The organism is Chryseobacterium gilvum, from assembly GCF_025628965.1.
Classification (GTDB): domain Bacteria; phylum Bacteroidota; class Bacteroidia; order Flavobacteriales; family Weeksellaceae; genus Chryseobacterium; species Chryseobacterium gilvum.
In genome coordinates, this window is record NZ_JAOTEN010000002.1 from 230686 (window position 1) to 288356 (window position 57671).

53 protein-coding genes are annotated in these 57671 nt (G+C 36.6%); 29 read left to right on the plus strand and 24 right to left on the minus strand.

The features are described 5' to 3' along the window. The first annotated feature begins 26 nt into the window (after positions 1-26). Positions 27-497, plus strand: a complete 471-nt coding sequence (locus N0B16_RS07675; RefSeq protein WP_262990215.1) for a DUF6702 family protein — start codon at positions 27-29, stop codon at positions 495-497. Positions 498-553: 56 nt separating this feature from the next. On the opposite strand, the gene N0B16_RS07680 is transcribed toward N0B16_RS07675, so the two are convergent. The 3 genes from N0B16_RS07680 to N0B16_RS07690 form a co-directional block, all read right to left on the minus strand. After that, complete coding sequence (locus tag N0B16_RS07680; protein ID WP_262990216.1) at positions 554-1006, minus strand: hypothetical protein; 453 nt, start codon at positions 1004-1006, stop codon at positions 554-556. 215 nt (positions 1007-1221) lie between these two features. Then, positions 1222-2619 (minus strand): M949_1556 family lipoprotein, encoded by a 1398-nt coding sequence (locus tag N0B16_RS07685; RefSeq protein WP_262990217.1) that lies wholly within the window; start codon positions 2617-2619, stop codon positions 1222-1224. A gap of 19 nt (positions 2620-2638) precedes the next feature. Then, on the minus strand, positions 2639-5524 hold the full coding sequence (locus N0B16_RS07690; RefSeq protein ID WP_262990218.1) for a carboxypeptidase-like regulatory domain-containing protein: 2886 nt from the start codon (positions 5522-5524) through the stop codon (positions 2639-2641). Positions 5525-5770: 246 nt separating this feature from the next. Here N0B16_RS07690 and N0B16_RS07695 point away from each other — a divergent pair, with 246 nt between their 5' ends. Then, complete coding sequence (locus N0B16_RS07695; protein ID WP_262990219.1) at positions 5771-6958, plus strand: endonuclease/exonuclease/phosphatase family protein; 1188 nt, start codon at positions 5771-5773, stop codon at positions 6956-6958. Positions 6959-7063: 105 nt separating this feature from the next. Here the strand turns inward: N0B16_RS07695 and N0B16_RS07700 are convergent, their stop codons facing one another. Further along, complete coding sequence (locus N0B16_RS07700) at positions 7064-7660, minus strand: superoxide dismutase (protein WP_262990220.1); 597 nt, start codon at positions 7658-7660, stop codon at positions 7064-7066. Positions 7661-7835: 175 nt separating this feature from the next. After that, complete coding sequence (gene rho, locus N0B16_RS07705; protein WP_262990221.1) at positions 7836-9719, minus strand: transcription termination factor Rho; 1884 nt, start codon at positions 9717-9719, stop codon at positions 7836-7838. A gap of 145 nt (positions 9720-9864) precedes the next feature. Here rho and N0B16_RS07710 point away from each other — a divergent pair, with 145 nt between their 5' ends. From N0B16_RS07710 to N0B16_RS07720, 3 genes are all read left to right on the plus strand, one after another. After that, positions 9865-10254, plus strand: a complete 390-nt coding sequence (locus N0B16_RS07710; protein WP_262990222.1) for a DUF4293 domain-containing protein — start codon at positions 9865-9867, stop codon at positions 10252-10254. 177 nt (positions 10255-10431) lie between these two features. After that, positions 10432-11355 (plus strand): M28 family peptidase, encoded by a 924-nt coding sequence (locus N0B16_RS07715; RefSeq protein ID WP_262990223.1) that lies wholly within the window; start codon positions 10432-10434, stop codon positions 11353-11355. Between the two features lie 51 nt (positions 11356-11406). Next, the gene (locus N0B16_RS07720; protein WP_262990225.1) at positions 11407-13245 is read left to right on the plus strand and encodes an ABC transporter ATP-binding protein; all 1839 of its coding nucleotides are present in this window, start codon (positions 11407-11409) and stop codon (positions 13243-13245) included. 89 nt (positions 13246-13334) lie between these two features. Here the strand turns inward: N0B16_RS07720 and N0B16_RS07725 are convergent, their stop codons facing one another. From N0B16_RS07725 to rsfS, 5 genes are all read right to left on the minus strand, one after another. Then, a complete protein-coding gene (locus N0B16_RS07725) occupies positions 13335-13988 on the minus strand; it encodes a phosphatidylserine decarboxylase family protein (protein WP_262990226.1) in 654 nt (217 codons plus the stop codon). Positions 13989-14056: 68 nt separating this feature from the next. After that, a complete protein-coding gene (locus N0B16_RS07730; protein ID WP_262990227.1) occupies positions 14057-14929 on the minus strand; it encodes a phosphatidate cytidylyltransferase in 873 nt (290 codons plus the stop codon). Between the two features lie 22 nt (positions 14930-14951). Beyond that, positions 14952-15533: an LUD domain-containing protein gene (locus N0B16_RS07735; RefSeq protein WP_262990228.1), complete on the minus strand. Its 582-nt coding sequence runs from the start codon at positions 15531-15533 to the stop codon at positions 14952-14954. Positions 15534-15666: 133 nt separating this feature from the next. Then, positions 15667-17652, minus strand: coding sequence for an ATP-dependent zinc metalloprotease FtsH (gene ftsH, locus N0B16_RS07740; protein ID WP_262990229.1), 1986 nt, complete (start codon positions 17650-17652; stop codon positions 15667-15669). A gap of 23 nt (positions 17653-17675) precedes the next feature. Beyond that, on the minus strand, positions 17676-18038 hold the full coding sequence (rsfS, locus tag N0B16_RS07745) for a ribosome silencing factor (protein WP_262990230.1): 363 nt from the start codon (positions 18036-18038) through the stop codon (positions 17676-17678). Between the two features lie 86 nt (positions 18039-18124). Between rsfS and N0B16_RS07750 the strand changes: the two genes are divergently transcribed. Next, entirely contained in the window at positions 18125-18838 is a 714-nt protein-coding gene (locus N0B16_RS07750; RefSeq protein WP_262990231.1) for a biotin--[acetyl-CoA-carboxylase] ligase, read from the plus strand. Here N0B16_RS07750 and N0B16_RS07755 read toward each other — a convergent pair. Genes N0B16_RS07755 through N0B16_RS07770 form a run of 4 tightly spaced genes read right to left on the minus strand, consistent with a single transcriptional unit; the run spans position 18832 to position 22166 of the window. After that, complete coding sequence (locus N0B16_RS07755) at positions 18832-19941, minus strand: LptF/LptG family permease (protein ID WP_262990774.1); 1110 nt, start codon at positions 19939-19941, stop codon at positions 18832-18834. The genes N0B16_RS07750 and N0B16_RS07755 overlap by 7 nt on opposite strands. A gap of 4 nt (positions 19942-19945) precedes the next feature. Continuing rightward, a complete protein-coding gene (tgt, locus tag N0B16_RS07760) occupies positions 19946-21082 on the minus strand; it encodes a tRNA guanosine(34) transglycosylase Tgt (protein ID WP_262990232.1) in 1137 nt (378 codons plus the stop codon). 2 nt (positions 21083-21084) lie between these two features. After that, positions 21085-21453: a DUF4296 domain-containing protein gene (locus N0B16_RS07765; protein WP_262990234.1), complete on the minus strand. Its 369-nt coding sequence runs from the start codon at positions 21451-21453 to the stop codon at positions 21085-21087. After that, positions 21450-22166 carry a polyprenol monophosphomannose synthase gene (locus N0B16_RS07770; RefSeq protein WP_262990235.1) on the minus strand — a complete coding sequence of 239 codons (717 nt, stop codon included), beginning with the start codon at positions 22164-22166 and terminating at the stop codon, positions 21450-21452. The genes N0B16_RS07765 and N0B16_RS07770 overlap by 4 nt, the downstream gene beginning before the upstream one ends. 75 nt (positions 22167-22241) lie before the next feature. Here N0B16_RS07770 and N0B16_RS07775 point away from each other — a divergent pair, with 75 nt between their 5' ends. From N0B16_RS07775 to N0B16_RS07795, 5 genes are all read left to right on the plus strand, one after another. Next, entirely contained in the window at positions 22242-22910 is a 669-nt protein-coding gene (locus tag N0B16_RS07775) for a DUF4271 domain-containing protein (protein ID WP_262990236.1), read from the plus strand. A 12-nt stretch (positions 22911-22922) separates the two neighbouring features. Continuing rightward, entirely contained in the window at positions 22923-23663 is a 741-nt protein-coding gene (locus tag N0B16_RS07780; protein WP_262990237.1) for a uroporphyrinogen-III synthase, read from the plus strand. An 86-nt stretch (positions 23664-23749) separates the two neighbouring features. Beyond that, complete coding sequence (locus N0B16_RS07785; RefSeq protein WP_262990239.1) at positions 23750-25795, plus strand: S9 family peptidase; 2046 nt, start codon at positions 23750-23752, stop codon at positions 25793-25795. Between the two features lie 35 nt (positions 25796-25830). Beyond that, positions 25831-26055, plus strand: coding sequence for a hypothetical protein (locus tag N0B16_RS07790; protein ID WP_262990240.1), 225 nt, complete (start codon positions 25831-25833; stop codon positions 26053-26055). Further along, complete coding sequence (locus tag N0B16_RS07795) at positions 26052-26393, plus strand: hypothetical protein (RefSeq protein WP_262990241.1); 342 nt, start codon at positions 26052-26054, stop codon at positions 26391-26393. Before N0B16_RS07790 ends, N0B16_RS07795 begins: the two co-directional genes overlap by 4 nt. A gap of 57 nt (positions 26394-26450) precedes the next feature. Here the strand turns inward: N0B16_RS07795 and N0B16_RS07800 are convergent, their stop codons facing one another. After that, complete coding sequence (locus N0B16_RS07800) at positions 26451-26942, minus strand: SRPBCC family protein (RefSeq protein ID WP_262990242.1); 492 nt, start codon at positions 26940-26942, stop codon at positions 26451-26453. 194 nt (positions 26943-27136) lie between these two features. Here N0B16_RS07800 and N0B16_RS07805 point away from each other — a divergent pair, with 194 nt between their 5' ends. The 10 genes from N0B16_RS07805 (at position 27137) to fabF (ending at position 37449) form a co-directional block, all read left to right on the plus strand. Then, complete coding sequence (locus N0B16_RS07805; RefSeq protein WP_262990243.1) at positions 27137-28684, plus strand: sensor histidine kinase; 1548 nt, start codon at positions 27137-27139, stop codon at positions 28682-28684. Between the two features lie 68 nt (positions 28685-28752). Then, on the plus strand, positions 28753-29439 hold the full coding sequence (locus tag N0B16_RS07810; RefSeq protein ID WP_262990244.1) for a response regulator transcription factor: 687 nt from the start codon (positions 28753-28755) through the stop codon (positions 29437-29439). A gap of 77 nt (positions 29440-29516) precedes the next feature. Beyond that, positions 29517-30140: a hypothetical protein gene (locus N0B16_RS07815; RefSeq protein ID WP_262990245.1), complete on the plus strand. Its 624-nt coding sequence runs from the start codon at positions 29517-29519 to the stop codon at positions 30138-30140. A gap of 21 nt (positions 30141-30161) precedes the next feature. After that, on the plus strand, positions 30162-30518 hold the full coding sequence (locus tag N0B16_RS07820; protein WP_262990246.1) for a hypothetical protein: 357 nt from the start codon (positions 30162-30164) through the stop codon (positions 30516-30518). A gap of 65 nt (positions 30519-30583) precedes the next feature. Then, positions 30584-33265, plus strand: coding sequence for a TonB-dependent receptor domain-containing protein (locus tag N0B16_RS07825; protein WP_262990247.1), 2682 nt, complete (start codon positions 30584-30586; stop codon positions 33263-33265). Positions 33266-33370: 105 nt separating this feature from the next. Beyond that, positions 33371-33787 carry an OsmC family protein gene (locus N0B16_RS07830; RefSeq protein WP_262990248.1) on the plus strand — a complete coding sequence of 139 codons (417 nt, stop codon included), beginning with the start codon at positions 33371-33373 and terminating at the stop codon, positions 33785-33787. Positions 33788-33885: 98 nt separating this feature from the next. Next, positions 33886-34491, plus strand: a complete 606-nt coding sequence (locus N0B16_RS07835; protein ID WP_262990249.1) for a TetR/AcrR family transcriptional regulator — start codon at positions 33886-33888, stop codon at positions 34489-34491. Positions 34492-34500: 9 nt separating this feature from the next. Further along, positions 34501-35769: an acetyl-CoA C-acetyltransferase gene (locus tag N0B16_RS07840; RefSeq protein WP_262990250.1), complete on the plus strand. Its 1269-nt coding sequence runs from the start codon at positions 34501-34503 to the stop codon at positions 35767-35769. Between the two features lie 7 nt (positions 35770-35776). Then, entirely contained in the window at positions 35777-36202 is a 426-nt protein-coding gene (locus N0B16_RS07845; protein ID WP_262990251.1) for a PaaI family thioesterase, read from the plus strand. Between the two features lie 2 nt (positions 36203-36204). Continuing rightward, positions 36205-37449: a beta-ketoacyl-ACP synthase II gene (fabF, locus tag N0B16_RS07850; RefSeq protein ID WP_262990252.1), complete on the plus strand. Its 1245-nt coding sequence runs from the start codon at positions 36205-36207 to the stop codon at positions 37447-37449. 43 nt (positions 37450-37492) lie between these two features. Here fabF and N0B16_RS07855 read toward each other — a convergent pair whose 3' ends face one another. The 3 genes from N0B16_RS07855 to msrB form a co-directional block, all read right to left on the minus strand. Beyond that, on the minus strand, positions 37493-37876 hold the full coding sequence (locus tag N0B16_RS07855) for a cupin domain-containing protein (protein ID WP_262990253.1): 384 nt from the start codon (positions 37874-37876) through the stop codon (positions 37493-37495). Positions 37877-37892: 16 nt separating this feature from the next. Then, positions 37893-38648, minus strand: a complete 756-nt coding sequence (locus N0B16_RS07860) for a murein L,D-transpeptidase catalytic domain family protein (protein ID WP_262990254.1) — start codon at positions 38646-38648, stop codon at positions 37893-37895. A 126-nt stretch (positions 38649-38774) separates the two neighbouring features. Continuing rightward, positions 38775-39221, minus strand: a complete 447-nt coding sequence (gene msrB, locus N0B16_RS07865) for a peptide-methionine (R)-S-oxide reductase MsrB (protein ID WP_262990256.1) — start codon at positions 39219-39221, stop codon at positions 38775-38777. 99 nt (positions 39222-39320) lie between these two features. Here msrB and N0B16_RS07870 point away from each other — a divergent pair, with 99 nt between their 5' ends. Both N0B16_RS07870 and N0B16_RS07875 read left to right on the plus strand, forming a co-directional pair. Next, a complete protein-coding gene (locus N0B16_RS07870; protein ID WP_262990257.1) occupies positions 39321-40565 on the plus strand; it encodes a DUF445 domain-containing protein in 1245 nt (414 codons plus the stop codon). A gap of 27 nt (positions 40566-40592) precedes the next feature. Continuing rightward, a complete protein-coding gene (locus N0B16_RS07875) occupies positions 40593-41480 on the plus strand; it encodes a hypothetical protein (protein ID WP_262990258.1) in 888 nt (295 codons plus the stop codon). A gap of 6 nt (positions 41481-41486) precedes the next feature. Here the strand turns inward: N0B16_RS07875 and N0B16_RS07880 are convergent, their stop codons facing one another. The 3 genes from N0B16_RS07880 to N0B16_RS07890 all read right to left on the minus strand — a co-directional run bounded on the left by N0B16_RS07880 (position 41487) and on the right by N0B16_RS07890 (position 44341). Continuing rightward, positions 41487-42503 (minus strand): quinone-dependent dihydroorotate dehydrogenase, encoded by a 1017-nt coding sequence (locus tag N0B16_RS07880; protein ID WP_262990259.1) that lies wholly within the window; start codon positions 42501-42503, stop codon positions 41487-41489. Between the two features lie 63 nt (positions 42504-42566). Continuing rightward, complete coding sequence (locus N0B16_RS07885; protein WP_262990260.1) at positions 42567-43262, minus strand: pseudouridine synthase; 696 nt, start codon at positions 43260-43262, stop codon at positions 42567-42569. Between the two features lie 23 nt (positions 43263-43285). Beyond that, positions 43286-44341: an alpha/beta hydrolase gene (locus N0B16_RS07890; RefSeq protein ID WP_262990261.1), complete on the minus strand. Its 1056-nt coding sequence runs from the start codon at positions 44339-44341 to the stop codon at positions 43286-43288. A gap of 259 nt (positions 44342-44600) precedes the next feature. Here N0B16_RS07890 and N0B16_RS07895 point away from each other — a divergent pair, with 259 nt between their 5' ends. Next, complete coding sequence (locus tag N0B16_RS07895; RefSeq protein ID WP_262990262.1) at positions 44601-46142, plus strand: glycine--tRNA ligase; 1542 nt, start codon at positions 44601-44603, stop codon at positions 46140-46142. A gap of 86 nt (positions 46143-46228) precedes the next feature. Beyond that, entirely contained in the window at positions 46229-47758 is a 1530-nt protein-coding gene (locus tag N0B16_RS07900) for a hypothetical protein (protein ID WP_262990263.1), read from the plus strand. Positions 47759-47782: 24 nt separating this feature from the next. Here N0B16_RS07900 and N0B16_RS07905 read toward each other — a convergent pair whose 3' ends face one another. Next, positions 47783-49084 (minus strand): M48 family metalloprotease, encoded by a 1302-nt coding sequence (locus N0B16_RS07905; RefSeq protein WP_262990264.1) that lies wholly within the window; start codon positions 49082-49084, stop codon positions 47783-47785. A 92-nt stretch (positions 49085-49176) separates the two neighbouring features. Between N0B16_RS07905 and N0B16_RS07910 the strand changes: the two genes are divergently transcribed. Continuing rightward, positions 49177-50310 (plus strand): serine hydrolase domain-containing protein, encoded by a 1134-nt coding sequence (locus N0B16_RS07910; protein WP_262990265.1) that lies wholly within the window; start codon positions 49177-49179, stop codon positions 50308-50310. A gap of 50 nt (positions 50311-50360) precedes the next feature. On the opposite strand, the gene N0B16_RS07915 is transcribed toward N0B16_RS07910, so the two are convergent. Beyond that, positions 50361-53414 (minus strand): DNA polymerase III subunit alpha, encoded by a 3054-nt coding sequence (locus tag N0B16_RS07915; protein WP_262990266.1) that lies wholly within the window; start codon positions 53412-53414, stop codon positions 50361-50363. A 15-nt stretch (positions 53415-53429) separates the two neighbouring features. Further along, entirely contained in the window at positions 53430-54578 is a 1149-nt protein-coding gene (dinB, locus tag N0B16_RS07920) for a DNA polymerase IV (RefSeq protein ID WP_262990267.1), read from the minus strand. Between the two features lie 61 nt (positions 54579-54639). Between dinB and N0B16_RS07925 the strand changes: the two genes are divergently transcribed. The 3 genes from N0B16_RS07925 (at position 54640) to N0B16_RS07935 (ending at position 57278) form a co-directional block, all read left to right on the plus strand. Continuing rightward, the gene (locus N0B16_RS07925; protein ID WP_262990268.1) at positions 54640-55416 is read left to right on the plus strand and encodes an XRE family transcriptional regulator; all 777 of its coding nucleotides are present in this window, start codon (positions 54640-54642) and stop codon (positions 55414-55416) included. A gap of 240 nt (positions 55417-55656) precedes the next feature. Further along, a complete protein-coding gene (locus N0B16_RS07930; protein ID WP_262990269.1) occupies positions 55657-56157 on the plus strand; it encodes a M15 family metallopeptidase in 501 nt (166 codons plus the stop codon). Between the two features lie 83 nt (positions 56158-56240). Beyond that, the gene (locus N0B16_RS07935; protein WP_262990270.1) at positions 56241-57278 is read left to right on the plus strand and encodes a patatin-like phospholipase family protein; all 1038 of its coding nucleotides are present in this window, start codon (positions 56241-56243) and stop codon (positions 57276-57278) included. The last annotated feature ends 393 nt before the right edge of the window (positions 57279-57671 follow it).

Genomic DNA, 57671 nt, shown 5'->3' on the forward strand with positions numbered 1-57671 from the left:
ACATTGATTGTAAAATTATTACTAAAATGAAAAAATTTTTATATATATCGGGTGTTTTAACACTATTTGCATTAATGAGCTTCATGAATGCCGACTTTTATTCGTCAATGACGAAAGTAGACTATATTGACGGAAGTAAAACCCTGAAATTTACTACAAAAATGAACACAAGCCATATTTCGGACGCGCTTAAAATAAATCGTAACACGGCAGGATTTGAAGCGGAAGTCAAGAAGTATGTGAACAACAATTTTGATGTGTATGTAGATAATTCTCCCAAAACCCTCACTTTTACAGGGAGCCAGGTAAGCGGAGAAACAGTTTGGGTGTATTTTGAGACCGATGGTGTTTCTGACATCAGCAGTTTAAAAATTAAAAATACCATATTGCTAAGTGCTTTTCCAAAACAGATCAATCTGGTGAATATCGCTTATAAAGGAAGTCAGAAAACGATGAATTTTCAAAGGGGAAAAGAAGTGAATGAGGTTTCTTTTTAAACGAAAGCAATTTAAATTAAATAAAAAAAGCCCACTGTGTAAACAGTGGGTTTTATTTATCTATCTATCCAAAGCATAATTTCATCCTCTATCCGACTTTTATCATATTGAAATGGTATTTTTTGCAAAGGCCATGTTTCATGATACATCGTATAAGTAGGATAAATGCGGTACTTAGAAAGCGAATCTGTAATATCATACTTATCAAGAATTACATACCCATTTCTTATATCCGTGGAATCATATGCAACTAAATATTTTCTACCTGAAATAAAATTTCCGTTTTGATGAGCACCTCTCACTATTCCTTTTTCATATTCAAATTTATAATCATATCCATACGCGCCTCCTTTACTATAATAATACCGTGAAGTTATTTCACCTACAGTATATTTAACGTTTTTAAGCATTTCTATACTGGGTGGTGATGCCTTTTCAAATTTCATTAAGTAAACTCCATATAATGTTAAAATTAGCATTATTAAAATAAATTTTTTAGAGTTATTCATACCTTATTTTACTTCATTAATGTTTAAAACCAATTAATCAATAATGGCATTCGTTTGTTAATTTAAGCATATTAATATACTCATATTTAACTTCAAATTTATGCATTCGGATTTACATATTCTATGCTCTTAATTATACTATTTGCAAATTGAACAATAAAGAAAGGACTGCAATTAGCAGCCCTTTCGTAAGTATAATTCGTTATATCAAATTATTATTGAACCTGGATATTATCCAACTGTATTGTAGTGGTAGTACTTGTAGAGGCTCCTGAATATTCAAACAAGATATATCCGTTTCCGGTAAGTGCAGCCGGAATCGTATATGTTCCTGCTGGTGTTAAAATACCATATCCTGAAAGCGGCGTGGTAGGAATCACGAATGATGAAGTAATATCTGTTTTGGTAGCTGTTGTAATATCTCCTAATGCAGTATAATTGGTTGTTGTATATACTTTAAGAGCATTTCCATTCCAGAAACCTACATTCACATCAAATTTTAGTGTATTTGCAGCTGTAAAATCAACAGGAACGGCAAAATATGTCAAATAACTTCCTGATCCTGAATTAGCACCAAGCTGAATATATTTGTTATTATTGAAAGTCTTCAATTGCCAGTATCTGTTTCCTAAAACAGGGTCATTTACATATTTAGGATAAACTTCTAAGTTAGCAGGCGTTAATGAATAGCTTTCAAAATTTTCAAGGAAAGATCCTGAAAATGCGATTGCCGTACCTCCTTTTGGTGGAGTAGCATCTACTCTAGCCCCAGTAAACTTGATATCAGAAATACTTCTGATTAACATTTGCCAAGTTGTGTTGTATCTGCTTACAACGAATGTAATGTTTCCGTTTCCTTTTGGTAAAAGCTCACCTCCTGTTTTAAAGAATCCTGAGTTTCTGATTACCGTTGTATTACCAAATTTATCTTCAATATTTCTATCGGTATCTATACCTTGTCCACCTGCATCATAATCAATAAATTTCTTTTGGGTAGGGAACACTTCAGAGATATTAAACTGTACATCCGGCACCGTAACAAGAGTGTTAATAAGCGCAGGATTTTTCGCGTCTGCCAATGTAGCAATAGGAGTCGGAACCAAAGTCTGAATATCCAGTCCGTTTCCACCGCAAACTCCTGAAAGATATCTTCCTACAAGCGCTTGAGGAATTCTTCCAATCGCAAAAGTAGGATCTTCAGAACCTAATTTTACGGTACCTCTGTCTAATCCTAAACGAAGGCCTTTTGCATTAATCCTAATATGAGCCCCCACCGGGAAATCTGCAAAATTACTTGCTTTGTCTACTTCAATCTGTAGACCTACAGTAGGATTAGCTGTTTTATCCTGAAAAGAGATTGTTTTGTAAAAATTACCCTGCTCGTCAGAAGAAACGATGTACCCGTCAAAAATCTGATCTGTAGTGATCAGTTTATACCCTGTGGAAGGAACCTGTGCAGCAAATGCAGCCATGGTCATCGTCGGTGCTTCGAATTTATTTGAACATGCGATTGGCGGAGTTTCCCACTCATCGTTTTTCACACAAGATGACACGATAGACAGTACACCTACTGCTAAAAATGCCGTTTTAAAAAAGTTTGTGATATTATTCATTTTTTGTTTTTTTTATTGATTAAAATCTGAATTGTAAGTTAATAAAGTAAGAACGTCCTTGTGTATACCAGTATTTCGGACCGAAAGACGGAGCCGGGCTGTTATAATCCAAAGCATAATCCGGTGCTTTTGTTTCTCTTGTCTGTTCAAAACCACCTGTAATATATCGTTTGTTATCTAAGATATTATTCACTGAAGCCGTTAATAATACATAATACTTTCCGAATACAAATGACTTCCCAACATTTGCATTAAAGAAAAATGCAGACGGAAGTTTCGTAGGCTTCAGAAGATCACGCACCTGCTCGTTTGTAAGATCTATATATGGAGTGCTTGAGTAAGGATTCTGAACAAAATTCTCTGTTCTTAGAGCCGGAGCTGGATCCAGATAATTATTATCTAAGTAGTTCCAGTTGGCGCCAATCCACCAGTATTTAGGACTATTATAACGAAGACCTAAAGAGAATGCTTCCTGAGGTGTACCTCCTTGTTTATAATTTTTAATATATGCTTTTCCGAAAGAAGCAACATTACTTCCTGAAGCATCAGAAACCAAGAATACATCAGGATTATTACGGTATGTATATTGACCGTAGCTTGCCAAACCTTGTACAGATAAAGTAGGAAGGATTTTTACATCAACCCCTAATTCTGCACCCATGTTTCTTTTCTCAACATTAGACATTACCTGCGTCACAAAAGCACTTTGTACTTGCGAAACCGTTCCGTCAGGATTGGTATTATTCAGCTGAATACCATCTGCAAAGAATCTCTGTACGTTGGTTTCATTCTCAGTATCCACCAAAAATGCAGTAGCTCTGATCTTGATAAATGGCGTATTCATTACATAGCTTAAGTCATTTGCGGTATAAACCGTACTTCTGATATTAGGATTTACCAGACCATTTACTCTTGGGTTGATAAATAAATCTTCCAGGAAAGGTGCCTGATTAAATACGGCTCCATTATACACCAAGAAATTTCTTCCGTTAATACGATACACGATCTGGCCTTTTAAACCATAATTCCAGAAATTGTAATCTTTCGTTTTACCGTAAGAATTTTCATATAAATAATGTTTGAAAAGCCCTTCTCTGTTTGAAGAAGAATATCCTGCCAAAGCAGAAACAAAAATATCAAAATTACCTGTAGATAATTTCAATCCCGGGTTTACTTTTGCTTCCTGTCTTCTCAGAATATAATTATAGGTCATACGATCGCCCTCTCTTAACTGAATATTGGGATCGAGCGTATTATAGAATCCTGTAGATCCCGGTTTTGCAGATTCTTTGAAAGGATCTACATTAATAGCATATTCTCCGCCTAAAAGATCTTTTACCTCACGGTAAAGTTCAGATCTGTAATTCTGATATGATACGTTTAATATAAATTTGGTGCGGTCGTTAAAATTATAAGTATAATGCGTCGCAGCATTGAAAATTTTGTCATCACTTACATCATCAACCAGATAGATTTTTGATCTCTTTCCACTAATCCCATAAAGACGGCCCATTTCGGCCTGATCTACCGCATCTGCTTTTTGGTTATTGGCATAAATCTGTCCCCAATTGAGTTGGGTAACATTAGGATCTCCATTCTGCCAGCTTTGTAAACTTGTATTGTAAGCGTCTGTTAAAGTAGTGTATAAAGCCGGATCAAGTGTATTATTGGTAGAATTATAAATAATACTGTTCACGTAATAACTGGGTAAATTTCTGTAATAAGCAGGAGACGGGTTTGAAACTCCGTTCCAGTCTAAGCGTGAACCTTTATCTTTTCCAAACTGATAGGAAGCGGAAGTCCACAAATTAGAGTTTTTATTAATCTTCCAGAAATCCTGAAGCTGGAAAAGCGGCTGAAAACCTCTTCTTACCCTTTCGCTTCTTTTTTCTCCGTCTTGCCATCCCCAATACGAGTTGTAATGTACGCCTCTGTAATCGTATACTTCCTGAGTACTCGGACTTGCAGTAGATCTTCTGTAAGGAGCTCCGATAAGGTTTAATGTCATGGTATGTTTGTCATTAAACTTTTTCTCAATTCCAAGATAAGCACCGTAAGCGTCATAGAAGGTTCCTTCCTGAATACCTTCTTCCGCCCATCTTCTGGCTCCCATTGCAGTAAATGCCCATCCGCTTTTGCTCATTCCTGAGCTATATCGCAAAGAAGTTCTGTTTCTGTAATTTCTGTTTGTTAAAGATTGGGTAAACTGAAATCCTTTTCTGTACTCACTCGCTCTTGTATTTTTATATACTACAGAGCTGTTTCCTCCGAAAGCGTATTCTGAGGGTGAATGATTTGAAGAGATTTCTGGATATCTTGTAATTTCGTTAAGCCCACCCCAGTTGCTGAAATCTACATTTCCATTGTCTGATTTTACCATCGAAACTCCGTTAAGCATAGATTCTCCTGTTCTCCCATCAATTCCTCTTGGTCTGAACCAGTAGAAACCTAAGTCAAACGCGGCAATTCTGCTGAAAACATCCATAGAAGACTGTAACAAACCTACAGTAGAAGACTGGCTTCCGCTGCTACTGCTGTTATCATCATCTTCGTCGCTGTCAATAATCGCTAAACCCTGATCTGCGTTGGTAAGAGTGGAATATAGGGTTACAACCCCCAAATCCTTTCTTTTTTCTTCACTGGCAACGTCAAACTCCATTACTTTGGTTTCGTAATTCGGTTTGGAGATGACCAATTGATAATGTCCCGGCTGCAGATCAACAAGCTGAAAATATCCAATCTTGTCTGCCGTAACGTCATTGTCGTTCCCTTTCAGATCTACTTCTGCCCTTTCAACAGGTTTTCCTTCCGCATCTTTAAGATACGCAAACACGGTAGTCTGCGCAAAATAAAATGATGCAGGAAGCAAAGTAAATAAAGAGACTAATGATAGTTTTTTAATCATGAGTATAAATGCTTTTTTTAATACTTTTTACCTTCGTTCTCAATAGGTTAAAAACTTAGGGGGCACAAATTTAATCAAATTTTACATTTTAAAAATTTTTTAACATTATTTTTTCTTAACATTGTTAAATTTTATTAATCTTCCGTAAAAAAATATAAATTATCAGATGAGAAATTTACAAATAATTAAAATGGCATCAATTAAAAAAAAGTAAATTTGCGGATTAAATAATTTTAATATTCTAAGATGAAGAAATTTTTAAGTTTGTTGGCCATCGTTTTTTCGGTAATGGCTTTTGCGCAACAGGGAAAACTAAAAAAGGTTGCCGCTGTAGGGTTTCTGAATGTTGAAAACCTTTGGGATACGATACGTTCAGTAGATTATATAGATGGTACGAAAGACAAGACCAATCCGGCTTTTCACAGAAGCATTCCTTTTGATTCGATCAAATTACTGGAGGCAGAAAAATATGAAGGACAGTGGAGTGATAACCTTTTGGCAGGTAAGAAAGCAATAAGATACCAAAGCGGTTCTGAAGAATTTACGCCGTCAAGTGCCAAAAACTACAATACCAAAGTGTATAAGGCTAAGCTGGCTAATGAAGCTAAAGTAATTTCTGAACTGGGTGCTCAATATACCAAAACTGCTCCGGCGGTGGTGGGGCTTATTGAGGTTGAAAACAGACAGGTTATCCAGGATCTTATCAAACAGCCTGTTTTGGCAAAATACGATTATGGGATTATTCATTATAATTCTTATGATTACAGAGGGATTGATGTAGCGCTCATTTATCAGAAAAGAAGATTCACCGTGACGAACTCTTTAAAAAAAGAACTAAAGGTTTTTGACGAAAACGGAAAAAGAGAGTATACAAGAGATATTCTGGTGGTGACCGGATTTTTAGATAACGAGAAAGTCGCTTTCTTTATGAATCACTGGCCTTCCAGAAGAGGAGGTGAAGCCGTATCTCTTCCTAAAAGAAATGCAGCAGCAGCTTTATTGAAACAGCAGATGGACAGTATACGAACTGCAGATCCATCAACAAAGCTTTTCGCAATGGGAGATTTTAATGACGATCCTGTAAGTGCAAGTTTGAAAACGCACCTCAAAGCTGCCGGAAATATAAAAGATCTTAATGAAGAAACGCCTTATCTTAACCTGATGTATCCTTTATATAAAAATGGGATCGCTTCTTTGGCGTATCAGGATTCCGGTAATCTTTTTGATCAGATCATTGTATCGAAAAATTTAGTTTTAGACAAAAATCCTAAAGAATATTCTGTTTTTAAAGCGGAAGTTTTTGCACCTGCCTATTTGGTTAATAAAGAAGGCAATTATAAAGGCTATCCTTTCAGATCCTGGAACGGTGATCAGTTTACCGGAGGTTACAGTGACCACTTTCCGGCATTTGTGATTTTGCAGAAAGAACCATAAATATAAATAAAAGCACTCATTGATTGGGTGTTTTTTTATTGACTCATTATTAAAACAAAAAAGGTTCAGAAATTCTGAACCTTTTTTTATTTATATCCTCAAAGATTATTTGTTGAATAACTCTTCTACTTTATCCCAGTTTACGACATCAAAAAATGCAGAAACGTAATCTGGTCTTCTGTTTTGATAGTTTAAGTAATAAGCATGCTCCCAAACATCCAATCCTAAAACCGGGGTTCCTTTAGCATCTGCAACAGGCATTAGCGGGTTATCCTGATTAGGCGTAGACGTTACGGATACCGATCCATCTTCATTTTTGATCAGCCAAGCCCATCCTGAACCAAATCTTGTCTTTGCAGCTTCAGAAAAATCAGTTTTGAATTTTTCTAAGCCGCCATAGTTTTCAATAGCTGCTTTTACGCTTCCTACAGGCTCTTTACTTCCGCCCGGCGTTAAAATTTCCCAGAATAATGAGTGGTTGAAATGCCCTCCTCCATTATTTCTTACCGCTGGTTTTTCAACACCGTTTTTGCAGATTTCTTCGATGGTCAAACCTTCAAGATCTGTACCTTCAATTGCTTTGTTTAAATTATCGATATACGCCTGATGATGTTTTGTGTGGTGAATTTCCATCGTTTTTGCATCGATCGTAGGCTCAAGAGCATCATAAGAATATCCTAATTGTGGTAATGTAAATGACATAATTTTAATTTTTTAAATGTTATATTTCAAAGTTAGCCAATAATTAATCCAATAACCAATATTGAACATTACTTTAATAAATCTTTAACATTGATAAAGTAAACTGATAAATAGTTCATCTATATCTAAAAGCAAAAAACCGCAATAATGCGGTTTTTTGTATAGTTTAATAATTTTATTTGTTCATTGACATCAGAAACTCTTCATTATTCAAAGTTCCCCGGATGTTTTTATTGACAAATTCCATGGCTTCAATAGGATTCATTTCAGAAAGATACTTTCTTAAAATCCACATTCTTTGAGAAGTTACCTCGTCCAAAAGCAAATCATCTCTACGTGTGCTGGAAGAAACCAGATCAATGGCAGGATAAATTCTTCTGTTGGCAATTTTTCTGTCCAGTTGAAGCTCCATATTTCCGGTCCCCTTGAATTCTTCAAAAATCACTTCATCCATTTTAGAACCTGTATCAATCAAAGCGGTTGCGATAATTGTTAAAGAGCCTCCGTTTTCAATTTTTCTTGCGGCTCCGAAGAATCTTTTCGGTTTATGAAGTGCGTTTGCGTCCACACCTCCGGATAAAACTTTACCCGAAGCAGGAGTTACTGTATTGTATGCTCTTGCCAGTCTTGTAATAGAATCCAGCAAAATAACAACGTCATGTCCGCATTCTACCATTCTCTGAGCTTTTGCCAATACAAGATTAGCCACTTTTACATGTTTGTCTGCAGCCTCATCAAAGGTGGATGCGATTACTTCTGCATTCACGCTTCTCTCCATATCGGTCACCTCTTCAGGACGTTCGTCAATTAAAAGGACCATCATATAGACTTCCGGATGATTGGCCGCGATAGAATTGGCAATATCTTTCAGCAACATGGTTTTACCGGTTTTCGGCTGCGCTACGATCATTGCGCGCTGTCCTTTTCCGATCGGGGCAAAAAGATCCACGATTCTGGTAGACATCGTAGAATTGTCTCCTGCAAGATTGAATTTTTCTTCCGGGAAAAGCGGAGTCAGATATTCAAAAGAAACACGATCTTTGATAAAGGCAAGATCACGCCCGTTTACTTCTATTGGTTTTAATAAAGAAAAATATTTTTCTCCTTCTTTTGGCAATCGTACGATTCCCTTTACGTTATCTCCTGTTTTTAACCCAAAGTTTCTGATTTGCGCGGTTGATACATACACATCATCCGGCGAAGAAATATAGCTGAAATCTGAAGACCGTAAGAATCCATAATTATCAGGTAATATTTCTAACACCCCTTCGATGCTCACTAATCCGTCAAAATTAAATTCTTTTCTGGATTCAGGCTCTTCCTGTCTTTCAGAATGTCTGTTTTGATTCTGATTAGGGTTCTGGTTAGGATTCTGATTAGGGTTTTGGTTCTGATTAGAATGCTGGTTTTGATTTGCATTCTGATTCTGCGGAGGTTGATTGCTGCTGTTCTGGTTTCTGTTTTGGGAATTTCCAGAATGCTGAGGATGATTTTGATTTTTTTGAACCGGTGGTTGATTTTGAGGCCTGTTTTGCCGTTCCTCCTTTACCGGAGCTTCTTGTGAAGCTTCAATTTGCCGGGTTTCTGTTTTTTCCTGTGCCGGATTTTCAGCAGCATCAGCTGTAGGAGGCACTCTTTTTCTTTTTTGTCTGGACGCATTAGAAGAAGCTCTTTCTGTATTCTGTTCTTTTACTTCGTCCTGTTTTATTTCAGGTTCAGGTAGTGTGGCTTTCGGTTCTTCAGCAACATCTTTTTTATCTGACGGTTTCTCTTCCTGAGACGGAAGAACCTGTTTCGGTTTCGGTGTTTTTTTGGGTGCCGGTTTTTTTGGAGCGGCAGCTTTTACAACAGTATCGGCAGGAGTTTCTTCAGGAGTCGTGTCTGTTTCTGTTGAATTAAAGTAATCTCTCGTGACTTTAGGGTTAGAAGCCTGAAAATCAAGAATAGCAAAGATTTTATCGTTCTCATTGCTGGTTCTTGCTACTTTAACGCCCAAATCCTTTAAGATTTTAGTAAGTTCCGTTACGGATCTTGACCTTAACGTTTCTATGTTAAACATATGTTATGTAAAAATTGTAATTAATTGTGAGTAAGAAAAGTAAGTCCGGTGACTTTTGTTTTCAAGTACATTGTATATTGCAAATCTACACTTATTTTTGAATTGTGCAAAATTTATGTTATTTTTGCAGGGAATTTAGAATTCTATGTTACAGAGAATACAAACCATATGGATTTTGCTGTCTGTTTTAGCAGCAGCTTCCCTTTTTATTACAGGAAAAGATGTAAGCGTTTTTGGAGATTTTCCGGTCATAGAAGTTTCATCAATTATTTTGGTTTTAACTGGAGCTTTTAGTGTTTTCAGCTTCAAAAACAGAAAAAGACAGATCATGCTGAATACGATCAGCATTATTATAAACGTTTTGTTGATTGGCATATTGGCGTTTTGGCTGCAAAACTTATCCGGAGGAATAGATTTTCCTGAGAAGGGTATTGAGCCGATTTTCCCGTCTGTTGCGGTAATCTGTTTGCTTTTAGCAAATATTTTTATCAAAAAAGACGAGAGGCTCGTAAAATCTGTAGACAGACTTCGATAGCCTTACAATGATTTTTTGAGTAAGAACAGCTTCTTTTAGGAGCTGTTTTTTATTTTAAATAAGATATTACTCTGACCAGGAGAATATGGTACCTGTAAAATATTTAATATTGCCGTAAATTTGCAGCGCGATGTAATATTTATCCCTTCATTGCGACAGATTAAAAAAATTAAACCTATGAAAAAATCAGCATTCCTCATCTTATCCCTATTTTCAGCATTCTCTTTTGCTCAGGAAGTTTCTGCTGAGAGAATAAAAACCGTTATCTCAACACTTGCATCAGACGAAATGAAAGGCCGCGAAATAGGAACCGCAGAGAATGACAACGCCGCTCAATATATCGCAACGCTTTTTAAAGAAAACAATCTGGAATACTGTACGGGAAATTCTTATCTCGTTCCATTTAACTATAAAGGGAAAACAGTATACAATGTTTGTGGTGTCAAAAAAGGCAAATCTGATAAGCTTCTGGGCTTTTCAGGGCATTTTGATCACATAGGGACCAGCAGTAAAAGCGGGGACAATATCTATAACGGAGCCGATGATGATGCAAGCGGAATCACCACATTGGTAGGAATTTCAGATTATTTTAAAAATAAAACCCCGGAATTTTCAATGGTTTTTATGGCATTTAATGGAGAAGAAAAAGGAATGTTGGGCTCAAAAGCGATTTCTGAAGATAAAAATTTGGATAAAATGTACACCCGTCTTTCTGCGCTTTTTAATTTCGAAATGGTGGCTACAGAATCTGAGTTTGGGAAAAATGCCGTTTTCATCACCGGTGACGAATTTTCTGACCTTGATGAGCTTTTTAATGAAAATGCCGTGAACGGTCTTAAAATTCACCCGGATCCTTATGCTTCCGAAAAGCTTTTTTATAGGTCAGATAACGTAAATTTTGTAAAGAAAAAAATCATTGCCCATTCTATTTCCACAGCAGATATGAGTAAGATCAAACATTATCATCAGGTAAATGATGATGTGAATGTCGTTAATTTTGAAAATCTCACCCAGATCATTAATAATTTTGGAGAGACGCTGGAAAAATTAAGTCCCAAAAACTTTAATCCTCAATACAATGATAAAGTAAAATTCAATTAAAATCGTTATATCATTATATTTTATATTAATTTTGCTATCCAATTGCATTGAATGAACGAATATAAAAAAATACTGAAATTCGCAAGACCGCATCAAAAATACATCTACGGAAGTTTATTCTTCAATATTATGTATTCCGTATTTCAGATTGCTTCTTTAGGAACGATCCTTCCCGTATTGGGAATGCTTTTCGGCACTATCAAACCTGAAAAGTATGAATCTGCTCCTGTCTATTCCGGAAATATTGTTGATGTTTTCTCTTACTTAAAAGAATATTCCAATTATTACGTACAAAGCCTGGTTACCGATTACGGGTCACTAAAAATACTTGCATGGCTTTGTATTATTACTGCATTTATGTTTCTTTTGAGAAATGCATTCAGATATTTTGGCTCTTTTTTGCTGATCAATTACCGTGTAGGAGTTACAAAAGACCTTCGTGGCGCAATGTACCGTAAAATACTTTCTCTCCCGGTTTCTTTTTTTACAGAAAGCAGGAAAGGAGATCTGATGTCACGTATGTCAAATGATGTGGGCGAGGTAGAAGGTAATATTTTAGGAAGTCTGATTGAGCTGATTAACGCTCCGTTTATGCTGATCAGCACATTGGTTACCTTATTTTTCCTGAGCCCTGAAATGACCTTGTTTTCACTGTTGGTCTTACCGGTAATGGGAACCATGATTGCTCTTATCGGAAAAAGCCTTAAAAAAGATTCTCACGAAGCGCAGCACGAGATGGGAAATATCTTTTCTATTGTGGACGAAACATTGAAATCATCAAAAGTGATCAAGATTTTCAGTGCTGAAAAAATTATGGACAACCGTTTTATGCAGTCTATGCAAAAATGGATCAACAGCTCGATAAGATTAGGAAGAAAAAAAGAACTCGCTTCGCCGATGAGCGAATTTCTGGGGTCTATTACTTTTTTAATTATCGCATGGTACGGCGGAAAGCAGATCATCGTAGAACACAGTATATCACCTGCTGATTTTCTGGTATTTCTCGGAATGTTCTTCCAGATTTTACCTCCCGCAAAAAGTTTATCGGCTTCCATTTCCAATGTTCAGAAAGGGGAAGCCTCTCTAAAAAGAGTGTTGGAAATTTTGGATGCGGATGTAAAAATTGAAGAAATTACAGAACCGGTAGCAATTTCTACCCTTCAGGAAAAAATTGAATTCAGAAACATTGGTTTTTATTACGACAAATCTAATCTGATTCTTAAAAATTTCAACCTTAGCATTCCGAAAGGAAAAACAGTGGCTTTAGTAGGACAGAGCGGAAGCGGAAAAACGACGATTGCCAATCTTTTAGCAAGATTTTATGATGTATCGGAAGGTCAGATTATGATTGATAACACCGATATCAAACATTTAAAACTGAAAGAATACCGAAAACTTCTGGGAATGGTCACCCAGGAATCTGTATTGTTTAATGACACGGTGTACAACAATATTCTGATGGGTAAACCTGAAGCAACGAGAGATGAAGTGATTGCTGCGGCTAAAGTTGCCAATGCAGATCTATTTATTACCCAGCTTCCGAATGGTTACGAAACCAACATTGGAGATGATGGCGGAAAACTTTCCGGCGGACAAAAACAGAGGGTTTCTATCGCACGAGCAGTTCTTAAAAATCCACCGATTATGATTTTGGATGAAGCAACCTCTGCTTTGGATACCGAATCTGAAAAATTTGTGCAGGATGCACTTGAAAAAATGATGGAAAACAGAACTTCGCTGGTCATTGCACACCGCCTTTCAACCATTCAGAAAGCAGACTGGATCGTGGTGATGGAAAAAGGGGATATCGTAGAACAGGGAACGCATCAGGAGCTTATTTCCAAGGGTGGAACCTATCATAAACTGGTAGAGCTTCAGAATTTTGATTAGTAAACAAAAATTATTTTTATTATCATACAAAATAAAAGACTGTTCTTCCGGACAGTCTTTTTATATTAAATGGGTGATTGAATATTATTTTATTCCTGCATTCTTGCGATAACGTCGATCCCTCCTTTTGTTTTATCTCCTATTTTACATATAATTTCTGTATCGAGCGGTAAAAATATATCCATTCGTGAACCGAACTTGATAAACCCGAACTCATGCCCTGCTTTTGCAGCATCGCCTTCATTACAATAGAAAACAATTCTTCTCGCCACATATCCCGCGATCTGTCTGAAAACGACTTTATGGTGCGTCATACTTTCTACCGCAACCGTTGTTCTTTCATTATCGGTAGAAGATTTTTCGTGCCACGCAACCAGATATTTTCCCGGGTGGTATTTTTTATAAATCACATTACCTGACACAGGAAATCTGCAGATGTGAACATTGAGCGGAGACATAAAAATAGAAACCTGAATGGCTTTTTCTTTTAAAAATTCAGTTTCATCTACTTCTTTGATCATCACTACTTTTCCGTCGACAGGAGCGATCACATTTTCTTTATGATCTAAGATATCCCTATTTGGAACTCGGAAAAACCAAAATACCAATCCGTAGATCACCAATAAGGGCACAATGATCAACAATGACCACATTTCAAGAAAATAGATGGCCAACGCTGCAATAACGGCAAAAAGCAGTGTTGCTACTGTGATGGTCCCTTTCGATTCTTTATGTAATTTCATGGAGATAAATAATTATTGTTTGTGAGGCTCCGTTGTTTCTGCTAATGTAGCATAACGGTTTCACAGGTTTATATGAATTTAATTAAAATAAAGTACAAATATACGACAGGAACACAGATTAAAAAACTGTCTAACCTATCTAATACGCCCCCGTGTCCGGGAATGATGTTTCCACTGTCTTTTGCGCCGAAAGTTCTTTTCAGCTGGCTTTCTACAAGATCTCCCAGTGGTGCAAATACAGCCACCAAAAACCCTACAGCCATCCAATTTCCGCGAAGGTCATGTTGATACTTTTCGATAAAATAGGCTAAAACTAATGTTAAGACCACTCCGCCAAAATAACCTTCCCAGGTTTTTTTAGGAGAAATTTTAGGCGCCATTTTATGTTTTCCGAAGAATTTACCCGTTAAATAGGCAAAAGTATCACTGCTCCAGATTAAGATAAAGAGAAAAAACACTTCATAAGAAAACGTATTGTCGTAAGTAGAATATTTCGGAAGCCCTAAAGCAAATGAGAAAGGTAATGCGACATAGATTACGGTAAAAATGAGCTTTCCGCTATCCATATAAAGTTCGCTGGTAAATTTAAAAAGGGTTATTACAGCAATCAGAACGAGAGAAAGCGCTAATATCTCTGTCAGCCTGAAGTTGAAATAAAAGTCGTGATAAAAATATCTTTTTGAAAAAGTATAGAAAATAAACAGAACAATAGGCAGAACAATCCATTTTTCATAACCGTTCCCAAATTTCATGATTTTGATACATTCCCAGGTTCCTATCAATAAAAAAAATGTGATTAACCCGTAATACAGGTACTGTTGCGGAACAAGCCCCGGAGAAATTTTATCAATCAGCTGTGTACCGAAAGGCGTTGTACAAAGGAAAATGACTGCAATATAAACAATTCCCGAAATGGTTCTCTGAATAAGGTTTTTGTCCAAAATTTAAAATTTAGAATGAGTGCTAATCTTCCAGCAGCAGCAAGAAAAGTTTTGTATTATTATTGGCTGCGGTATCCAGCTTAGAATGATTTCCACTGATGGAGGTAAGATTTTTGATATTTCCGGTACGTTTTATTTTTCCCATCGCATCGTTCAGATTATTGACAATCTGAGACACATTGGCCATGATAATGATTTTTGAAGGCAGCCTTGAAGAATGATAATGCAGAATATTATTATGAGAAAGCATAATTCTCCCATCATAGGCAATAAGATATTCACAGGTAATGAATGCTGCATCATTGGCAGCCACAAGTTCTTGCGAATGTGGGATTTTGATTACATTCAGAAAACTCTGAAGATCTTTATCACAGCAGAAAACCGAGGTGATGCCTTCTATTTTTAAAATTTGATTTAAAGTCTGTAGTGCTTCAGCTTCATCGGCACAGTAATTGAAAAAGCCTCCGGAATGAGTAAACAACTGGGCAAACTTATAATCGAGATCTGCATTTTTCAGCGAATCTCCTAATTTTTCCAGGCTCTGTTTTTCTTCTTCTTCAGGCTGATTGGTAAGTTTGCTTACAATTTTTTTAAATAAACTCAACTTATTTGGTTTTAGTCAACTTTATACAAAAATAGAAAATTAATTACAATAGAATCTAAAAATGTAGCCTTAAATTATGAAAAAACCCGGTATTTTTAAAAAACCGGGCTTATTTTTATGTTAAATAAAGAATCTAAATCTGGGACGGACTTTCCGGAGCCTGAATTGTTCCTTCTTCCACCTTTTCCTGTAAAGGTATGGTATTGGTTACCGGTCTTTCTGTTAATTCCGGATCCCAAGCTCTTTGCCCGAAGATCTCTTCAAGATCTTCACGGAAAATTACTTCTTTTTCTAAAAGCTTATTAGCCAAAGCATTCAGTTTATCCTTATTTTCACTTAGAATTCTCACTGCTCTTTCGTATTGATTTTCAATAATCGCTTTTATTTCTGCATCAATTTTTGAAGCGGTAGATTCAGAATACGGTTTCCCGAAGTTATATTCAGATTGCCCGGAACTGTCATAATAAGAAATATTACCGATTGTAGGGCTTAATCCGTAGATGGTAACCATTGCCTGCGCTCTTTTGGTCACGGTTTCCAGATCTGAAAGAGCACCTGTTGAAATATTATTAAAAATCACCTGCTCTGCTGCTCTTCCTCCTAATGTGGCACACATTTCGTCGAGCATTTGCTCAGTAGTTGTTAACTGTCTTTCTTCCGGAAGATACCAAGCTGCTCCTAAAGAGCGTCCTCTCGGTACAATTGTTACTTTTAACAGCGGTGAAGCATGTTCTACCAACCAGCTGATTGTCGCGTGACCTGCTTCATGGAATGCTACTCTTTTTTTCTCAGACGGCTTAATCGCCATATTTTTCTTTTCAAGACCTCCGATGATTCTGTCAACAGCATCCAGGAAATCCTGTTTGTTTACCGATTCATGGCTGTTTCTTGCCGCAATAAGGGCGGCTTCGTTACAGACATTGGCAATATCTGCACCACTGAATCCGGGCGTTTGTTTTGCAAGAAAATCTCTGTCTACTGTATCATCAAGCTTTATTTTCTTTAAATGCACATCAAAGATCTCTCTTCTTTCGTGTAATTCCGGAAGATCTACGTAAACTGAACGGTCGAAACGGCCGGCTCTCATTAATGCTTTATCGAGAATATCTGCTCTGTTGGTCGCTGCCATTACAATTACGTTGACATCGGTCCCAAAACCATCCATCTCGGTAAGCAATTGGTTTAGGGTATTTTCTCTTTCATCGTTTCCGCCGGAGAAATTGTTTTTTCCTCTTGCACGTCCGATGGCATCAATCTCATCAATAAAGATAATCGCAGGAGATTTTGCTTTTGCCTGCGCAAATAAATCTCTTACCCTTGAAGCACCTACTCCCACGAACATTTCTACGAAATCTGAACCTGAAAGTGAGAAAAACGGCACTTTAGCTTCGCCTGCGACCGCTTTTGCCAATAAGGTTTTACCGGTTCCCGGAGGACCTACTAAAAGGACTCCTTTAGGAATTTTACCTCCCAGTTTTGTGTATTTTTCTGAGTTTTTAAGGAAATCAACAACTTCCTGTACTTCCTCTTTGGCTCCTTCTAATCCTGCAACGTCCTTGAACGTTACCTGGATTTTTTCTTTTTCGTCAAAAAGTTTTGCTTTGGACTTCCCGATGGAGAAAATCTGTCCTCCCGGACCTCCGCCGCTTCCCATTTTTCTGAAAAGCACAAAATAAAACAATCCCAGAATTGTAATCCAGATTAATGCCTGAACGAGAATACTCATCAACGGGCTTTCGCCTTCTGCATAATCTTTTGACGTTTTTACCCCCGGATAATCTTTTTTAACCATTTCAAATTTTTCAAGAAAAAGCTGAAGGTCTCCATATTTAAGCGTGTAATCTGCTTTAGGAGTCATGCCTAAACCTGAAAAAGGATTATTTATTTTATCTTCTTTTTTTACGGTTGCTGTTTTGGCAGCTTTAGTTAAAAATACATCGGCTTTCTGAGCCTGTTTATCAATCAGCACACTCTGAACTTTTCCTGTCTGCATTTCTCTAAAGAAACCATCTTCATCAATAGATTTTGTATTGTTGTCTCCAAAAAAATTGGAAGCAAAAAATAACAAAAGAGCTATTATTGCAATAGGAAAAAACCAGTTAAATCCTTTATTATTCATTTATTACTTTTAAATTTTTAAAATTAATTTTCAATTTTTGTAATGGCCGCATCTCCCCAAAGTTCTTCGATGTCATAATATTCACGGGTTTCTTTCTGGAAAATATGCACTACTACGGTAACATAATCTACCAAAACCCACATTGAGTTTTCTGTACCTTCTACGTGCCATGGTCTGTCCTGAAGATCATTTCTTACTTTTTTCTCTACACTTCCTGCCAATGCAGAAACCTGTGTATTTGAGTTACCACTGCATATTATAAACGTTTCTGCTACAGAATTTTCTATTTTAGAAAGATCAAAAATCATGATATCTTCACCTTTCACATCCTGGATTGCCTCTACAATTTTATCTATTAGCGCTTGCTTTTCTACTGTTTTATTCATTAAAATATACTATAATCTGCAAATTTATTGTTTTTCTTTTACTTTAGCCTTACTTTTAGGGTCTTAATGTCTTAAAGTTTTCTTAAATGAGTCAACTCTTTTACCTGAGTGAGTGTTCTTCTACTAATGACGAAATAACGCAGGTTTTACTTTATCCACAAATGAACGGCATCGGCCTGTACACTTTCAATCAGACAAAAGGAAGAGGTCAGTACGGCAATCAGTGGAGCGGTTTTTCAGGGCAAAATCTTGCGTATTCTCTGGCTGTAAAAACTGCAGGCATTACGGTCTCTGATTTTCTGTTCAATTATTATACCGCAACCGCAGTACGTGAATATATTGCCAAATTGACGGAAAACACTGTGAAAATCAAATGGCCGAATGATATTATTGTTTCCCAGAAAAAAATCGCCGGAATTTTGATTGAAAAAAAGAAGATCCACCATGAAAATTATTTCATTATTGGGGTCGGTATTAATATACTGCAGGAAAAATTTGATAATATTTCCAATGCAGGATCGCTTCTCAGCCAGACCGGAAAAAAATATGATCTGAAATCTTTTGCAGAAGCTTTTCATCTTTTTTTGAACGAAAAAATGGAGATCCTGATTTCTGAAGATAAAATTATGGAAGAATTTAATTCAAATTTATTCCGCAAAGACGAAATTTCTGTTTTTGAAATAAACGGAAAAAGACAAAATGGCATTATAAGACATGCTGATAAAAATGGAGAGATCCTGATTGAACTGGAAGATGAAACCAGATCTTTTTATCACAAAGAGGTAAAGCTGCTCTACTGATTGGCTCTTTTTAAATACAAAACCAGCGTAACGGGGAAAAAGACTATATTGGGAAGCCACATTGCCAATGCAGGCGCCATGCTTTTATTTTCTGAAACCACTTTTAAGGCTTCAAAAGAAAAGACAAATATGAACGCTAAAGAAATTCCTAAGGCCAGATTGATTCCCAAACCACCTCTCTTTTTCTGAGAGGAAAGAGAAAGTGCTAAAAATGAAAGAATAATAATAGAAACAGGCATGGAAGTACGCTGATGAAACTCATTCAGGTGCGTATTGAGGTTGCTGTTTCCTTTTTCTCTTTCACGATCGATGAATTTGATAAGTTCCGGGGTTGTTTTATTTTGTCCCAAAAGCTCATTCGGGAAAAGTTCTTCCGGGGCTTGTCCGTAGCTTTTTCTTAATTCAAAACCCTGCGCGAGTTTTTCAGTGTCATTTTTATTGATCGTTTTTTCAAGGTAACTGTTGAGTACAAACTGTTTTTTCGCCGGGTCCCAGTAAGAATCGTTGGCTTTGAGCTCGTAGATCATTTTTCTGTCTTTATCAAACTTCTGATAGACAAATCCGTAGCCTCTTTTTTCTCTTTTGTTCCAGGAATTGATGAAGATATATTCGGTCTTGCTCAGCTGTGCCGAAACGGGAGCTGTCCCTAATATTTTTTCCTTATTTGCGGCGTTATAGGTGTACGCTTCAAGCTCATTTTTTTTAATATTTGCCCAAGGCAAAACAAAATGATTGACCACAAGTGAAATAATGGCTATAAAAAATGATGTTAACAAATACGGCCTTGCAAACCTGTGAAAGCTTGCCCCACTGCTTATGATTGCTACGATTTCCGTATTATTGGCCATTCTTGAGGTAAAATAAATTACCGAAATAAAGACGAGAATCGCTAAGAATGTAACAACAAGATTGATAATCCAGAAAGGATAAAAATGTAGCAAAAAGTATGTAACATTCAGCTTAGGATCGATTGCGGTAGCATTTTCTATCCTCGGGATTTTTTGCTGAATATCAATGACCAAAACCACAATAGACAGCAAAACAAGCATGAAACTAAAGGTTCCAAGATATTTTTTAGTGATGTATCGGTCTACAATTGTCAGCATTTTACAGTCTTTGTCTTAATACAGGAACTACCGAATTTTTCCATTCGTAGAAATCTCCCGCCAATATATGTTCTCTCGCTACTTTTACCAGATCCAGATAAAAAGCAAGATTATGAATAGAAGCAATCTGCTTTGCCAGATATTCTTTGGACACGAATAAATGGCGAAGATACGCTTTAGAATATTCGTGATCTACAAAACTTGTCCCAAACTCATCCAAAGGCGAAAAATCTTTCTTCCATTTTTCATTTTTCAGATTCATCACGCCATTCCAGCTGAAAAGTGTGGCATTTCTGGCATTTCTGGTGGGCATAACGCAATCCATCATGTCGATTCCCAATCCGATACACTCGAGAATATTCCATGGAGTTCCTACTCCCATTAAATAGCGCGGCTTATCTTTTGGCAGAATATTGGTTACCTCATCGGTAATTCTGTACATTTCTTCTTCAGGTTCTCCGACAGAAAGACCTCCGATTGCATTTCCTTCCGCTCCTGCTTCTGCAATCACTTCCGCAGATATTTTTCTTAAATCTGAATAGGTAGAACCTTGAACAATCGGGAAAAACCTTTGTTTATGACCATATAATTCCGGATTTTTTTCATTCCAGTCCATACATCTTTTCAGCCACCGATGGGTCATTTCCATGGAAGCCTTTACCTGATTGTATTCACAAGGATAAGCAACACATTCATCAAACGCCATAAAAATATCTGCGCCGATCTGTCTTTGGATTTCCATTGATTTTTCGGGAGTGAATAAATGATAGCTTCCGTCAATATGAGATTTGAATTTCACCCCTTCTTCAGACATTTTTCTGCTTTTGGAAAGCGAAAACACCTGAAAACCACCGGAATCGGTAAGAATAGGAAGATCCCAGTTCATAAATTGGTGTAAACCTCCTGCTTCCTGCATCACTTCCATTCCCGGGCGAAGATAAAGATGATAGGTATTCCCCAAAATGATCTGGGCTTTCACATCATCTCTGAGCTCTCTCTGATGAACGGTTTTCACGCTTGCAACAGTTCCTACCGGCATAAAGATGGGAGTCTGAACTTTACCATGATCGGTAACCAATTCTCCGGCTCTTGCTTTTCCTTCTGAGGTTTTTTCTATATTAAAAAATCTGTGTGTCATAATTATCTAGCAAACGCCGGAATATTTTGATTTTTTTCCAGCTTATCCTTTACATATTTATCGGCCTTCGGATCTTTTTCTAAAATAATCTTCTGGGCATCATCTACAATATCATTCATCTTTTTGGTCACCACGTAATATTTGTAACTTTCTACAAAATCCTCAGGTTTCACTTGATGAGCCTTTAAAACATAACGCGTTCCGCTTTCCAGATTTTTTCCGCGATACATAAAAACCACCTGATCATTGAGCGACAATTCTGCGATAAGCTCAGACATGGTGCTTTTATCAATCAGATTTTTTGGCTTATCAATATATTGAGCACAGGAAACCAGAATGATCAACAGAAAACCGGCCATCATTTTTTTCATAATGTATTGATTAATGATTTCCATTTTAAATTTAACACTCCGAAAACGGCTTCATGAATGATCCCGCCATTCATTTTGCTTTCCCCTAAAATCCTATTGGTGAATATAATAGGAACTTCTACGATTTTAAAATCTTTTTTAAAGGCTCTGAATTTCATTTCGATCTGGAAACCGTAGCCTTTCAGCTTTACATTGTCTAATCCTATTTCTTCTAAAACCTTTCTTGAAAAGCATACAAAGCCAGCGGTCGTATCATGAATAGGAAGCCCTAAAATAAACCTTACATACCTTGATGCAAAATAAGAAAGCAATACTCTTCCCATCGGCCAGTTTACAACATTGACCCCTTTCGAATACCGGGAACCGATTGCCATATCTGCCTGCAAACAGGCTTCATATAATTTAGGGAGGTCATTCGGATTGTGGGAGAAATCGGCATCCATCTCAAAAATGTAATCATAATTATTCTGAAGTGCCCATTTGAAACCATGAATATAGGCTTTGCCTAAGCCATCTTTGGTATGTCTTACTGACAAATGTAAAGTGTGGGGATGTATTTTCTGCAGATCTTTTACAATCTCAGCTGTTTTGTCGGGGGAAGTATCATCTACCACCAAAACATGAAACTCCTGATCCAATGCAAAAACAGAGGAAATTATCTTTTCAATATTTTCCTTTTCGTTATAAGTTGGAATGATGACGAGCTTTTTCATTTCAATTGGCAAAGATAGTTTATTTAAGCTTTTTTATTTTATACAAAATAATATAATTTTGCAAAAAATATTCCATTGCCATTATCACAAAATTTTTCAAATCACATCAGAATCCCCGAAAATAACGATTGGGTAATTTTTATCCTTGTCGGTTGTATATTTTTATATATCCTGATGATGAATGTTATCGAAAGAGAAGCCAGTCTCAGAGATTTTCTTATTCAGAAATACTACGACTCAAGCAATAATCTTGCAAGCTGGGTGATCACTTCCTGTGTTGTTGCAATCACACTTTCCGTTTTGATCTCTCAGTATATCCCTGTCGTTCCGAAATATGCTGCAGATTTGCAGCTTTTTGGACTTCAAATCAATAAATTCGGGTATAGCCTGCTTATTATTATTCTTTTTTATATCCTGAAAACCGCCTTGGGTTTTTTATTTTACCAAAGCATCGGTGATGGAAAAAAATGGAATATTTTCTACTTTACCTCTACCAAATTTTACTTTATTTTTTCAATTTTACTAATAATTTTATGCATCACCCATTATTATTTCCCCATTGATAAAAGTAAAGCGTTTTTATATTATTTATATTTTTTAGCATTCATTTTTCTATTCAAGGTATTTTTCTATTTATTTCACAGAAACAACATCTTACCACAAAAATGGTATTATAAATTTTTGTATATTTGCACGCTTCAAATAGCACCTTTGCTGATGCTTTGGAAGTTATTGTTTTTTTAATCAAAGTACAAGATGAGAATAAAGTCTATATTGGTTTCTCAACCAGCGCCTAGTGAGTCATCACCCTATCTGGAAATAGCAAAGAAGGAAAAAATAAAGATTGATTTCCGTCCTTTCATCCATGTTGAAGGAGCTGACAATAAAGAACTCAGAACACAAAAGATTGATCTTACTCAGTTTACCGGTATTATTTTTACCAGTAAGAATGCTATTGATCATTATTTCAGGCTTGCTGAAGAGCTGAGATTTGCTGTTCCGGATACTATGAGATATATCTGTCAGTCAGAAGCCATTGCCAATTATCTGCAGAAGCATATCGTTTACCGGAAAAGAAAAATAAGCTTCGGAGAAAAAAACTTTGCCGATCTTTTACCGCTTTTTAAGAAATTTCCTTCTGAAAAATATTTACTGCCTTCATCAGATGTGCTGAGTCCGGATATTCCTAAAACATTAGATTCCGCGAATATTCAATGGACCAGGGCAATTATGTACAGAACGGTGTGCAGTGACCTTACGGATATTAATATTGATGATTATGACATGCTAATCTTTTTCAGTCCCCAGGGAATAAAATCATTACAGCAAAACTTCCCGAACTTTAAACAGGAAGATACCAAAATAGGCGTATTTGGAAACACCACATTAGCCGCCGCCGAAGAAGCAGGGATAAAAGTAGATCTGATGGCGCCTACAAAAGAAACCCCTTCTATGACCATGGCTTTAGAAAAATATATTAAAAGCTTACACAAATAAGTAATTTACTTGATACAAAATAGCCGTCTTTTCGATTTGAGAAAAGATGGTTTTTTTTTAACTAAATTTGAAAAGAACAACAATCCATGAAAATTCCCAAGGCAAAAAAAATAGAAAAGATACTCGAAATTCACGGCGACCAAAGGAACGACCCTTACTTTTGGATGAACGAACGCGAAAATCCTGAAGTGATACACTATCTTGAAGAAGAAAATGCGTATGCAGATGCTCTTATGAAAGACACTGAAGCATTTCAGGAAGAACTGTATGAGGAAATGAAAGCACGTTATAAAAAAGATGATGAGTCTCTCCCCTATTTTTTTAATGAATACTGGTACATCGTACGGTATGAAGAAGGAAAAGAATATCCTATTTTTTGCAGAAAACACCTGAGTTTAGAAAATCCGGAAGAAATCCTTCTGGATGTCAATATTCTCGCAGAAGGCCAGGAATTTTTTGAAGTGGCCAATGTTGCGGTAAGCCCTGATAATCAAATGGCTTCTTTTTCATCCGATAATGTCGGAAGAAGAATTTATACTTTACAGTTTAAAAATCTGAAAACGGGAGAAATTCTTTCTGATACGATTGGAAATACGACCGGGAAAGCAGTCTGGGCCAATGATAATAAACATATTTTTTACATCAAAAAAGATGACAGTCTGCGTGCTTTCCAGGTGTACAGACATCAGTTAGGGACCGATTCCTCAGAAGATGTTTTGGTTTTCCATGAAAAAGATGAGACGTTTGATGTGAATGTTTTTAAAACAAAATCTTTAGAATATATCTTTCTCGCAAGCTCAAGTACTATTTCAGATGAGCATCATTTTATTCCTTCAGACAATGTCTTTGCAGAATGGAAAGTGATTCAGCCCAGAATTGATGATCTTGAATATTCTGTAGAACATTACAAAGACGAGTTTTACATCATTACGAATGCCAATGAAGCCACTAATTTTAAAATCGTAAAAACTAAAATCGAACATTGCGGAATGGAAAACTGGGTAGATGTCATCCCGCACCGCCCGGAAGTTTTACTGGAAGGTTTTGAGATCTTTAAAGATTACCTGGTTCTCGAAGAAAGGGAAAAAGGATTATTGCAAATCAAAATTATTGAAGAGAAAACCCAAACTTCCTACTATCTGCCGTTTTCAGACCCTACGTATACCGCTTACATCAGTATTAATTTAGAATTTGATACAGAAATCCTGCGTTACGGATACACTTCGCTCACTCAGCCAAGTTCTACGTTTGAATATAATATGAAGGAGAAAACCACTACACTTCTGAAACAACAGGAAGTTTTAGGAGGGAACTTTTTTCCGGAAAATTATATTTCTGAAAGAATATGGGCAGATTCACGGGACGGGCAAACCAAAATCCCTATTTCGCTGGTGTATCATAAAGACACAAAAAAATCATCAGAAACTCCCGTATTACTGTATGGATACGGAAGTTACGGACACACTGTCGATGCCAGTTTCTCTAATGTAAGACTGTCTATTTTAGACCGGGGATTCATTTACGCGATTGCGCATATTCGGGGAGGAGAATATTTGGGAAGAGAATGGTACGAAGAAGGGAAAATGCTGTATAAGAAGAATACTTTTTTCGATTTTATAGATGCCGGAAAATATTTAATTAAAGAAAACTATACTTCTTCTCAACATTTATACGCAATGGGAGGAAGTGCAGGTGGTTTATTGGTAGGTGCAGTGGTAAATTACGAACCTAGCTTATTTAACGGGATTGTTGCCCAGGTTCCTTTTGTGGATGTGGTAACAACAATGCTTGATGAAACCATCCCATTGACGACCGGAGAATATGATGAATGGGGAAATCCGAATGATGAAGAATATTATTTTTATATGAAAGAATATTCTCCTTATGATAATGTGGAAGCCAAAGAGTATCCGAATATGCTGATTACAACCGGCTTTCACGATTCGCAGGTACAATATTGGGAACCGGCAAAATGGGTGGCAAAATTAAGAGAATTGAAAACCGACAGCAATCTTTTATTGTTTAAAACCGATATGAGCTCCGGACACGGCGGCGCAAGCGGAAGATTTGAAAGCCTGAAAGAAGATGCGTTGGAATATGCGTTCTTATTCAAGTTAGAAAAAAAGATTTAAATTTCTTATATCGCTGATTATTAATAAATACAATTATGATTATCATATTAATTTTTATTGCAGTCGCAATCGTTTATTATATTATACAGAAAGATAAAATCAGAAGAAGCGAAAAAAGAGAAGATTTCAAAATCAGACAAGAAGAAAAATTGGCTCAGCTTCTGAAAAACGCAAGAGAAGAAGATCGGAGAAACAGGAAAATAATAATTTATAATACAACGCTATTCTTAACGGTAAAGAACAGCAGAAATAGATCATGACAGAAGCAGAATTATGGGCAAAAGTGGAGGCATTTTTTGAAACCAACTTTGATACAGAAAAACACCCGCAGATAGACACTATTTTATTTTTAATAGGCGTGCAGGAGCTGGGAAGCGGCCAGCAGAAATATACGAAAGACGATAAACTTAATATCCTTCATATTGCGGTATGCCGTTTATTAGAGCCTTTCGGATACTTTAAATTTTCACATTACGACGATGACGGTTACCCGCATTTTGAAGAATTGGAAAAACTCCCGGAATTAAAACCTAATGAGCAGCAGCTTTTAATGAAAAAAGCGATTATTCATTATTTTCAGGAAGAAGAACTCATATAAGACATTGAATATCTGAACCATTTAGGCATTTTTTAAAATCTTAATGGTTCAGATTTATTATTTATTATTCAAAATCTCCTCAAGCTGCTGAAGCCCGGTTTTGAAACCTTCTTCAAAACCCATTTCAAGCGTTTTATTCAGGTCCTCTTCTGTTTGAAAATGCAGGTTAAAGGTAACTTTAGTACCTTCTTCCACGCCGGTAAAACCAATCAGCCATTTTGTCTGCGGCATCATCGGATCAATCGTTCCGTTTTCGTCACAAAAACCATCAGTACTGTCAAAACTTCTGTTTTCCGTGATCTCGCCGTACTTTGCCAGAGAATACATTTTCTCTCCTTCAGGGCTTTTCATTGCATACAACCATGTCCCGTTTTCGGCAAAATCCATTTGTATGGTTTCACACTTCCAGGGCTTTGGCGCCCACCATTGGTCTAGTAATTCGCTTTTGGTAAAGTAATTCCAAACCTCTGAAACATCAGCGTTAAAAATTTTCATCACGTAAATGCTTTTGGCATTGAAATCTTTATTGAATACCGTGTTAGAATCCATAATTTATTATTTTTATTAAAATTAAATTTTTCCCGGCAAAGTTTTTTAAATAATAATATTTTATTAAAAATTTATAAAAAAATGTTAAAATCGACATTTTTAAGAAATACAATACAATTTTATGGCGTATTTTTTGTTTATATGGTCATAAAATAATTAATTTTAACATTCACTATTTTTAATCAGCCTATTTAATGAATAATAAATTCATCCCGATAATATCTGTTTTCATGACCATTTCTTTAATTGTCTTTGTCACACTTCAGTTTTATTGGCTTAAAGGATATTATGGAGCTTTGGAGCAGGAATTCTCCAACAAAGTTTACACCGTTTTAGAAAATACTTCTAAAAACATATCTGATATAGAGGTAGAAAAATACCTGAATGAAAATTATAAAAATTTTAAGAGCAATGTCAATGCAAATAATAATCAGCCTTCATTAACGACCATTCAGCAGGTAGAAGATTCCGGAACGCAAAGATCTATCGTTTACTCTAAAAATCTGATTGAGCAAAAACAGCTCCCGATCTCAAAAAGAGGCGATTCCTTAAGTCTGACTACTTTATACACCGATGAAGCCGCCTATAAAATCAAAAGAGATACTACACAGCGAGAGCAGCTTACTACCGAAATCAATCAGGATATACAAACCGGCGATTGGGGTATGAAAGAGTTTGTAAAAGTAAACGGCAATAATCTCCCGATCAGTAAAAGGGTAAACCGTAAAACCCTTGATTCTATTCTCACCAGAGAATTAAGCATGAAAGGCATCACCGCAAAATTCGGGTATGGAGTTACTGATAAAAATAATAAGCTTACAGACATCGTTAACAAAGTTTTCCAGGACAAAAAAGACAGCAATACCTACAGCTATCCATTATTTACGGATACCAAAGACCGCACGATTTACACCCTTTCTTTGGCGTTTCCCAAAAAAGAATATTCTTTGGCGATGAATAACTGGCCCATGTTATTGGGAACCTTCCTTTCGTTGCTGACCATTTTGGGAATTTATATCATCTCGATCAATTATATGATGAGGCAGAAAAAAATTGCGGAGATAAAAACCGACTTTATTAATAACATGTCGCATGAGTTTAAGACGCCTTTGGCAACAATTTCGGTTGCCACAGACTCTTTAGCCAACGATAAAATTGCCACCAATCCCGAAAAGGTAAGATACTATTCCAGCCTTATCAAGCAGGAGAATCTGAGGATGAAAAAACAGGTGGAAAATGTGCTCAACATGTCAAAACTGGAGCGGAATGAAGTAAAATTATTCTTAAAAGAAACCAACGTAAGAGAACTGATCAAAAAAACCACAGAATCGTTCAGCCTTATTGTTTCTCAAAGAAACGGCACTCTTACTCAGGAATTCACAGCAGACAAATATATTTTTAAAATTGATGAATTTCATATTTCAAATATGTTGGTTAACTTACTCGATAATGCCAATAAATACTCTCCCGAAACCCCTGAGATTCATGTAAAGACAAGAAACGAAGGAAACTGGTACGTAATTGAAATTTCAGATAAAGGAATGGGGCTGGAAACCCAGAACAGCCTGAAGATTTTTGAAAAGTTCTTCAGAGAAGAGACAGGAAATATCCATAACGTAAAAGGACAGGGATTAGGACTTTCGTACGTTAAAAAAATTATAGAACTGCATAAGGGCCAGATCATTGTAGACTCTCAGAAGGATAAAGGAAGTACATTTACCATTAAACTTCCAATGAGTTAATTTAAAACAAAAACAACGATAAGAATGTTGAAAATTCATTCTTTACCATTAATTATAATACAAAACCTATGAGCAACAGAATACTATTAGTAGAAGACGACCAGAGTTTCGGAGCCGTACTGAAAGATTACTTATCCATCAATAATTTTGAAGTAACTCTTGCCGTAGATGGTGAGCAAGGTCTGAAAGAATTTACGGAAAACGAATTCGACATCTGTATTTTTGACGTGATGATGCCGAAAAAAGACGGTTTTTCTTTGGCAGAAGATGTTAAAAAAATCGATAAAAACACACCTATTATTTTCCTGACAGCAAGAAACATGAGAGAAGACATTCTCAAAGGGTACCAGTTGGGAGCAGATGATTATATAACAAAACCATTTGATACTGAGCTTCTTTTATATAAAATCAAAGCGATATTGCAGAGAAGTTCTACCTTGGAAAATGATGAGCAGGAACAGTTTAAAATCAGTAATATTTTCTTTGACTCTATGCTAAGACAACTAAGAGTGGGTGATAAAGAATATAAGCTTTCTCCTAAAGAAAATGAATTGTTAAAACTTCTTTGCCTTCACAGAAACGATTTTATGCCAAGAGATCTTGCTTTGAGAAAAATCTGGAAAAAAGAAAATTACTTTACCGCAAGAAGCATGGATGTCTATATCGCTAAGCTGAGAAAACTTCTCAAAGATGATGAGGGATTAGAAATCATCAATGTTCATGGAGAAGGATTCCGTCTTCTGGTAAAAAACTAAGACATTAAATGAATACAACAATTAGCAGAACAATTCAAAATGTTTTGCTAATTTTGTTTTTATACCAAAATTTCAATATGAAAAACATATTCTTGGGAATCATTCTTACGGGAATCATTACCATATCGTGCAAAAAAGACGAGCGGCCTACGTATCTTAAGGAGGAAGCGGGAGTGCAGCAGTCTAATGTTGTTACAAGCAATGCGTCAAATACTTCCCTGCTGAATCAGGCAGGAATCCAAAATACAGCTTCTGCAATGACGACAGTTCCGGGAATGAATCCGCCTCACGGACAGCCAGGTCACCGTTGTGACATTCCGGTTGGGCAGCCTCTCAACAGCACTGTAGCTCCTCAAAATCAGGCTGCACAAAAAAATATAACCGTGAATGGAAACAATACCATTCAGATTGACCCTAATTCCGTAAGCCCGGGAAAAATAAGGCTGGATAATAACGGGAAACCCGTGAAAACCGCTCCGGGAATGAATCCTCCACATGGAGAGCCCAATCACCGATGTGACATTCCGGTAGGTCAGCCGTTAAACAGCAAACCTGCTCCTCAACAAGCTTCTAATCAGAATACTGCAATTCCGGCGGCGGCTCCACAGCAAGTTGCCGCAAATGGCCCGAAGCCAACACTTAACCCTGCGCACGGAGAACCCTTTCACGACTGTGCAAAAAAAGTAGGCGATCCTCTTTAATATTTTTGTAAATTTGCAGCAGTGAAACAGTTTCAGATTTTAATCATTGTCTTTTGTTTAGGAATTTTTCTGATCCCTAAAGACAATTTTTATGCTCAGGCTTCACAGGAAAACTGCTGCAAATCAGACGTTAAAACTGAAAGCTGTTGCGATAAAAATCACCAGGATCATGATAAAAAAGATCACAAATCTTCATGTAATGATGATTGCTGCTCTTTTTGCATGACCTGTCATACTTTTGTAGAAAGCCTTTCTTCTAAAAATTTTTTCCCGGAAATCAGTTATTTTTCAGCGGACCGTACGGTACAGTTTCAGTACTCAGATCCTTATATTTCAGATCGTTTAAAAGACATTTGGCAGCCGCCAAAATTGGGTTAATTATCTCTGAATCATTCATTAACGAATAATGAATCATTTTAATAATTAATCTAAATCTTAAACAAATGAAATTATATATTTCCAAGATCGTTCTTGGTATATTCGTATTATTTACACAAATCATCTTTGCTCAGAATACTCATAAACATCAGTTTCAGGTAAAAGGAAACTGCGAAATGTGCAAAGAGAGAATAGAAACTACCGCTCTGAAAGCAGGAGCGTCTGCAGCCAGATATTCTGTCGATTTACAGACATTAACATTAGAAACCACCGATACTGTTTCTCCCGAAAATATTCTGAAAAAGATCGCTGAAGCAGGACACGATAATGAAAAATTCCGCGCAACGGATGATTCTTATAAAAACCTCCCGGAATGCTGTCACTATGAAAGAAGTACTCTTTCCCCCAGTACCGAAGCACATGATCATTCTTCTGAGAGAAAAGATTTTTTCGTGAAAGGCAACTGTGAATCTTGTAAAGCAAGAATAGAGAAAGCGGCTAAAGATGCAGGAGCAGATTCAGCAAGCTGGAATGCGGAAACACAGACTGTTTCTTTATATTTTGACTCTTCTAAAACTTCATCAGATCAAATCCTGCAAAAAATTGCCGATGTAGGACATGACAACGAAAAATATAAGGCAGCAGATCATGTTTATAAAAATCTGCCAAGCTGTTGTCTCTATGACCGCGATCTCCCGATGGGACAAAAGAACGAGCTGGTACATTCAGATGAAAATGAAAGTCAAAAAGCGAAAAATCATAATCATTCTGAAATGAATGAAAAAGACACCCATCAGGAAAAAAATATCGAAGCCATCACATTATCTGCGTCTAAAGCAGGAACTGCCATCAGTAAAAAAGACGCGGGCCTGGTTTTTAATATAGATTCAAAAGAACTGCTGAAAGCCGCATGCTGTAATTTATCAGAAAGTTTTGAAACCAACGCGACGGTAGATGTTTCCTTTAGCAATGCGGTGACTGGTACAAAGCAATTGAAAATGTTGGGCTTGGATCAGAAATATACCAGTCTGACGAAAGAGCTTTTACCGGAAATCAGAGGGCTGGCTTCTGCATACGGACTTAATTTTATTCCGGGAAGATGGATCGAAAGTATTCAGCTGACCAAAGGTGGCAGTACCGTCACCAATGGCTACGAAAGCATTACGGGCCAAATCAATACCGAGCTTATCAAACATGCAGAAAAGCCGGAAACTACCCTTAATTTATTTTCAGATTTCAATGGAAGAGCGGAAGCCAATTTTACCAATGTTGCGCCCATCAATGAGCACTGGACGCAGACTTTTCTTCTTCACGGGAATGGTACTTTCGGAGATACCGATATGAATGACGACAGTTTTCTGGACAGGCCGAAAGGAACTCAACTAAATGCAGCTTATTTATTGAATTTTAATGATTTGGGGCATTCAGGGTTTGGTTCGCACTTTGGGATTAACTTTGTGAAAGACGAGCAGACTGCCGGTCAAACCGCTTTCAATAAACAATTAGCCCAGGATAAGCAACCTGCGTACGGAGTGGGGATTGATATCTCAAGATTCCAGGTCTGGAACAAGACGGGCTATGTTTTTAAAGATAAGCCTTATCAGAGTTTGGGCTGGATGAATCAATATGTTTATCATCAGCAGGACAGTTTTTTCGGACTAAGAAATTATTTAGGGAAGCAACACACCTATTATTCGAACCTGATTTTTGAAAGCATTATCGGAAATACGAATAATAAATATAAAGCAGGAGCCAGCTTTATGTACGATAACTATGATGAAAATTACTTTACCGATCATTTTGGGAGAACAGAAACTGTTCCCGGTGCTTTTGCCGAATATACATTAACCGGTTTAAAATATACTTTGGTTGCAGGAGCCCGGGTTGATTTTCATAATCTTGCAGGAACACAGTTTACGCCAAGATTAAATTTTAAATATGATTTTACGCCAAAAACCATTCTTAGGCTTTCAGCCGGAAGAGGATTCAGGACCGCGTCTGTTTTTGCAGAAAATCAGCAGTATTTTGCGTCCAACCGTACTGTCCAGATTATACAGAATGGCGGAAATATTTATGGTTTAAAACCGGAAATCGCGTGGAATTACGGAGCAAGCCTGCAACAGGAATTTAAAATATTCGGGAGAAAATCTACGGTAATGGCAGATGTTTTCAGAACCGATTTTCAAGACCAGGTTTTGGCAGATTTAGACCGGTCTCCTCAACAATTGGTTTTCTATAATCTGGAAGGAAAATCTTTTGCCAACAGTTTTCAGACGCAGTGGGATTTTTCGCCGTTCAAAAATTTTGAAGTAAGACTGGCGTACAAATATTACGATGTGCAGGCTGATTATTTAGACGGAAGAAGAACCGTACCGTTTATGGCAAAGCACAGAGGATTTGTAAACTTGGCATATGCCACTAACAAAAGTGAAAAAGGTGCTTTCTGGAGTTTTGATACTACTGTAAACGGAGTCGGGAAACAAAGGCTTCCGATCACCTCGACAAACCCTGCAGAATTTCAGCTTCCTGCATTTTCAGAATTCTATGCTGTTGTGAATGCACAGATATCAAGAAATTTCAATCAGAAAATAAGAGCTTATTTCGGGGGTGAAAACCTTACTTCTTATCATCAGAAAAATGCGATTCTGGATTTTAGAAATCCTTTTGGAAATTATTTTGATGGCGGAATGGTTTATGCACCCGTGATGAAAGCTAATTTTTATCTCGGTTTAGACGTTACTTTTTAAACTTATTTTTTCAATCAGCATAAAGCATGATATCAATTATTTAATGATCATGGTATCATGCTTTTTTGTACTTTTATACTTCATTAAAACTATTAAAATCTATATATGAAACGTAACGCAACTGCCGTTTGGAACGGAACCGTAAAAGAAGGAAAAGGACATTTAACCACACAAAGCACTACGCTTAATCAGACCCAGTATTCTTTCAGCAGCCGTTTTGAAGACGGAGTGGGAACCAACCCGGAAGAATTATTAGCCGCAGCTCACGCTGGATGTTTTACCATGAAACTGAGCGCAGAACTTTCACAGGCCGGTTTTACTCCGGAAGAACTGACTACGAAATCTGTGATCACTCTTGACCCGAGTGTGGGAAAAATTACAAAATCTGAATTGACCTTAACCGCAAAAATTCCGGGAATTTCAGAAGAAGAGTTTCAGAAATATGCAAAAATTGCAGAAGAAGGATGCCCTGTAAGCGCAGCTTTCAATTTTGAAATAACAATGACAGCTACTTTAGCTTAATAAAACAAATAAGTCCGGATTTATTTTCCGGATTTATTTTTAAATAATAATATACCAATCGGTATATTTTAGTATCTTTGTATTTTAATTTTCAAAAAATGTCGAAGGCAGAAAAAACAAAACAGCTGATTATAAAAAAATCGGCCACTTTATTCAATACAAAAGGATATACCTCTACCTCACTTTCAGACATTACGGAAGCAACGGGTCTGACAAAAGGAGGTATCTACGGAAATTTTGAAAATAAAGATGAACTCGCTCTTGAAGTATATAAATACAACTCAGGTCTGCTGGGAAAAAGTATGGCCAGATCTCTCGGAGATGAATTTCCGACCACTATAGAAAAATTAAACGCCTTTGTTGACTTTTATCGTAAAAGCTGGAAAGTGGTTTTTGAAACCGGAGGCTGCCCATTAATGAATGCTGCAACCGAAGCCGATGATCAATTTCCGATATTAAAAAAAAAGGTTACAGAATCTTTTGAAAGCTGGATCAGAAAAATTGCGGAAGTTATCATTCAAGGGCAGAAAAAAGGAGAAATTAACAGGAACATTAATGCTTTTGAATTCGGGTCATTATTTATTATGCTCGTAGAAGGCGGTATTTTACTTTCCAAAACTTCGGGGGATGAAAAATTTCTGAATCTCGCCTTAGACAGGATTCTTATCATGATAGAACAGGAACTCAATATCATTCCATCATAAACCCATCATATGGAAACAAAAAAAGTAGCAATTGTAGGATACAACAGAATTCCTTTTGCCAGAATCAACACCGCATATGCAGATAAAACCAATCAGGAACTTTTGGTTGCTGCACTCAACGGTTTAATCGATCATTACCATTTAAAAGGGAAAAGGCTCGGCGAAGTTGCCGGAGGCGCTGTTATAAAACATATTTCCGAAAGCAACCTCGTGAGAGAATCTGTCATGGAAACCTTGCTTGATCCTGCAACTCCCGCATGTGATCTTCAGCAGGCATGCGATACCGGAATTGAAGCAGCCATCTATATCGGAAACAAAATTGCGCTCGGACAGATCGAAAGCGGAATTGCATGCGGCGTTGAAGCCATGAGCAATATCCCTTTTGAGACTTCTGCACGATTACGAAAAGCCCTGTTAAAAGCCAATAAAGAGAAATCAGGCTTTGGAAAAATAAAACATTTATTAAGCCCAAAACTTAAAGACTGGATGCCGATTGTATACAAAGGACAGGAGCCGGAAACGGGTTTAACGATGGGAGGCCATACAGAAATTACGGCAAAACATTATCAGATTTCCCGTGAAGAGCAGGATGAGTTGGCGTATAAAAGCCACCAGAATATGGCAAAAGCATATGATGAAGGATTTTTTAATGATATGATTACTCCTGCTTTTGGCTTAGATAAAGATAATAATCTCCGTCGTGATACCAATCCGGAAAAATTAGCTTCATTAAAACCTGCTTTCGACAAACAAAATGGAACTTTGACCGCAGGAAACTCAACTCCTTTTACCGATGGAGCTTCTGCCATTTTACTGGCAAGTGAAGAATGGGCAAAACAAAATAATCTTCCCATTTTAGCGTATATCACTTTTTCGGAAGTTGCCGGAATCGAGTATGTAAAAGATCAGCAAAACTTATTGCTCGCACCGGTTTTTGCTGCAGACAGAATGCTCAAAAAAGCAGGAATACGCTTGGAAGAATTTGATTATTATGAAATCCATGAAGCATTCGCAGCACAGGTTTTAGCGACTTTAAAAATCTGGGAAAATGATAATGTAGCCAAACAATTCGGGCTGGAAAAAGCATTAGGGAAAATAGACCGGAATAAACTAAACGTCAAAGGCGGAAGCCTTGCAGCGGCACATCCTTTTGCAGCGACCGGAGGAAGAATTATAGGGACTTTAGCTAAGCTTTTACACGAAAAAGGAAGCGGTAAAGGTTTTATTTCAATTTGTGCGGCACGCGGACAGGGAGTGACAATGATTTTAGAAAAATAAATAGTGTATGGATAGATTAGCACAATTAAAACAATTCATCGGAAGAGAATTTGATCAATCACCTTCTCCTTTTATGAAATGGCTCAATCCGATTATCGTTTCTGCAGAAGAAGGGCAATTAGAATTTCAATATACAGTAAGACCAGAATGGCTTAATCCTGTGGGAAATCTTCACGGTGGTGTAACGGCAGCAATTGTCGACGATATTATCGGTGCAACGATGTTTTCTTTAAATGAAAATTCTTTCATAACGACTATTAATAATGTAATCGATTATTTTTCGAGTGCAAAAGAAAATGATACTATTGTAGCCGAAACCAAAATCATTAAAAGAGGAAAGCAATTTGTAAACGCACAATGCGAAATATGGAATGCAGACAAAACGCGACTGATTGCGAGAGGAACCTCTAATTTATTTAAAATCAATAACTAAGTATGAAAAGAGTTGTCATTACCGGGATGGGTGCAGTTACCCCTTTAGGAAATACGGTCGAAGAATTTTGGCAAAACAGCGTCAACGGGAAAAGCGGTGCGGGATTAATTCAGCATTTTAATACAGAAAAATTTAAAGTACGTTTTGCCTGCGAATTAAAAGATTTTGATCCCAAAACCCATCTCACGCACAACGAAATTAAACGGAGCGACCTTTTCACACAATATGCATTATATACATCCGCAGAAGCCATTCAGGATTCCGGTTTGGATTTTGAAAGAATGGATCCCTTTGACACCGGAGTTATCTGGGGAACGGGACAGGGTGGAATGCAGACTTTTGAAAATGAAGTGATGGAATTTTCGCATGGAGACGGAACGCCACGTTTTAACCCGTTTTTTGTACCAAAATTTATATCCAACATGGCTTCAGGAATGATTTCTATGAAATTCGGATTACAGGGAATCAATTACACCACCGTTTCAGCATGCGCCACCGGAAATACCGCATTAATGGATGCTTTTAATTACATCCGTCTCGGAAAAGCGAAAGTAATTATCAGCGGAGGCTCAGAAGCAGCTATTACACCGGCTTCTGTAGGCGGGTTTTCTGTTATGAAAGCGATGTCTACAAGAAATGATGATTTCGAAACCGCAAGCCGGCCTTATGATGCAGACAGAGATGGTTTTGTAATCGGAGAAGGAGCAGGAGCATTGGTGCTTGAAGAATATGAACATGCAAAAGCACGTGGTGCAAAAATCTACGCCGAATTGGTGGGAGCAGCCATGACCGCCGATGCGTATCATATGACGGCGCCGCATCCGGAAGGAACCGGAGCCATAAAAGCCATGAAAATAGCATTGAAAGAAGCAGGAGCCAATGCGGAAGATATCGATTATATTAATCCGCACGCTACTTCTACTCCACTTGGTGATCTTGTTGAATTAAAGGCGATCAACAGTATTTTTAAAGGAAATAAAAAGCTGGACATCAGTGCCACAAAATCAATGACCGGCCATTTATTGGGAGCTGCAGGAGCCGCGGAAGCGATTCTTTCCATTAAAGCGATTCAGCAGGGAATTATTCCGCCGACGATTAACCTTCATCAGATTGATGAGAATATTCCGAAAGATATTAATATTGTTTTTGGTGAAGCCAAAGAGAAGAACATTACTTTTGCTTTAAGCAATGCTTTTGGTTTCGGAGGCCATAATGCAACGGTAATTTTTAAGAAGTTTATCTCATAATACAAAAAGCAGTCAAATTTTGACTGCTTTATTTCTATTTAATTTAAAATTTATGATCAGGGATAAAAAAGCTGTCTGCATTTTCTGCAATCGGAATATATAATCTTTCCCACTGTTCACCTTCAATCATCTCCCAACTATGTCCAAATCCCTCTGTGTCTTCTGCTAAAAGTATTATTCCGGGTTGTATGAGAAATGTAGAACCGTCACTGACTTTAAATTGTATAATTCCTTTTAATGTCGCCACATATTGCCTCCGTGGAGCAACGTGTGTGTTTTTCTCCCAGAATTCTGTGGTGGTACTGATCCAGAAAGCTGTGGTATTCATAGGTTTAAGGGTTGGAATTTTCCCTTTTTCGAAAGTACTTGTTCCGTCAGGATTATTCATCAGCCTTACTGCGGGAATAAATGCTGTGCTTTCCTCCATCTATTCTAAACTTATTTTATGATTTCAGCCATTCTGATGTAGAAAGGTAATTTTGGTCAGGATAGTAAATAAAAAGGCAATTTCTTCCTTTGATGGTATTGATAATCGGTTCTGTCAAATTTCTCGGAATTGCGGGACAACCCCAGCTTCTTCCAATTCTTTTGTGTATAGCGGCAAATTCTTCACTTACATAATCTGCACCGTGCATCACAACCGCTCTTTGCAAAGCAGCATCGTTATAACCTTTATCCATGCCCAATAGTTTCAGGGAATATCCGTTGTCTCCGGAATATGTAACATCCGTAATATAAAATCCTAAACTGCTCTGATAAGAGCTTTCAGTATTTGAGAAATTCTGGGCATATTCTTCTCCTGTGTTTTTTCCGTGTGCCACTAAAGAATTAAAAAGCACTTTTTTTTCATTAAGATCAAGCACCCATAACCTTTTGGTATTCGATGACATAGAAAAATCACAGATTGTAAGTAAATGCGCATCCTGATTGAGTAATCCTGCTTTTTTTAAGTTCTCAAAACCCGTTAATGCTTTTGAAAACGCTTCAAAATTAAGCTGATGATCGTTTTCAAATGCAAATGATTTATACAGATCTTCAGAAGTACTTACTTTAGTATTGTCACCAGAATTGTCTACAATTAATTTTTCCGCTTTTTTTGTAAGTACAATATCCTTTTTGGTATCAGATTTGTTGGGAGATAAGTAAAATGATGTGGTAACGATGTACACCACGCCTAATAAACTAAAAAATCCTTTCATTAAATATTATGTTAAATTAAAATTGGTAAGGCAAAGTTATAAAAACATAATTATCAGTAGGTTAAATTGAAAGAAGTTTAACTGAATTTAAGAGACTTTAACGCAGTATTGATAAAATACTGCGCATTATTGTTGTACATCTGGTACAAATTCCAGACTGATAGAATTCATGCAATACCGCATTCCGGTAGGTTCCGGACCGTCGTTGAAAACGTGTCCAAGATGAGAATCGCAACGTTTACAAAGCACTTCTATCCTTTCCATCCCATGTGTGGTATCTCTTTTATAATAAACACCGTCTTTATCCGCTTCAAAAAAGCTTGGCCATCCGCAACTGCTGGAAAATTTTGAAGTAGAACGGAATAAATGATTCCCGCACACAGCACAATAATATTCTCCCACTTCGTCAAATTCGTTATATTTCCCGGTAAAAGCGCGTTCTGTAGCAGCTTCTCTTGCTATAGCATACAATTCTGGGGAAAGAATTTTTTTCCATTCTTCATTAGAAATATCGAGTTTTGCGGTATTCGTTCTTGAATAATGTGGATTGTTTTTTGCTTGATTATGTTCCATAAGATGATTTGAAAGTTGATGATTTATAATTGTTTGCAGAATGATGATTAATCCTGCTGAAATTAAGAATTCCATATCAAATTTACTAAATTTGAAGATATGAACGATGAACTAAAAAGAAAACAGCTCAATACCTATAAAGCTTTTGCAACAGGACTTTTTGTTTTGATGGCGATTATTTTTGTTATTACTACAATACTCCAAAAAAGCAATCATTCGCATTGGATAGGATATGTCCGTGCATTTTCCGAAGCAGCCATGGTAGGTGCTTTGGCAGACTGGTTTGCGGTTACCGCATTGTTTCGGCATCCTCTCGGATTGCCGATTCCGCATACGAATCTCATCGAAACCAGCAAGCAAAAGCTGGGTGACAACCTGGGAAATTTTGTGGTTTCCAATTTTCTTTCGCCACAGAACATCCGCCCTTATATTCAGAAAATAAAAGTTTCCAACTTTGTCGGAGAATGGCTCATTAAAGAAAGAAATCAGGCCATTTTAATTCAGAATCTGTCTGATATTGTTCTGGATATCCTCAATAAACTTGATGATGCTGAAGTAAGCCGGTTTATTACTAAAAAAGTCTCTGAAATGACTGATGGTATTGAGCTGAATAAAATTCTGGGCAATGGTATTATCTATCTTTTAGATAAAAATGATCACCAGAAAGTGGTGACCAACTTATCAAAACAGATTAAAGAATATATCATCGAAAATAATGGAATGATACAGGAAAGGGTGAAAAAAGGCAGCTACACCTTCATCCCTTCATTTATTGACAATAAAATCGCTGAGAAAATATCAAGCGGGCTTTCTGATTTTTTCAGGGAAGTGGAAGAAGATTCCCAGCATGAAATCCGGGGTTTGATCACTAAAAAAATCTATGAATTTTCTAATGATTTAAAAGAAGACCCCAAATGGAAAGATGAATTTAAAGCCATTAAAAATGATTTCCTTAAAAACGATAAGCTGAATGAGTATTCTAATGATATCTGGGTTTCTATAAAAAATACGCTCATAAAGGAGCTTCAGGAAGATGAGTCATCCTTAAAAAATTATATCTCAAAAAACCTGAATGAATTCTCTCAAAACCTTAAAACGGATGAAAAACTTCAAAACAAGATTGATCACTGGATTCGGGTAACGGCATACAAATATATCCTCAAAAACACCCATCAATTTGGGAACCTCATCAGTGCGACTGTCGGAAACTGGCAGGGAAAAGAGCTCAGTGAAAAAATGGAACTGGAAGTCGGTAAAGACCTTCAGTTTATACGGGTCAACGGAACGTTGGTCGGCGGATTAGTAGGATTGATTATTTACACTTTATCTCATTTCTTTTTATGAAAAACTAAGAAAAACCCAGCCCAAACCATGAAAAAACTAATAACCGTACTATTTCTCTTTACTTTCGTATGGATATTCTGCCAGCAAATTGAACTCAAAAGCGTAATCGACAAATCCCAAATTTTTAAAGGTGCTGTTTCTGACATTCCGTTTACCATACAGCTGACTTATACAGGAGTCGTCGATTGTAACCAGTATCAGCATTTTGTGGAAGGATGGTACTATTACGATAAATATCAGAAAAAGATTGTATTGACGGGCATTTACGATAACGGCACTCTGTATCTCTACCATTTTGGAAATCAGCAAAAACAAAAATCGAAATTGCTGAAAGAAAAGATCACCTCACCCCAACTTTTAGAAAAAACCAACGAAATTGCACAGGAATTGCATCCTAAAGAAACCCTGATTTTTAATCCGGAAAAAACGGATCATAAAAACATAATGGGAAAATTTTACAGTAATAATAAAACATTGGATGCCCAACTTTTTACGGGCAACAATATGATTTACAGATACAACGAATACATCATGCTTCCCGGCAATAAAAAAATAAACACGTACGATTTTATTGACAAACATGGAGGAAATGATCTGATCTCATATTATTCTGACGAGAAAGGAAATAGGATTTTACTGTATTTTGAGCGCTCATCCAATTTCAATGCGTGCGGAATGTGCGGAGCGAGCGAAGGTGAAAAAGGATATCGCGTTTTATATTTCACAAAAACCTGGAACTATAAAAACTACGAAGAATATATGACCGAAAGCTGCCTCGAAAACATCTATGACACCAAAGTCATAAAAAGTAAAGATTCAAAAACAATACAGTACAAAATCTCTAAAACCTCAACGACTCCCGGTTATATTTTGCTGGTGGATATCAATAAAGCTTCTGTCATCAAATCAAGATAACAGGCTTTAGATTTTGGGGCATCTCTTAAGAATTTCTGTATTAATTTCGTTAATCAGTTCCGGGCCTTCGTAGATAAAACCGGTATATAATTGAATCAGACTTGCTCCTGCATCCAGTTTTTCGATCGCGTCTTTTGCAGTATGAATTCCGCCAACTCCGATGATCGGGAAAGCTTTGTTGCTTTTTTCTGACAGAAAACGGATCACTTCCGTCGATCGTTGAGTTAACGGCTTTCCGGAAAGACCTCCCGTTTCAGACTGATTTTCAGACAATAAACCTTCTCTAGATAGTGTCGTATTGGCAGCAATAACGCCCGCAATTTTTGTATCCTGTACGATATCAATAATGTCTAAAAGCTGATCATCTGATAAATCCGGAGCTATTTTCAGTAAAATAGGTTTTGGACTGGGTTTTTCAACATTCATTTGCTGTAAAGTCCCCAACAAATGTGTTAGAGGTTCTTTATCCTGTAACTCACGAAGATTGGGCGTGTTTGGTGAGCTTACATTTACCACAAAATAATCTACATAAGGAAAAAGCTTTTCAAAACAGATTTTATAATCATTTACCGCATCTTCATTTGGAGTGACTTTATTTTTCCCGATATTTCCGCCGATCAGAACATTTTTATTTTTTTTTAGCCGTTCAACAGCAGCATCTACCCCATCATTATTGAACCCCATCCTATTGATGATCGCAGAATCTTCTTTTAGACGGAAAAGTCTTGTTTTATCATTTCCGGGTTGCCCTTTCGGTGTTAAAGTCCCGATTTCTATAAAGCCGAAACCAAGATCTGAAAGCTCGTTAAAAAGCACTGCATTTTTATCAAAACCTGCCGCCAAACCCACCGGATTTTTAAATTTTAGTCCGAATACTTCCCTCTCAAGTCTTTTATCCTCAACAGGTTTCGGAAGAAAAAGCTTGGTTAGAAAAGGAAAATTTTTAAGCATTGAAAAAGTAAAATAATGAACTTTTTCCGGATCGAATTTAAAAAGAATCGGGCGAATGAGCGATTTGTACATTGAAAAAAAGTTTTACAAAAATACTTAATTTAAAATTAATCTAAAGCTTAAAAAGTGGAATTGCTAAGAATACAGGCTCAGATCAAAGCCCAAAAGATCTCCCACCCGTTTAAATTCAGCATCTATGGTCGCATGTAGTGTAATTTTTTCGTTAGAAACAGGATGTTTAAAAACCAATTGATGGGCGTGAAGCGTCATTTTGTTGATGCCAAATGTTTGAAGCCACAGTTTATTTTGCTTATTGCAACCGTGTTTACGGCAGCCTAGAATCGGGTGCAAAATATGTTTAAAATGTTTCCGCAACTGATGAAATCTTCCCGTTTCAGGAATCGCTTCTACCAAGCAATATCTTGAGGTTTGATGTTTCAGAAAAGGCAGATCGATCTCCGAAGTCTGCAGACGATGATAGTAGGTGATCGCATTTTGTTTAATTTCATTTTCATTAACCAAATCATAATCAATGGTTTCTTCATCCTTTGTCCAGCCTCGCAAAATGGCAATATATTTTTTTTCAACTTCCCGTGATGCAAACTGTTCACTCATTGTTTTGAGTGTTTCTTTATCTAACGTGAAGAGAAGAACACCTGAAGTCTTTCTGTCTAAACGATGTATAGGAAAAACTTTCTGCCCGATCTGCTTTCTCAGTTCCTGAATCGCATACGTATCTGCTTCTCCCGAATAAAAAGATTTGTGAACTAATAATCCGCTTGGTTTATTGATGGCAATAAGATGTTCGTCTCGGTGAAGAATTTCTAACATTCGACAAAAGTAGAGGTTTTCTATTATTCTTCAAACTTCAGATGTTCATTAAAAAATGGCAGCATCTGATTTTCTATTCTTCCGTTTTCTTTGCTGACTTCGCTTCCGTGAGTTCCGATATATTCTTCGGCTTCATGTTTTATCTTCAACATTTCCAAAGTTTTACTGAAATTCATACAACTTGGCGGAATATGTTTCAGCTCATCATTTCTTCCCCAATCGAACTTTATAGCTTTTAATTTTTTAAGATTTTCATAGTGCGAAAATGGCAATTCTGATGTAGAATTCTTCTTAAGCTCTTCTATCACAGATGCATTTACTTTCAATCCATCATTTTCGAAAGAAAATGGTAAATCCGCATAAAAGGGAGGTTTATTTTCATTTCCATTGTACGCTCTTGCGATGGCAAAAATAATATTGGCTCCCGCATTTTCAGGTTTTAAAAGATCAGTTACGGCTTTAATATTTTTTATATTTTTATAGGTATCAATTTGTGTTAAAGCAAAATACTGAGCATCTAAAATTCCTGGTGATAAAGCATAGACAGAAGAAAAAACTTCGGGATGAAGAAATGCATTTCGCAATGCTCCGTTTCCGCCCATCGAATGACCGGAAATTCCACGGCTTTCTTTATTGGCAATCGTTCTGTAATTTTTATCAATGAAATCTACCAGCTCTAAGGAGGTAAAATCTGACCAGCTTCCCGAAGATTTTGAATTGGCATAAAAGCTTCCTTTAAAAACTGTACTTTCATCCGGCATTACTACAATTAAAGGTTTTATCTTTTTCAGATAAATCGCCCTATCTAAAATGTGATTAATTTTATCATTATTCACCAACAAACTATCACTCCAGAAAAAGCCGTGTAAATAATAAATGACAGGATACTTTTTTGTTGATTTTTCATAATCCGGCGGAAGATAGACAGAAACTCTTCTTTTAGCATTTTCTCCCGTTTGATTGATTAAAGCTTTTGCTGTTATATACGTGGTAACAACTTTTCCTTCAGGAATTTTCTGAGCAAATAAAAATTTGCTGAATAAAATAAAAACGAAGATGAGAAATCCGGATTTTTTCATTGTAACATTTTAAACAAAACAAATTTCGATAAATTGTCTCAAAATAAGACAATAATAATATAATTTATTTTGAGCCCGAATTAGCCCTGATTGCAGCGGCATCCTTTTGCTCCACTTCGTGTCGCAAAAGGATGCCGCTGCAATCAGGTTACCGGCTTCCTGAAAATACTTAACAGGCTCTTTTTTACTGCTTTTTTAGGATAACTGATGTTTTTGTATCCGATTTTCATATTTTTGCACTTCAGACGTTAAAAAAATTATGGCAAAGCAAGAAGATGTTTTCAAAAAAGTGATTTCTCACGCAAAAGAATATGGTTTTATATTCCCTTCCAGTGAAATTTACGACGGGTTATCCGCAGTGTATGATTATGGGCAAAACGGTGCAGAACTGAAAAACAATATCAAGCAATACTGGTGGAAAGCAATGGTACAGCTGAACGAAAATATTGTCGGTATCGATTCGGCCATCCTGATGCACCCCACAACCTGGAAAGCTTCTGGCCATGTTGATGCATTCAATGATCCTTTGATTGATAATAAAGATTCTAAAAAACGTTTCAGGGCAGATGTTTTGGTAGAAGACTACTGTGCTAAAATCGAGGATAAAGAAAATAAAGAGATTGAAAAAGCAGCCAAAAGATTCGGAGATTCTTTTGATAAAGCTCAGTTTGAAGCAACCAACCCGAAAATTCTGGAATACCGTGCAAAAAGAACAGAAATTCTTTCAAGACTGGCAAAATCTCTGGAAAATGAAGACCTTGCGGATGTAAAAGCATTAATTGAAGAGCTGGAAATTGCCGATCCCGATACCGGTTCCAGAAACTGGACGGAAGTAAGACAGTTCAACCTGATGTTCGGAACCAAATTGGGTGCTTCCGCAGATTCTGCGATGGATCTTTATTTAAGACCGGAAACCGCGCAGGGAATTTTTGTGAATTTCCTAAACGTTCAGAAAACATCCCGTCACAGGCTTCCGTTTGGCATTGCGCAGATCGGAAAAGCATTTAGAAACGAGATTGTTGCAAGGCAGTTTATTTTCAGAATGCGCGAATTTGAGCAGATGGAAATGCAGTTTTTTGTGGCTCCGGGAACCGAACTGGAATTCTACGAGCAATGGAAACAAAAACGTCTGAACTGGCATTTGGCTTTAGGGTTAGGAAATGAGAACTACAGATTCCATGATCATGAAAAACTGGCGCATTATGCGAATGCCGCGGCAGATATTGAGTTTAATTTCCCGTTTGGATTTAAAGAACTTGAAGGGATCCATTCGAGAACAGATTTCGATTTGAAAGCCCACGAGAAGCATTCAGGAAGAAAACTGCAGTTTTTCGACCCGGAAAGAAATGAAAATTATGTTCCGTATGTGGTAGAAACTTCCGTAGGTTTAGACCGGTTATTCCTCTCTATATTCTCCCATTGTTTAAGAGACGAGATTCTGGAAGACGGCTCAGAAAGAACGGTATTATCGCTTCCGCCGGCTTTGGCTCCGGTAAAAGCGGCTATTCTTCCGTTAATGAAAAAGGACGGTTTGGCAGAATACGCTGAAAATATATTTAATGATTTAAAATACGATTTTAATCTTTTTTACGAAGAAAAAGATGCGATCGGAAAGCGTTACCGAAGACAGGACGCGATCGGAACTCCTTACTGCATCACCGTAGATCACGATTCTCTTACCGATCACACCGTAACGATCCGTGACAGAGATACTATGCAACAAGAGAGAGTCCCTGTATCTGAACTAAGAAGGATTATTGATGAAAAAACCAACTTCAGAAATTTACTTTCTAAGATATAATTGAAAAGCCTTGAAGAATTCAGGGCTTTTTTTATTTTTATTGAGTGTGGTTCGGTTAATTTTCTATTTTTGCTAAAAAATTCTTAATGAAGAAAATTTACTTTTTGTTATTCGGCTTAGCACAAATCTTCGCCTTTTCTCAAACCCAGGATTTAGCTTCTTTAGCCTCCGGGAAAAATATCGGAATGAACGCCTTATTTGATACCAAAGACAACCTTTACGGCTATGTTTCTATGTATTCTTTGGGCAAAACCGACAAAAAAACTCAGAAATTCGAATATGTTATTTTGGATAAAAACCTTAATCCTGTTGCGAATAAAGAATTTGAAGCCGGGCTTTTGGTTACCAATTATTTTGGGTATGTAGATTTTAAAGGACAGATTATTCTGCAGCCTTCAGATTTCAATTATCTTCAGGCTCTTGCAAAAGATGCTGCTTTGCCTGTATCGATGATTATCAATCCTAAAACAAATACAGTTACTCCTAAAGTATATTATGATTATCTTGAAAACGGGACTTTTGTAGAAATCAATCAGCCGAAGAGCTTCAAAGAAGAGAGAAAAGAAAATCGCGCTGAGAAAAGAGACAAAGGGTATAATTACGTTTCTTCCGTTGCAGAAATCAAAGAAGGTGGCTTCATTGCGGTAGAATACAATGATTATGGAAGATATGTTAATAAAAACAGCCTCATCAAGTTCGACGACAATAAAAAAGAAATCTGGAGATACAATTACAATACGAATGGCGATAAAAAAGTTTTCTCTGACCTTACCATCTTAGATAAAGATGAAAAAGGCATCTATGGGATTTTAAGAAAAGTAAATGATGATGAGAAGACATTCTCTCTTCTTGTGATTGATATGAAAACGGGAAAAGAACTTTCAAATAAACCAATTACAGGGCTTTCACCGGAAACGATTTATAATATCGACAACCTGTATTCGAGTGGAACAAGAATATCTAACGACAAATCTTTTGATGACCGGGTTCTATTGTTGGGCCGGAATTATATTTCTAAAAAAGATAAAGGTTTTGCAAGATTGATGCTGGATAAAAACACGTATAATGTAGACCTTAAAGAATTAAATTACAAGCCCGATCTTTCTAATCAAATTCCAAAACTGGATGCAGACGGCGGCGTAGAAAACGGATATTTTCTTCAGACGAAAGACGTTTATTTTTTAAGTGACGGAAGTGTGGGAATTTTATCTGAGAAATTTAAACCCGAAGGAAATTACAGTGCTCCGAAGACCACAGATCTAGTATACATCAATACCGATAAAGATTTTAAAGTAAAAGATGTTCAGATTTTTGAAAAAGAAAAAACAAGATGGGCAAATAATGATTATCTGTTTTCACAGTATTTAAATAATGGAAAAGACGTCGTTTTTTTCTATCGCGATTACCAAAAAGATCAGGTCACCAAAGAGAAAAAATGGAATCTCTTTATCAATACCGTGATCAATGGAAAATTCAAACAGGAAATCATTCCTATTTCTGAAAAAGATAATTTTACGGTATTGCCCTACGTGGGGAAAGAAGGTTATATTTTGCTTCGTGAAATCAATGAGAAAGAAAAATTCAACCAAATACGCTTAGAAAGACTTAACTACTGATACAACCAAAGAATCCTGATTTGATCAGGATTCTTTGGTTTGGTAATAATCGGCGATGGTTTTAATTTCATCCAAGCTTAAATTCCACATAAAATTCAGGAACTGCTGATAACTTTCACTTTGATTTTTGGGATCTACACGATCTAAATATCGGTTTAAATTATAATTTTTCCGGGCTTCATAAATTTTCGCAAAACATTTTCCCAGCCAGCTTTTATAATACGGCTCCTCTTCCCCATCTTGCAAAAACTGCAGACTTGCATAAATTCCCAAACCATAATCTTCAGAATGGTAAAAATTGGGAAGCGTTTCCATTCTAGCTATTTTCTCCAGAGCGGCATACGATTCAGATGCTTTTTCGTCTGCTACTTCAGTTTTTAACTCGGGAAATATTCTCTTTAAATTGTTAATTCTTCTCGTTACTTCAGGATGTGATTTTAATGAATCTTTGTTTAATTTTTCATTAAAATGATCATAATTATACAAAGAGAAATCTTCTTTCGCAAGCCATTGGTCTTTAAATTCCTGTTTTGGAAGGGTAAAAAACCTTTTATACGTTTCTACCTTTAACTGTCGTGGTGAAATCGTGTCAAAATCTTCCAGTCTTTTCAACGTATTGATGAATTCGGTATTTTTAAAGTCACTGTTTTTGAAAACAACATAGCCTAAAGAATCCGCTTCCATTTCCTGTTTCCTGTTTTTGGCTCCTTTTTGATAAATCCTGTTTTTCAAAACATCAAAAGCTCTCTGATTACGGTTGATTTTAGTTGATTTAATATCATGAACCACCAACTTATCCATCTCATTCTGATCAATCATATTGAGAAAAGATTTCAGCGTATGTTGTGTAATTTTATGTCCTAATTCGTGAGAAATCACCGAAGCCAGTTGATCGTCGTTATTCAACCAATTGAAAAGCCCCATATTGATCACAAAAGTTCCGTCTGCAAAGCAATACGCATTCGGAGTATTATTTTTGGCAATAAGAATTTTCAAATTTTGCGGAATCTGAGGATTGTTTTTTCTCAATCGCTCAATCAGGCTTTTTACTTTAGCGTCAAATACAGAATTAAATACAAAGTCCTTATTTTTCACCTGGCCTTCAAAATCCTTTCCCAGTTCTTTATAGATTTTAGGCAATTCACTTCCCGCTTTTCCGGAATATTTTGTTTTTAAATCTTTAATTAAAATCTCACTGTTGGCCGCATAAATTTTAGCAAATTCTTTTCTCTGAGCATAATCGGCGGTATCGAGCGGTTTATATGTCTGTGCAAAACAGATCACAGAAAAGAAAAACATCAGAAAAACAGGTAATTTTTTAATCATAATCTTCATCAATGAGCACAAAAATAATTCATTTCGGTATATTTATTACTTTCTCTTCAAATTTATTTTAAATTTGTTACAGATCGTTTATTATGGCCATATTATTCTATTGTATTGCTTTTATCGTTGCTGTGGCAGCTTTATTTTATATTTTCGGGTACGCTTATCTTTTCAGCGGGATCTCTAAAACCTATCTGCGGGGAAAAATGAGTGCCAATATTGATGACGGGAAATTTTTCCGCAGCAATATCATTCATACGACATCCCCGAAATTGTGGGAGGAAGACGCTCAGTATAATCAGAAAGAACTGCCCGGAAAATTAGCGGATGATCTGATTCACTCAAATACGGCCTCTTTTTTGGTTGTTAAAAACGGAAAATTAATACACGAACAATACTGGAACGGCTACACTCCCCTGTCGAAAACCAATTCTTTTTCGATGGCAAAAGCAGTCACCGTAATGCTTTTTGGTAAAGCTTTGGAAGAAGGGAAAATTAAAAGCATCGATGCCCGGTTTTCTGACTTTTTTGAAGAATTCAAAAATAAACCTTTCGGACAAGATTTAACCCTGAAAAATCTGGCTCAGATGGAATCTGGCCTTGATTGGGAAGAAAATTACAAGAACCCTTTTCTCCCGAATGCAAAAGCCTATTATGGAAGAGATCTGATGAAAGCAACATTCTCCAGAAGTTTTAAAGAAAATCCGGGACGGCGGTTTGAATACCAGAGCGGTTCTACACAATTTTTAGGATTTGCGTTAAAAAAAGTACTCAATCAGTCATTATCGAGTTATTTATCAGAAAAATTCTGGATTCCTCTGGGAATGGAACAGAATGCAGAATGGAGCGTTGACGAAAGCGGTATGGAAAAAACCTACTGCTGCATTCACTCCAACACGAGAGATTTTGCGAAGCTGGGCCAATTATTCCTGAATAACGGAAAAGTCGGGGATCAGCAAATTTTGAATCCAGATTTTATTGAACAGATGAAGACGCCAACCCAAAATTCAAAAGAAATCTATGGAATGGGCTTCTGGATCAATAATGACAATCCTATTAAACATTATTATTTTCTGGGTCTTCAGGGGCAATATATCATTATGATTCCGGAACATCAAATGGTTATTGTAAGAACCGGAAGCTATAATAATCTTCCTAAAACGGATCGCGGAAGACCAGATCAGGTGAAATTCTTGGTCAATGAAACTGTGGAATTATTTGCTTAAACTTTAAGGTTGAGATTAAGAAAAATCTTAGAATTTTTCTTAAACCGATATTAATTAAATTTCTGTCTTGGTAAACCTATCTCATGCGCTTGCGGATACGGCTTTCTTGAAGTCATACTCACATCTTCCCGGACTAATCGGTGTACGTCGTATTTTTTTTGTTCATCGTAAGCATAACGTGGGTCCGGGATCATCGGCATTTTTGCCATCTTATGAATAGTAATGGTTGGAAAATGATAGTCTACTTCCACAATTCCCAGCAAAAGATAACAACCACCACCCTGAAAATCATATTGCTTCAGGCTATCCGGAAAATGGGCAGTATCAAAATAATCTCCGTTGGCATCGATCCAAGTACCAAAAAACATTGCTCCTTTTTTGGTGGGAACATGTTTTCTTGAAATGAGATATGCTAGCATTTTTACTTGTCTTTTGTGAAATTTCAATACATCTTTTACAAAAACAGAACCTCTATATTTGGTTTCCAACAAATCAAACGGACTGTACGTAGTAGGAAATCCAATAATTTCAAGCTCATCAAAAGCATCTTCGAATTTTTCTCTTTTAAGCTCAGGAAGTTTGTAATCCTGCACCGGTTCTTCGATAAGCATTAAATTTCTGTTTTCAGGTTTAAAATTGGTAAGCAAAAGTCTGGCCTCTATCAACAGTTCGTTTTTCTGTTTTCCGGTAAATCTGAATGCACCGATGAAAATAAGAATCTGAATGGTTTCAATACCTATCGGAATACGTCTGATAAAGTCTTCTAATGATTTGTAATTGCCGTTGTTTTCGCGTTCTTCAGAAATCATGTGAGCAACTTTGGTTTCGAGGGATTGCAAAACCATGAACCCCAGATAAATTTCTTTTTCTTTTAAAATCGTTTGAAATTCACTTGTATTCACACAAGGATTCTGAACAATGGCTCCGGACATTCTGGCTTCGTGGATATAAACTTCTGTGCGATAAAATCCGCCCTGATTATTGATCACCGAAACCATAAATTCCAGAGGATAGTTGACCTTTAAATATAAACTTTGATAACTTTCTACCGCATAGGAAGCTGAATGTGCTTTACAGAAAGAATATCCTGCAAAAGATTCTATCTGTCGAAAGGCTTCTGCAGTCATTTGTTCTGAATGTCCTTGTTTTTTACAAGATTCAAAAAAATTGGCTTTCACTTCATTCAGCTTTTGGATAGATCTTTCTTTTCCGCTCATGGCCCGTCTTAGAATATCACCATCTGCATGAGTAAGCCCGCCAAAATATTGTGCGATCTTGATAACATCTTCCTGATATACCATAATTCCATACGTCTCTTTCAAGTTTTCCTCAAATACCGGATGAAAATATTCAAACTGATCGGGATGATTATGACGGAAAATATATTCTCGCATCATCCCACTTTGTGCAACTCCAGGCCTGATAATTGAGGATGCAGCAACCAAGATTCTATAGTTATCACACTTGAGTCTTCTCAACAAACCGCGCATGGCAGGAGATTCAATGTAAAAACATCCGATTGTTTTTCCTACGGCTAAATATTCATTACATAAAGCCTCATCTTTTGAGATTGAGGTATCCCGGATATTGACTTCAATTCCTCTATTTTTTTTGATGAGTTGTACGGTGTCATTAATCGTTCCCAAACCACGCTGAGAAAGGATGTCAAACTTTTCGAGTCCGATATCTTCAGCGATATTCATATCAAACTGGGCAATCGGGAAACCTTTCGGCGGCATTTCTAAAGCGGTATAAGTGATGATAGGTTCTTCAGAAATCAAAATTCCGCAAGCATGCATACTTCGTTGATTGGGAAATTTTTCTAGGAGTTTGCCATACTCGTAAACCTGCCTTACAATTTTATCTGAATGATGCTCACTAACTGATTTTGTAGCGAGAATATCCAATTCTTCTTTCGGTAAACCAAAAGCTTTTCCTACCTCACGAAATATTGATCTATATTTAAATTCTACATTGGTTCCGCAAAAAGCGACGTGCTCTTTTCCATATTTTTTAAAAATATATTCAAGAATAGCGTCTCTGTTTTGCCAACTCCAATCCAGATCAAAATCGGGTGGTGATTTTCTGTTAAGATTAAGAAATCGTTCAAAATAAAGATCCAGTTCTAACGGACAAATGTCAGTAATTCCTAAGCAATAACTCACGATAGAATTAGCTCCGCTACCTCTTCCAACATGCATAAATCCCATACGATTACTGTGGCGCACGATATCCCAAGTAATCAGAAAGTAAGAACAAAAGTTAAGATCATCAATTACTTTAAGTTCTTTTTCTACTCTTTTTTGCGCTTCTTCATAATGTAAATCATATCTTTTTTTCAATCCTAAAAACGCTAATCTTTTAAGCATTTTCACATCCGATTCCTTTGATTTTGTATAAAATTGCTTATTTCTTACCTTTTTAAAATTAAATTCAAAACTGCATTCAGAGAGAATTTTTTTTGTGTTTTTAATAATTTGAGGATAATCTTCAAATGATTTCGTTAAACTTATTTCAGATCTCAAATATTCTGATTTACAGCAAATATCTTCTTCAGAAAGTTTGGAAAGCAAGGTATTCTGTTCAATAGCTCTCAAAATACGATGAAGATTATATTCTTTTTTGGTGCTGAACGTTACAGGCTGCAACACCACCATTTTATCAATTTTATTTTTAAATTCCGGACGGATTAACAGATTCAATTCTTCTTCACGAATTCCTATAAACTCATTTTCTTTTAATGTTTCAGGCATATTTTTTATAGGATAAATGATAAAAACGTTTTTAAATTCCGGTGCAGTTTCAGAAAGTTCGGCCCCGTCACAATTATAGGCTGTAAGAATTTTATTTACCTCACCTATTCCGCTGAATTCTTTGGCTACAGCGATGTATAACAATTTATTTTGTTTCCTTACTTCAATTCCAGCAATGGGTTTTATCCCTTTATCCTCACATGCTTTTTTAAATTCATAAATGGCGGTCACCGTATTAATGTCTGTCAAAACCAGTTCTTTAATCCCTAATTTATCAGCCTGCCTCACCAATTCCATGACTGATAAAGTTCCGTAACGAAGGCTGTGAAAAGAATGACAATTGAGAAACATTTTAAATAATTTAATTTATCTTCCAAAATCAAAACCAGATGCTCTTCCGACCACATCTGCACCAAATCGGTTTTTTAAATAATCCATCGTTTGATAGAGTTTCATTTGCTCTTCCGTATCTTCAAACAGATTCATCTGATGATTTCCGTGTACCAGATCGGTAAATCTTAAACCAATCAGACGGATCCGCATTCTTCGGGTATATAATTTATTAAAAAGCTCAAGCGCAACCCTGGATAAGGTATGATCTGCTGAAGTATAAGCTACCCGGACCTGCTTGGTTTCTGTATCGAAATTGGCATACCGTATCTTTACTACAACGGTTGAGGTGATCCACTTTTCCTGTCTCAACTGATAAGCCAGTTTTTCTGCCATACCGGTCAGGATTCTTTTTAATTCATGAATATCGATTGTATCCTTCGCAAAAGTTTTTTCTGTAGAAATAGATTTTCTTTCGGAGTAAGGAATAACAGGATTCTCGTCAATCCCATTTGCTTTTTTCCAAAGTTCTTTTCCATGTAAGCCGATCATCTGCTGAAGAACCAACATTGGTACTTCAGATAAAGTATGAATCGTACGGATGCCAATTCTAGAAAGCAACTGAAAAGTCTTATCACCCACCATTGGTATTTTCTTTACCGATAATGGATTGAGAAATGGCTGAATTTCCAATTCCTTAATTTCCATTTTTCCTACAGGTTTCGATTCTCCTGTTCCAATTTTAGAAACCGTTTTGTTGGTAGATAATGCAAAACTTATCGGAAGATGTGTTTCTTTGGTGATTGCGGAAGCGATTTCCTTTGTCCACTGATAACAGCCAAAAAACTTATCCATCCCGGACAAGTCAAGATAAAATTCGTCAATACTTGCTTTCTCCATTATGGGGACTCTTTCCTGGATAATTTCCGTAACAGTGTGAGATAAATTAGAATAAAGTTCATAATCGCCTTTAATAATTTTCGCTTCCGGACAAAGCCTTAAAGCCATTCTAATCGGCATCGCAGAACGAATACCAAATCTTCTTGCCTCGTAGGAACATGAGGCTACAACGCCACGATCTCCACCGCCGATGATGAGGGGAATTCCTTTCAATTTATTATTTCCTAATCTTTCGCAGGAAACAAAGAAAGCATCTAAATCCATATGAACAATTGCACGTTTCATTTTACAAAATTAGATTCATTTTGTATCATTTTTATTATATTTGCAGATACAATTTGTATCAATGTCAATTTTTTCAGATAACATCAGGTTTTTAAGAGGCAAAAGAAACTTATCCCAGCAAAGTTTTGCAGAAAGTATTGGGATGAGCAGAGTACGTTATTCTAAATATGAAGATGGCCGCTCTGAACCTCCTTATGAAATTCTAATCAGTATCTCAAAATTCTTTAATATTAGTATTGATCTTCTCCTCACTTTAGATATTAAAAAATATCCGTTGGAGGAAATGTTGCAACTTTCGGATAAAAGAATTCTGCTACCTATTATCGTCGATCAATCAGGAAATAACAGCATTGAAATTATTCCCCAGAAAGCATCAATGGGTTACTTATCCGGCTACAGCGATCCGGAATATATAGAAAATTTACAACGGATTTCATTACCTTTCCTTACTCATGGAAAATATCGTGCGTTTCCTGCGCAGGGAGATTCTATGCCTCCGTTTAAAGATGGTTCTTACATTATCGGAAAGTACGTTGAAAATATTGAGGATTTAAAATCTGGTAAAAGCTATATTTTTATCACTCTAGATGATGGTATTACTTACAAAAGATTGAATGCAAAAAAAGAAAATTTCATCACGGTAAGTGCCGATAATGAATTTTATGAACCTTATGACATTGATTTAAAAAATATTGTTGAAATCTGGCAGTACGCATCAGGAATTTTCCCTGAAGAATTTGATACTGATAGTCCTCACAACTATAATGTAAAGGATTTATTTTTAGAATTAAGAAAAGACATTAAGGAATTAAATCATAAAATCTCTGGAAATCAATAATAAAATTCCTCAGGATCATCTATTTTTTGTGAATCGTTACGTCTGGTAAGATGATTATAAAATATAATTGGGTGCTCTAACTAAACTTTTAGTTAATTCGTTTTAAACGCAAACGAATTCGGTTATTTATAAATTCACTTACTTTAAATCATACTTTTATTTATTTGGAAAAATACGTCAGCTTTTGTCGTGTTCAGCACTGATATTTGCCTTCCCGAACCTGAAAAGAATATATAATTTATGGATACTATAACATTACAAAGAATTGAAAAACTGCATCCTTCCGTACGAGAGGATGTAAAAGAAATTATCAAAGAATGTGATCTTGCTCTTACCGGAAAAGCAAAGGTGAGAATCACACAGGGACTGCGGAGTTTTGAAGAGCAGGAAAAACTATATGCCATCGGAAGAATTACCTCAGGAAAAAAAGTAACTAACGCCAAAGCCGGACAAAGTATCCACAATTATGGCCTTGCGGTAGATATTTGTATGATGATCGGCGGAAAAGCTGCGAGCTGGGACACAGTAAAAGACTGGGACAATGATCAGATTGCAGACTGGTACGAATGTGTGAAAATTTTCGCCAGACACGGCTGGGATTGGGGCGGAAACTGGAAAACCTTTAAAGATCTGCCTCATTTTGAAAAAAAGAGCATCCTAACCAAAAAAGGATTGGTGAAGACAAGCTGGAGAACGCTGTTGAAAATGCCCAGAGACAATAATGGCTACATTATATTTTAAATGTTGGTATGATTGAATAATATCACGTCAAGTTCTGTCGCTTCCCGCTCCTACATTTGCTTTATCAAATAACAATAGAAAATGTGAAAAAGATAACCATTCTTTCTTTGGACGGCGGCGGAATACGGGGCATTATTACCTGCATTATCCTTCGCTACATAGAAGAACAGCTGCAATATTATGACAAGCCTACTGCCAAGCTCGGAGATTATTTTGATCTCGTTGCCGGAAGCAGCACCGGAGCCCTTATTGCATCTATTATTCTTTGTCCCGATGAACACCGAAAGGCAAAATATTCTATCCAGAAAGGATTAGAACTGTATGCCGAAAAAGGTGGCGACATATTCCAGGTTTCTTTTTGGGAGAGACTTGTCAATCCTTTCGGATTACTGAATGAAAAAATTTCCCAGGAAGCTCTGGAGAAAAACTTAAATGATTTTTTCGGACATCTTGAATTAAAAGAATTGATAAAACCCTGCTTAATTACCAGTTACGATATCGAAAACCGGAGAGCCAAACTTTTTAACTCATGGAAAGCCAAATTAAGTACCGATAATTTTTATGTAAAAGATGTCTGCAGAGCGACTTCTGCGGCTCCTACATACTTTAGCCCAGTACAGATTAAATCAATGTACGGACAGATTTTCAGCCTTATTGACGGAGGAATGTATGCCAACAATCCCGCACTCTGTGCCTATGCGGAATCCCGAAAAATACCGTTTGCCGCAGTGCTGAAGAATCATCAGAAAGCCAATTATCCTACCGTGAATGATATGATTATGATTTCCATAGGAACAGGAATAGAATCCAAAAACTATTCTTTCAGAAAGATGGAAAAAGCAGGAAAGATTGGCTGGGTGACGCCTATTATTGACATTCTGATGTCGGCCAATGCGGAAACCGTAGATTATCAGCTTTGCCAGATGTTTCAGACATTAGGACTGCGGAACCAAAAAAATTATTACCGTATCAATCCGTCGCTGAAAAATGCTTCTCCGTCGATGGATAATGTAAGAAGGTCTAATATTGAAAATCTGATTCAGGCCGGATTAAGCTATATTGACGATAACCGTGAATCTCTTAACCAAATTGTTCAAAAGCTGATCAGAAACAAAATATAAGCCATTTTGATTATAATAATAAAATATAAGTTTATTGGATTATAAATAGAGTTAATAAGGTAAAACAAAAATACACGACAAGTTTTGACGTCCGCCAATAGTATCTTTGAATTATTAAAAACAACAATAATAAAGAACAAAATAATAATAATAATAATAATAATAATAATAAAACACGACGCTTTTTGTCGTTATCTGATATTACTTTTGAAACATCATAAAAATACAATTAAAAATTACAAAGTGAAAAAAAATTATTACACGACACATTTTGTCGCCCCCTTACATTACTTTTGAAATATCATAAAAACACAATTAAAAAACACAACAAGGTGAAGAAAAATTATTACACGACACATTTTGTCGCCCTCTTACATTACTTTTGAAACACAA

Bases quoted from the DNA above. Each gene is read 5' to 3' on its own strand.
- N0B16_RS07675 (WP_262990215.1), top strand. From the start codon at position 27: ATGAAAAAATTTTTATATATATCGGGTGTTTTAACACTATTTGCATTA.
- N0B16_RS07680 (WP_262990216.1), bottom strand. From the start codon at position 1,006: ATGAATAACTCTAAAAAATTTATTTTAATAATGCTAATTTTAACATTA.
- N0B16_RS07685 (WP_262990217.1), bottom strand. From the start codon at position 2,619: ATGAATAATATCACAAACTTTTTTAAAACGGCATTTTTAGCAGTAGGT.
- N0B16_RS07690 (WP_262990218.1), bottom strand. From the start codon at position 5,524: ATGATTAAAAAACTATCATTAGTCTCTTTATTTACTTTGCTTCCTGCA.
- N0B16_RS07695 (WP_262990219.1), top strand. From the start codon at position 5,771: ATGAAGAAATTTTTAAGTTTGTTGGCCATCGTTTTTTCGGTAATGGCT.
- N0B16_RS07700 (WP_262990220.1), bottom strand. From the start codon at position 7,660: ATGTCATTTACATTACCACAATTAGGATATTCTTATGATGCTCTTGAG.
- rho (WP_262990221.1), bottom strand. From the start codon at position 9,719: ATGTTTAACATAGAAACGTTAAGGTCAAGATCCGTAACGGAACTTACT.
- N0B16_RS07710 (WP_262990222.1), top strand. From the start codon at position 9,865: ATGTTACAGAGAATACAAACCATATGGATTTTGCTGTCTGTTTTAGCA.
- N0B16_RS07715 (WP_262990223.1), top strand. From the start codon at position 10,432: ATGAAAAAATCAGCATTCCTCATCTTATCCCTATTTTCAGCATTCTCT.
- N0B16_RS07720 (WP_262990225.1), top strand. From the start codon at position 11,407: ATGAACGAATATAAAAAAATACTGAAATTCGCAAGACCGCATCAAAAA.
- N0B16_RS07725 (WP_262990226.1), bottom strand. From the start codon at position 13,988: ATGAAATTACATAAAGAATCGAAAGGGACCATCACAGTAGCAACACTG.
- ftsH (WP_262990229.1), bottom strand. From the start codon at position 17,652: ATGAATAATAAAGGATTTAACTGGTTTTTTCCTATTGCAATAATAGCT.
- rsfS (WP_262990230.1), bottom strand. From the start codon at position 18,038: ATGAATAAAACAGTAGAAAAGCAAGCGCTAATAGATAAAATTGTAGAG.
- N0B16_RS07750 (WP_262990231.1), top strand. From the start codon at position 18,125: ATGAGTCAACTCTTTTACCTGAGTGAGTGTTCTTCTACTAATGACGAA.
- tgt (WP_262990232.1), bottom strand. From the start codon at position 21,082: ATGACACACAGATTTTTTAATATAGAAAAAACCTCAGAAGGAAAAGCA.
- N0B16_RS07765 (WP_262990234.1), bottom strand. From the start codon at position 21,453: ATGAAAAAAATGATGGCCGGTTTTCTGTTGATCATTCTGGTTTCCTGT.
- N0B16_RS07770 (WP_262990235.1), bottom strand. From the start codon at position 22,166: ATGAAAAAGCTCGTCATCATTCCAACTTATAACGAAAAGGAAAATATT.
- N0B16_RS07780 (WP_262990237.1), top strand. From the start codon at position 22,923: ATGAGAATAAAGTCTATATTGGTTTCTCAACCAGCGCCTAGTGAGTCA.
- N0B16_RS07785 (WP_262990239.1), top strand. From the start codon at position 23,750: ATGAAAATTCCCAAGGCAAAAAAAATAGAAAAGATACTCGAAATTCAC.
- N0B16_RS07790 (WP_262990240.1), top strand. From the start codon at position 25,831: ATGATTATCATATTAATTTTTATTGCAGTCGCAATCGTTTATTATATT.
- N0B16_RS07795 (WP_262990241.1), top strand. From the start codon at position 26,052: ATGACAGAAGCAGAATTATGGGCAAAAGTGGAGGCATTTTTTGAAACC.
- N0B16_RS07800 (WP_262990242.1), bottom strand. From the start codon at position 26,942: ATGGATTCTAACACGGTATTCAATAAAGATTTCAATGCCAAAAGCATT.
- N0B16_RS07805 (WP_262990243.1), top strand. From the start codon at position 27,137: ATGAATAATAAATTCATCCCGATAATATCTGTTTTCATGACCATTTCT.
- N0B16_RS07810 (WP_262990244.1), top strand. From the start codon at position 28,753: ATGAGCAACAGAATACTATTAGTAGAAGACGACCAGAGTTTCGGAGCC.
- N0B16_RS07815 (WP_262990245.1), top strand. From the start codon at position 29,517: ATGAAAAACATATTCTTGGGAATCATTCTTACGGGAATCATTACCATA.
- N0B16_RS07825 (WP_262990247.1), top strand. From the start codon at position 30,584: ATGAAATTATATATTTCCAAGATCGTTCTTGGTATATTCGTATTATTT.
- N0B16_RS07830 (WP_262990248.1), top strand. From the start codon at position 33,371: ATGAAACGTAACGCAACTGCCGTTTGGAACGGAACCGTAAAAGAAGGA.
- N0B16_RS07835 (WP_262990249.1), top strand. From the start codon at position 33,886: ATGTCGAAGGCAGAAAAAACAAAACAGCTGATTATAAAAAAATCGGCC.
- N0B16_RS07840 (WP_262990250.1), top strand. From the start codon at position 34,501: ATGGAAACAAAAAAAGTAGCAATTGTAGGATACAACAGAATTCCTTTT.
- N0B16_RS07845 (WP_262990251.1), top strand. From the start codon at position 35,777: ATGGATAGATTAGCACAATTAAAACAATTCATCGGAAGAGAATTTGAT.
- fabF (WP_262990252.1), top strand. From the start codon at position 36,205: ATGAAAAGAGTTGTCATTACCGGGATGGGTGCAGTTACCCCTTTAGGA.
- N0B16_RS07855 (WP_262990253.1), bottom strand. From the start codon at position 37,876: ATGGAGGAAAGCACAGCATTTATTCCCGCAGTAAGGCTGATGAATAAT.
- N0B16_RS07860 (WP_262990254.1), bottom strand. From the start codon at position 38,648: ATGAAAGGATTTTTTAGTTTATTAGGCGTGGTGTACATCGTTACCACA.
- msrB (WP_262990256.1), bottom strand. From the start codon at position 39,221: ATGGAACATAATCAAGCAAAAAACAATCCACATTATTCAAGAACGAAT.
- N0B16_RS07870 (WP_262990257.1), top strand. From the start codon at position 39,321: ATGAACGATGAACTAAAAAGAAAACAGCTCAATACCTATAAAGCTTTT.
- N0B16_RS07875 (WP_262990258.1), top strand. From the start codon at position 40,593: ATGAAAAAACTAATAACCGTACTATTTCTCTTTACTTTCGTATGGATA.
- N0B16_RS07880 (WP_262990259.1), bottom strand. From the start codon at position 42,503: ATGTACAAATCGCTCATTCGCCCGATTCTTTTTAAATTCGATCCGGAA.
- N0B16_RS07885 (WP_262990260.1), bottom strand. From the start codon at position 43,262: ATGTTAGAAATTCTTCACCGAGACGAACATCTTATTGCCATCAATAAA.
- N0B16_RS07890 (WP_262990261.1), bottom strand. From the start codon at position 44,341: ATGAAAAAATCCGGATTTCTCATCTTCGTTTTTATTTTATTCAGCAAA.
- N0B16_RS07895 (WP_262990262.1), top strand. From the start codon at position 44,601: ATGGCAAAGCAAGAAGATGTTTTCAAAAAAGTGATTTCTCACGCAAAA.
- N0B16_RS07900 (WP_262990263.1), top strand. From the start codon at position 46,229: ATGAAGAAAATTTACTTTTTGTTATTCGGCTTAGCACAAATCTTCGCC.
- N0B16_RS07905 (WP_262990264.1), bottom strand. From the start codon at position 49,084: ATGATTAAAAAATTACCTGTTTTTCTGATGTTTTTCTTTTCTGTGATC.
- N0B16_RS07910 (WP_262990265.1), top strand. From the start codon at position 49,177: ATGGCCATATTATTCTATTGTATTGCTTTTATCGTTGCTGTGGCAGCT.
- N0B16_RS07915 (WP_262990266.1), bottom strand. From the start codon at position 53,414: ATGTTTCTCAATTGTCATTCTTTTCACAGCCTTCGTTACGGAACTTTA.
- dinB (WP_262990267.1), bottom strand. From the start codon at position 54,578: ATGAAACGTGCAATTGTTCATATGGATTTAGATGCTTTCTTTGTTTCC.
- N0B16_RS07925 (WP_262990268.1), top strand. From the start codon at position 54,640: ATGTCAATTTTTTCAGATAACATCAGGTTTTTAAGAGGCAAAAGAAAC.
- N0B16_RS07930 (WP_262990269.1), top strand. From the start codon at position 55,657: ATGGATACTATAACATTACAAAGAATTGAAAAACTGCATCCTTCCGTA.